At 41.9% G+C, this 57,671-nt stretch carries 56 protein-coding genes, 3 pseudogenes and 1 riboswitch (1 of these 60 running past the window's edge); of the genes and pseudogenes, 25 read left to right on the top strand and 34 right to left on the bottom strand.

Annotation, left to right across the window (positions count from 1 at the left end; translation table 11 throughout):
* Window positions 1-37: 37 nt before the first annotated feature.
* The 5 genes from Aba26S_RS08025 to Aba26S_RS08045 all read left to right on the top strand — a co-directional run bounded on the left by Aba26S_RS08025 (window position 38) and on the right by Aba26S_RS08045 (window position 4,486).
* Window positions 38-991: a ribose-phosphate pyrophosphokinase gene (locus tag Aba26S_RS08025; RefSeq protein WP_005239282.1), complete on the top strand. Its 954-nt coding sequence runs from the start codon at window positions 38-40 to the stop codon at window positions 989-991.
* Between the two features lie 96 nt (window positions 992-1,087).
* Window positions 1,088-1,384 (top strand): 50S ribosomal protein L25, encoded by a 297-nt coding sequence (rplY, locus tag Aba26S_RS08030; protein WP_005239283.1) that lies wholly within the window; start codon window positions 1,088-1,090, stop codon window positions 1,382-1,384.
* 19 nt (window positions 1,385-1,403) lie between these two features.
* On the top strand, window positions 1,404-1,985 hold the full coding sequence (gene pth / locus Aba26S_RS08035; protein ID WP_005239284.1) for an aminoacyl-tRNA hydrolase: 582 nt from the start codon (window positions 1,404-1,406) through the stop codon (window positions 1,983-1,985).
* Between the two features lie 139 nt (window positions 1,986-2,124).
* The gene (gene panD / locus Aba26S_RS08040) at window positions 2,125-2,505 is read left to right on the top strand and encodes an aspartate 1-decarboxylase (protein ID WP_004655255.1); all 381 of its coding nucleotides are present in this window, start codon (window positions 2,125-2,127) and stop codon (window positions 2,503-2,505) included.
* A gap of 190 nt (window positions 2,506-2,695) precedes the next feature.
* On the top strand, window positions 2,696-4,486 hold the full coding sequence (locus Aba26S_RS08045; protein ID WP_043971231.1) for a patatin-like phospholipase family protein: 1,791 nt from the start codon (window positions 2,696-2,698) through the stop codon (window positions 4,484-4,486).
* A gap of 13 nt (window positions 4,487-4,499) precedes the next feature.
* Here the strand turns inward: Aba26S_RS08045 and Aba26S_RS08050 are convergent.
* Both Aba26S_RS08050 and Aba26S_RS08055 read right to left on the bottom strand, forming a co-directional pair.
* Window positions 4,500-5,678 (bottom strand): annotated as a pseudogene (locus Aba26S_RS08050) (hypothetical protein).
* Window positions 5,679-5,693: 15 nt separating this feature from the next.
* Window positions 5,694-5,906: a hypothetical protein gene (locus tag Aba26S_RS08055; RefSeq protein ID WP_005239287.1), complete on the bottom strand. Its 213-nt coding sequence runs from the start codon at window positions 5,904-5,906 to the stop codon at window positions 5,694-5,696.
* Between the two features lie 186 nt (window positions 5,907-6,092).
* A riboswitch (FMN riboswitch) is annotated at window positions 6,093-6,250 on the top strand.
* A 97-nt stretch (window positions 6,251-6,347) separates the two neighbouring features.
* Between Aba26S_RS08055 and ribB the strand changes: the two genes are divergently transcribed.
* Entirely contained in the window at window positions 6,348-7,007 is a 660-nt protein-coding gene (gene ribB / locus Aba26S_RS08060; protein ID WP_043971234.1) for a 3,4-dihydroxy-2-butanone-4-phosphate synthase, read from the top strand.
* 49 nt (window positions 7,008-7,056) lie between these two features.
* Here ribB and Aba26S_RS08065 read toward each other — a convergent pair whose 3' ends face one another.
* The gene (locus Aba26S_RS08065; protein ID WP_005239290.1) at window positions 7,057-7,731 is read right to left on the bottom strand and encodes an HAD-IA family hydrolase; all 675 of its coding nucleotides are present in this window, start codon (window positions 7,729-7,731) and stop codon (window positions 7,057-7,059) included.
* 93 nt (window positions 7,732-7,824) lie between these two features.
* Between Aba26S_RS08065 and Aba26S_RS08070 the strand changes: the two genes are divergently transcribed.
* A complete protein-coding gene (locus Aba26S_RS08070; protein WP_005239293.1) occupies window positions 7,825-8,592 on the top strand; it encodes a hydroxymethylpyrimidine/phosphomethylpyrimidine kinase in 768 nt (255 codons plus the stop codon).
* A gap of 79 nt (window positions 8,593-8,671) precedes the next feature.
* Here Aba26S_RS08070 and lysM read toward each other — a convergent pair whose 3' ends face one another.
* From lysM to Aba26S_RS08100, 6 genes are all read right to left on the bottom strand, one after another.
* Entirely contained in the window at window positions 8,672-9,145 is a 474-nt protein-coding gene (gene lysM, locus Aba26S_RS08075) for a peptidoglycan-binding protein LysM (RefSeq protein ID WP_005239294.1), read from the bottom strand.
* Between the two features lie 206 nt (window positions 9,146-9,351).
* The gene (acpP, locus tag Aba26S_RS08080; RefSeq protein WP_004655272.1) at window positions 9,352-9,588 is read right to left on the bottom strand and encodes an acyl carrier protein; all 237 of its coding nucleotides are present in this window, start codon (window positions 9,586-9,588) and stop codon (window positions 9,352-9,354) included.
* Window positions 9,589-9,674: 86 nt separating this feature from the next.
* Window positions 9,675-10,409 (bottom strand): 3-oxoacyl-ACP reductase FabG, encoded by a 735-nt coding sequence (gene fabG, locus Aba26S_RS08085; protein WP_005239296.1) that lies wholly within the window; start codon window positions 10,407-10,409, stop codon window positions 9,675-9,677.
* Window positions 10,406-11,398 (bottom strand): ACP S-malonyltransferase, encoded by a 993-nt coding sequence (fabD, locus tag Aba26S_RS08090; RefSeq protein WP_043971236.1) that lies wholly within the window; start codon window positions 11,396-11,398, stop codon window positions 10,406-10,408. The genes fabG and fabD overlap by 4 nt, the downstream gene beginning before the upstream one ends.
* A 197-nt stretch (window positions 11,399-11,595) precedes the next feature.
* Window positions 11,596-11,781, bottom strand: a complete 186-nt coding sequence (gene rpmF / locus Aba26S_RS08095; protein WP_004638135.1) for a 50S ribosomal protein L32 — start codon at window positions 11,779-11,781, stop codon at window positions 11,596-11,598.
* Between the two features lie 75 nt (window positions 11,782-11,856).
* Window positions 11,857-12,417 carry a DUF177 domain-containing protein gene (locus tag Aba26S_RS08100; protein ID WP_005239300.1) on the bottom strand — a complete coding sequence of 187 codons (561 nt, stop codon included), beginning with the start codon at window positions 12,415-12,417 and terminating at the stop codon, window positions 11,857-11,859.
* 96 nt (window positions 12,418-12,513) lie between these two features.
* Here Aba26S_RS08100 and Aba26S_RS08105 point away from each other — a divergent pair, with 96 nt between their 5' ends.
* Together Aba26S_RS08105 and Aba26S_RS08110 are read left to right on the top strand one after the other, a co-directional pair.
* The gene (locus tag Aba26S_RS08105; protein WP_043971238.1) at window positions 12,514-13,176 is read left to right on the top strand and encodes an elongation factor P hydroxylase; all 663 of its coding nucleotides are present in this window, start codon (window positions 12,514-12,516) and stop codon (window positions 13,174-13,176) included.
* 87 nt (window positions 13,177-13,263) lie between these two features.
* Window positions 13,264-13,881 carry an L-threonylcarbamoyladenylate synthase gene (locus tag Aba26S_RS08110; RefSeq protein WP_005239305.1) on the top strand — a complete coding sequence of 206 codons (618 nt, stop codon included), beginning with the start codon at window positions 13,264-13,266 and terminating at the stop codon, window positions 13,879-13,881.
* 10 nt (window positions 13,882-13,891) lie between these two features.
* On the opposite strand, the gene Aba26S_RS08115 is transcribed toward Aba26S_RS08110, so the two are convergent.
* Complete coding sequence (locus Aba26S_RS08115) at window positions 13,892-14,608, bottom strand: GNAT family N-acetyltransferase (RefSeq protein ID WP_043971240.1); 717 nt, start codon at window positions 14,606-14,608, stop codon at window positions 13,892-13,894.
* A gap of 245 nt (window positions 14,609-14,853) precedes the next feature.
* On the opposite strand from Aba26S_RS08115, the gene Aba26S_RS08120 reads away from it, so the two are divergent.
* The 3 genes from Aba26S_RS08120 to rluB are packed head-to-tail and all read left to right on the top strand — an operon-like array spanning window position 14,854 to window position 17,230.
* Window positions 14,854-15,648 carry a ScpA family protein gene (locus tag Aba26S_RS08120; RefSeq protein WP_005239308.1) on the top strand — a complete coding sequence of 265 codons (795 nt, stop codon included), beginning with the start codon at window positions 14,854-14,856 and terminating at the stop codon, window positions 15,646-15,648.
* Window positions 15,645-16,244 (top strand): SMC-Scp complex subunit ScpB, encoded by a 600-nt coding sequence (gene scpB, locus Aba26S_RS08125; RefSeq protein ID WP_005239310.1) that lies wholly within the window; start codon window positions 15,645-15,647, stop codon window positions 16,242-16,244. The genes Aba26S_RS08120 and scpB overlap by 4 nt, the downstream gene beginning before the upstream one ends.
* A gap of 41 nt (window positions 16,245-16,285) precedes the next feature.
* Entirely contained in the window at window positions 16,286-17,230 is a 945-nt protein-coding gene (gene rluB, locus Aba26S_RS08130) for a 23S rRNA pseudouridine(2605) synthase RluB (RefSeq protein ID WP_005239313.1), read from the top strand.
* Window positions 17,231-17,289: 59 nt separating this feature from the next.
* Here the strand turns inward: rluB and Aba26S_RS08135 are convergent, their stop codons facing one another.
* Genes Aba26S_RS08135 through Aba26S_RS08160 form a run of 6 tightly spaced genes read right to left on the bottom strand, consistent with a single transcriptional unit; the run spans window position 17,290 to window position 26,798 of the window.
* Window positions 17,290-19,023: an ABC transporter ATP-binding protein gene (locus tag Aba26S_RS08135; RefSeq protein WP_043971242.1), complete on the bottom strand. Its 1,734-nt coding sequence runs from the start codon at window positions 19,021-19,023 to the stop codon at window positions 17,290-17,292.
* A gap of 13 nt (window positions 19,024-19,036) precedes the next feature.
* On the bottom strand, window positions 19,037-20,179 hold the full coding sequence (locus tag Aba26S_RS08140; RefSeq protein WP_005239316.1) for an ABC transporter permease: 1,143 nt from the start codon (window positions 20,177-20,179) through the stop codon (window positions 19,037-19,039).
* 10 nt (window positions 20,180-20,189) lie between these two features.
* Window positions 20,190-21,128 carry an ABC transporter permease gene (locus tag Aba26S_RS08145; protein WP_004655290.1) on the bottom strand — a complete coding sequence of 313 codons (939 nt, stop codon included), beginning with the start codon at window positions 21,126-21,128 and terminating at the stop codon, window positions 20,190-20,192.
* 12 nt (window positions 21,129-21,140) lie between these two features.
* Window positions 21,141-23,159, bottom strand: coding sequence for a M3 family metallopeptidase (locus tag Aba26S_RS08150; protein WP_043971244.1), 2,019 nt, complete (start codon window positions 23,157-23,159; stop codon window positions 21,141-21,143).
* 25 nt (window positions 23,160-23,184) lie between these two features.
* Window positions 23,185-25,002 carry an ABC transporter substrate-binding protein gene (locus tag Aba26S_RS08155; protein ID WP_005239318.1) on the bottom strand — a complete coding sequence of 606 codons (1,818 nt, stop codon included), beginning with the start codon at window positions 25,000-25,002 and terminating at the stop codon, window positions 23,185-23,187.
* Between the two features lie 11 nt (window positions 25,003-25,013).
* Window positions 25,014-26,798 (bottom strand): ABC transporter substrate-binding protein, encoded by a 1,785-nt coding sequence (locus tag Aba26S_RS08160; RefSeq protein ID WP_043971247.1) that lies wholly within the window; start codon window positions 26,796-26,798, stop codon window positions 25,014-25,016.
* Between the two features lie 658 nt (window positions 26,799-27,456).
* On the opposite strand from Aba26S_RS08160, the gene Aba26S_RS08165 reads away from it, so the two are divergent.
* The 6 genes from Aba26S_RS08165 (at window position 27,457) to Aba26S_RS08190 (ending at window position 34,243) form a co-directional block, all read left to right on the top strand.
* Window positions 27,457-30,174 (top strand): TonB-dependent receptor, encoded by a 2,718-nt coding sequence (locus Aba26S_RS08165; protein ID WP_043971250.1) that lies wholly within the window; start codon window positions 27,457-27,459, stop codon window positions 30,172-30,174.
* A gap of 154 nt (window positions 30,175-30,328) precedes the next feature.
* Complete coding sequence (locus Aba26S_RS08170; RefSeq protein ID WP_005239321.1) at window positions 30,329-31,048, top strand: TonB family protein; 720 nt, start codon at window positions 30,329-30,331, stop codon at window positions 31,046-31,048.
* Between the two features lie 39 nt (window positions 31,049-31,087).
* The gene (locus Aba26S_RS08175; RefSeq protein WP_005239322.1) at window positions 31,088-31,963 is read left to right on the top strand and encodes a MotA/TolQ/ExbB proton channel family protein; all 876 of its coding nucleotides are present in this window, start codon (window positions 31,088-31,090) and stop codon (window positions 31,961-31,963) included.
* 11 nt (window positions 31,964-31,974) lie between these two features.
* Complete coding sequence (locus tag Aba26S_RS08180) at window positions 31,975-32,403, top strand: biopolymer transporter ExbD (RefSeq protein ID WP_005239323.1); 429 nt, start codon at window positions 31,975-31,977, stop codon at window positions 32,401-32,403.
* Between the two features lie 15 nt (window positions 32,404-32,418).
* Window positions 32,419-32,838 (top strand): biopolymer transporter ExbD, encoded by a 420-nt coding sequence (locus Aba26S_RS08185; RefSeq protein ID WP_005239324.1) that lies wholly within the window; start codon window positions 32,419-32,421, stop codon window positions 32,836-32,838.
* Window positions 32,839-33,145: 307 nt separating this feature from the next.
* Window positions 33,146-34,243: a S41 family peptidase gene (locus Aba26S_RS08190; protein WP_043971252.1), complete on the top strand. Its 1,098-nt coding sequence runs from the start codon at window positions 33,146-33,148 to the stop codon at window positions 34,241-34,243.
* A gap of 189 nt (window positions 34,244-34,432) precedes the next feature.
* Here Aba26S_RS08190 and Aba26S_RS08195 read toward each other — a convergent pair whose 3' ends face one another.
* The 9 genes from Aba26S_RS08195 to Aba26S_RS08235 all read right to left on the bottom strand — a co-directional run bounded on the left by Aba26S_RS08195 (window position 34,433) and on the right by Aba26S_RS08235 (window position 41,787).
* Window positions 34,433-35,104 carry a hypothetical protein gene (locus Aba26S_RS08195; protein ID WP_010589903.1) on the bottom strand — a complete coding sequence of 224 codons (672 nt, stop codon included), beginning with the start codon at window positions 35,102-35,104 and terminating at the stop codon, window positions 34,433-34,435.
* Window positions 35,105-35,415: 311 nt separating this feature from the next.
* Complete coding sequence (gene bioD, locus Aba26S_RS08200; RefSeq protein ID WP_043971254.1) at window positions 35,416-36,057, bottom strand: dethiobiotin synthase; 642 nt, start codon at window positions 36,055-36,057, stop codon at window positions 35,416-35,418.
* Window positions 36,058-36,561, bottom strand: coding sequence for a hypothetical protein (locus Aba26S_RS08205; RefSeq protein ID WP_005239330.1), 504 nt, complete (start codon window positions 36,559-36,561; stop codon window positions 36,058-36,060).
* Between the two features lie 4 nt (window positions 36,562-36,565).
* A complete protein-coding gene (bioC, locus tag Aba26S_RS08210) occupies window positions 36,566-37,339 on the bottom strand; it encodes a malonyl-ACP O-methyltransferase BioC (RefSeq protein WP_005239332.1) in 774 nt (257 codons plus the stop codon).
* Window positions 37,336-38,490: an 8-amino-7-oxononanoate synthase gene (locus Aba26S_RS08215; RefSeq protein WP_043971256.1), complete on the bottom strand. Its 1,155-nt coding sequence runs from the start codon at window positions 38,488-38,490 to the stop codon at window positions 37,336-37,338. Before Aba26S_RS08215 ends, bioC begins: the two co-directional genes overlap by 4 nt.
* Window positions 38,477-39,772, bottom strand: a complete 1,296-nt coding sequence (bioA, locus tag Aba26S_RS08220) for an adenosylmethionine--8-amino-7-oxononanoate transaminase (RefSeq protein ID WP_043971258.1) — start codon at window positions 39,770-39,772, stop codon at window positions 38,477-38,479. The genes Aba26S_RS08215 and bioA overlap by 14 nt, the downstream gene beginning before the upstream one ends.
* A 328-nt stretch (window positions 39,773-40,100) precedes the next feature.
* Entirely contained in the window at window positions 40,101-40,823 is a 723-nt protein-coding gene (locus Aba26S_RS08225) for an alpha/beta fold hydrolase (protein ID WP_043971335.1), read from the bottom strand.
* A gap of 42 nt (window positions 40,824-40,865) precedes the next feature.
* Entirely contained in the window at window positions 40,866-41,195 is a 330-nt protein-coding gene (locus Aba26S_RS08230) for a DUF6176 family protein (protein ID WP_043971260.1), read from the bottom strand.
* Window positions 41,196-41,304: 109 nt separating this feature from the next.
* The gene (locus Aba26S_RS08235; RefSeq protein ID WP_005239341.1) at window positions 41,305-41,787 is read right to left on the bottom strand and encodes a GNAT family N-acetyltransferase; all 483 of its coding nucleotides are present in this window, start codon (window positions 41,785-41,787) and stop codon (window positions 41,305-41,307) included.
* Window positions 41,788-42,038: 251 nt separating this feature from the next.
* On the opposite strand from Aba26S_RS08235, the gene Aba26S_RS08240 reads away from it, so the two are divergent.
* Window positions 42,039-42,614: a peroxiredoxin gene (locus Aba26S_RS08240; RefSeq protein WP_043971262.1), complete on the top strand. Its 576-nt coding sequence runs from the start codon at window positions 42,039-42,041 to the stop codon at window positions 42,612-42,614.
* A gap of 77 nt (window positions 42,615-42,691) precedes the next feature.
* Here the strand turns inward: Aba26S_RS08240 and Aba26S_RS08245 are convergent.
* Window positions 42,692-42,802, bottom strand: a pseudogene (locus Aba26S_RS08245) (LysR family transcriptional regulator); the annotation flags it as partial.
* Window positions 42,803-42,908: 106 nt separating this feature from the next.
* On the opposite strand from Aba26S_RS08245, the pseudogene Aba26S_RS21380 reads away from it, so the two are divergent.
* Window positions 42,909-43,021 (top strand): annotated as a pseudogene (locus tag Aba26S_RS21380) (hypothetical protein); the annotation flags it as partial.
* A gap of 81 nt (window positions 43,022-43,102) precedes the next feature.
* Here the strand turns inward: Aba26S_RS21380 and bfr are convergent.
* Entirely contained in the window at window positions 43,103-43,567 is a 465-nt protein-coding gene (gene bfr / locus Aba26S_RS08250) for a bacterioferritin (protein ID WP_005239345.1), read from the bottom strand.
* A gap of 353 nt (window positions 43,568-43,920) precedes the next feature.
* Here bfr and Aba26S_RS08255 point away from each other — a divergent pair, with 353 nt between their 5' ends.
* The gene (locus Aba26S_RS08255; protein ID WP_005239347.1) at window positions 43,921-44,976 is read left to right on the top strand and encodes an aldehyde reductase; all 1,056 of its coding nucleotides are present in this window, start codon (window positions 43,921-43,923) and stop codon (window positions 44,974-44,976) included.
* A 70-nt stretch (window positions 44,977-45,046) separates the two neighbouring features.
* Here the strand turns inward: Aba26S_RS08255 and ligA are convergent, their stop codons facing one another.
* The 4 genes from ligA to Aba26S_RS08275 all read right to left on the bottom strand — a co-directional run bounded on the left by ligA (window position 45,047) and on the right by Aba26S_RS08275 (window position 52,633).
* Window positions 45,047-47,074 (bottom strand): NAD-dependent DNA ligase LigA, encoded by a 2,028-nt coding sequence (gene ligA, locus Aba26S_RS08260; protein ID WP_043971264.1) that lies wholly within the window; start codon window positions 47,072-47,074, stop codon window positions 45,047-45,049.
* A 337-nt stretch (window positions 47,075-47,411) separates the two neighbouring features.
* Entirely contained in the window at window positions 47,412-48,422 is a 1,011-nt protein-coding gene (locus Aba26S_RS08265; RefSeq protein WP_043971266.1) for a cell division protein ZipA C-terminal FtsZ-binding domain-containing protein, read from the bottom strand.
* Window position 48,423: 1 nt separating this feature from the next.
* The gene (gene smc / locus Aba26S_RS08270) at window positions 48,424-51,927 is read right to left on the bottom strand and encodes a chromosome segregation protein SMC (RefSeq protein ID WP_043971269.1); all 3,504 of its coding nucleotides are present in this window, start codon (window positions 51,925-51,927) and stop codon (window positions 48,424-48,426) included.
* Between the two features lie 10 nt (window positions 51,928-51,937).
* The gene (locus Aba26S_RS08275) at window positions 51,938-52,633 is read right to left on the bottom strand and encodes a GntR family transcriptional regulator (RefSeq protein ID WP_005239356.1); all 696 of its coding nucleotides are present in this window, start codon (window positions 52,631-52,633) and stop codon (window positions 51,938-51,940) included.
* A 351-nt stretch (window positions 52,634-52,984) separates the two neighbouring features.
* On the opposite strand from Aba26S_RS08275, the gene Aba26S_RS08280 reads away from it, so the two are divergent.
* Together Aba26S_RS08280 and Aba26S_RS08285 are read left to right on the top strand one after the other, a co-directional pair.
* Window positions 52,985-53,950, top strand: a complete 966-nt coding sequence (locus Aba26S_RS08280) for a hypothetical protein (RefSeq protein WP_043971271.1) — start codon at window positions 52,985-52,987, stop codon at window positions 53,948-53,950.
* 14 nt (window positions 53,951-53,964) lie between these two features.
* Window positions 53,965-54,507: an ATP/GTP-binding protein gene (locus Aba26S_RS08285; RefSeq protein WP_005239359.1), complete on the top strand. Its 543-nt coding sequence runs from the start codon at window positions 53,965-53,967 to the stop codon at window positions 54,505-54,507.
* Window positions 54,508-54,513: 6 nt separating this feature from the next.
* On the opposite strand, the gene Aba26S_RS08290 is transcribed toward Aba26S_RS08285, so the two are convergent.
* Window positions 54,514-55,314 (bottom strand): sulfite exporter TauE/SafE family protein, encoded by an 801-nt coding sequence (locus tag Aba26S_RS08290; protein ID WP_043971338.1) that lies wholly within the window; start codon window positions 55,312-55,314, stop codon window positions 54,514-54,516.
* 6 nt (window positions 55,315-55,320) lie between these two features.
* Here Aba26S_RS08290 and Aba26S_RS08295 point away from each other — a divergent pair, with 6 nt between their 5' ends.
* Together Aba26S_RS08295 and Aba26S_RS08300 are read left to right on the top strand one after the other, a co-directional pair.
* Window positions 55,321-56,097, top strand: coding sequence for a biotin--[acetyl-CoA-carboxylase] ligase (locus Aba26S_RS08295; RefSeq protein WP_043971274.1), 777 nt, complete (start codon window positions 55,321-55,323; stop codon window positions 56,095-56,097).
* A 15-nt stretch (window positions 56,098-56,112) separates the two neighbouring features.
* Entirely contained in the window at window positions 56,113-56,856 is a 744-nt protein-coding gene (locus Aba26S_RS08300) for a pantothenate kinase (RefSeq protein WP_005239364.1), read from the top strand.
* Here Aba26S_RS08300 and Aba26S_RS08305 read toward each other — a convergent pair.
* Together Aba26S_RS08305 and ffh are read right to left on the bottom strand one after the other, a co-directional pair.
* The gene (locus tag Aba26S_RS08305; protein ID WP_043971276.1) at window positions 56,826-57,413 is read right to left on the bottom strand and encodes an alpha/beta hydrolase; all 588 of its coding nucleotides are present in this window, start codon (window positions 57,411-57,413) and stop codon (window positions 56,826-56,828) included. The genes Aba26S_RS08300 and Aba26S_RS08305 overlap by 31 nt on opposite strands.
* Before the next feature lie 150 nt (window positions 57,414-57,563).
* Window positions 57,564-57,671 carry the final stretch of a signal recognition particle protein gene (gene ffh, locus Aba26S_RS08310; RefSeq protein WP_005239368.1) on the bottom strand. Its footprint extends 1,302 nt past the window's final position, so only the last 108 of its 1,410 coding nucleotides appear in the window; its start codon lies off the right edge, out of view — the gene reads right to left on this strand; its stop codon occupies window positions 57,564-57,566.

Below are 57,671 nucleotides of genomic sequence, written 5' to 3' on the forward strand. Positions count from 1 at the left end.
TCCAAATTCATTATAAGCCAACCGCCAAGGGTGCTTCATGCCCAATCTTGTCGTTTTTAGTGGAAGTGCTCATCCACATTTCGCGCAAAAAGTCGTAAGCCATTTACACATTCCTTTAGGTGCTGCTTCTGTAAGCAAGTTCTCTGATGGTGAAATTTCAGTAGAAATTACTGAAAATGTTCGTGGTAAAGACGTTTTTATCGTTCAGTCTACCTGTGCGCCTACCAATGATAACCTGATGGAAATCTTGGTTATGGCTGATGCTTTGCGTCGCGCAAGTGCTGGTCGTATCACTGCTGTCATTCCTTATTTCGGTTATGCACGTCAAGATCGTCGTCCGCGTTCTGCGCGTGTACCGATTACAGCGAAAGTTGTTGCAGATATGCTGACAACCGTTGGAATTGACCGTGTGGTAATGATTGACCTACACGCAGACCAAATTCAAGGTTTCTTCGATATCCCTGTTGACAACATTTATGGTACGCCAGCGTTATTGGCTGACTTACGTCAACAACAACATCATAACCTCGTGGTGGTTTCACCTGACGTTGGTGGTGTTGTTCGTGCCCGTGCTGTTGCAAAACAAATGGGTGATATCGACTTAGCTATCATCGATAAACGTCGCCAAAAAGCAAATGAATCACAAGTGATGCATTTGATTGGTGATGTAAAAGATCGTGACTGTGTCATTGTTGATGACATGGTAGATACAGCAGGTACGCTTTGCAAAGCTGCCGATGCACTGAAACAGTTTGGTGCTCGCCGTGTTGTTGCCTATGCGACTCACCCTGTTCTATCTGGCAAAGCAATTGATAACCTTCGTAACTCTGTGATTGATGAACTGGTTGTTACAGACACCATTCCACTTTCAGATGAAGCATTGAATCTAGGCAAAATTCGCCAAGTTTCTGTTGCTAGCATGGTTGCTGAAACAATTCGTCGTATCAATAACGAAGAATCTATTAGCGCAATGTTCGATAGTTATCTATAATAGCCCAGCTTTTTTCTTAAACCCTAGCTCGCTAGGGTTTTTCTATCACTAAACTGGTCGCAAGTTTAGTTACTTACACTCAATGAGGATATGCCCATGGCAAACTTCGTATTAAATGCTCAATCACGTGAAGCTGCACAACAAGGGAAAGGTTCGAGCCGCCGCCTTCGTCACGCTGCTCAAATTCCAGCAATCATCTACGGTGGTAGCGCTGAGCCTGTAGCAATTACTTTAGAGCTTCGTGAAATTGTTAAAGCTTTAGAAAACAACGCTTTCTTCGAAGAAGTTATCGAAATCAAAATCGGTGACAAAGTTGAAAACGTTAAAATCCAAGCGTTACAACGTCACCCAGCTAAAAACACGCCTATGCACGCTGACTTCAAACGCGCATAAGTGTTAAAGGCGTAAATTAGTGTCAAATATTTCGCTAATTGTTGGTTTGGGCAATCCTGGAAAGGAATACGCCCAAACCCGCCATAATGCAGGTTTCTGGTTCGTTGAACAGCTTGCAGATCGTTATGGCATCTCTTTAAAAGCTGATCCTAAGTTTCATGGATACAGTGGTCGTGGCCAGATCGAAGGTCATGACGTTCGTTTATTACTCCCCACCACTTTTATGAACCGTTCTGGTCAGAGTGTTGTCCCCTTCGCCAAATTTTATCAAGTTGCTCCTGAAGCAATTCTGATCGCGCATGATGAACTGGATATGAATCCAGGTATTATTCGTTTGAAAACAGGTGGCGGACACGGCGGACATAATGGTCTTCGCGATATCGTTCCACATATCGGTGCGAATTTTCATCGCTTACGCATTGGAATTGGACACCCTGGTTCAAAAGATCGTGTTTCTGGCCATGTGCTTGGTAAAGCGCCAAGCAGTGAGCAAGGCTTAATGGATGCAGCCATTGACCATGCCCTATCCCAAGTGAAAATGCTGGTTGATGGACAAGTGTCACAGGCCATGAATCAAATTAATGCTTACAAGCCTGCTTGAACTGAATTGTTGATCAATCCCGCTTGCCATATTGCATTTTTAAGCGCAAAATGCGCATCAAACCGCCCATAGCCCGCGGAAAACGTGACAAGTCAACCTTAAGAGAATCATCTTAGGTCTTACTCAGGAGACGCTAGCCATGCTATCTCGTTTATTAAAATGTAAAATTCACCGTGCAGTTGTGACGCATGCAGAGCTTCATTATGAAGGTTCTTGCGCAATTGATGGCGTATTAATGGACTTAGCAGGGATTCGTGAATACGAAGAAATCCACGTATGGAACGTCACCAATGGTAAACGCTTTACCACTTATGCAATTCGTGGTGAAGACGATTCAGGCATTATCTCAGTCAATGGTGGCGCAGCCCATCAAGCTGATGTCGGTGATTTAGTGATTATTGCGACTTTTGGTGATTTTACCGAAGTTGAAGCCAATCTTCACAAACCACGTCTAGTCTATGCAAATCCAGACAATACAGTAAACCATACTGCAAACTGTATTCCTGTACAAATTGCATAAGCAATCAAAGATTTCTAAAAAGCCAGTCACAATATGAACTGGCTTTTTTATTGACTGAATAACATCAATTTAATATCTCCAGTATCAATACAAAAACACTGAAAAATAAGGTCAGGTTTTACGCAAGCAAACTTGCAAAATAGCGCTAGAATCTGTTCAATAAAAAGACAATAAAGATAATTTGAACAATATGGATATTATTAATATTTTAACTAAAGTGAGCCTCTTTGCTGAGCTAGATCATGCGATGCTTGAGCCATTGCTACCCTATTGTCATATTCGTCATCTGCAAACGGGACAACAACTGTATTGTGCCCATGATATTGCCGATCATCTCTATATTGTTGCCTATGGGCGCGTCAAACTTACCACCACGACGGGACTATTGACCTATTATGGCCGTCATGAGCTTATCGGTGAAACAGGCGTAATTTCCAATCAGCCCCATCATGCTACGGTCAATGCTGTTCGAGACACAGCTCTACTCGGTATTCCTCAGCAACAATTTCTAAATTTTATCCATCAACATCCCAAAGTCCTGTTCGCCTTATCCAGACTGATCATCAATCGTTCACAGCCCGAACAGCAACATTGTCATGTAATGGGAAGCAGCCGGACACTTTCGGTTATTCCTGTCTCTGCCCACATTCCAGCTACTCACTTGGCAGAAAAACTCACTGAGCACCTACAACGTTGGCCACGTGTACGCTTGGTGACTGCCGCGCATATTGATGCCCTGTTTGGAGCAGGTTTCAGCCAAACCCCATTGGATTACAGCCCTGAAGATTTACAGCTTAGACAATGGTTAGCCAGCTTAGAAGAAAAACATTGCTATGTACTTTATGCCGCCGACAACAGTGAGGATGAATGGTCAAAGCGCTGTTTGCATCAGGCAGATCGGATTCTGATTCTGGCGGAGGCCAATCAAACACCAACCCAAACCCCACTCTCGCATGTGCTTACTCAACACGACTGGCAAAGCCCAATTGAATTGGTTTTGCTTCGTTCCGAAGGTGATCCTTCACCCCATACCCTCATCTGGAAACAGCTCTATCATGCCCGTGCCCATTACTTTGTCCATCTTTGGGCTCAGAATGATATCTGTGCGGTGGCGCGTCAGATTTCCAGTCAAGGGGTGGGTTTGGTTCTTGGCGGTGGCGGTGCACGTGGCTTTGCCCATATTGGTTTAATTCGTGCGCTGGAGCAATTGCATATCCCGATTGATATTGTCGGTGGTACCAGTATGGGGGCTTTTGTGGCCGCATTGGTCGCTTGTGGTTTTGACAGTGTAGAAATGACCCATATCGCTTATGAGACTTTTGTAGCACGCAACTATCTCAATGATTACACCATGCCACGGGTTTCCCTGATTCGGGGACAACGTTTTCATAACCGCCTCCATGCCATTTTTGGACACCGACGTATCGAAGAACTTAGACAGACCTATTACTGTATTTCGACCAATCTCACCACAGGACAGGCCGTTATTCATGATCAAGGTGAACTTGCAACTTGGGTCGGCACCAGTATGAGCGTACCTGGGGTAGCACCACCAGTGGCTTGGCATGAAAATCTCCTCTGTGATGGTGGTGTGATTAATAATCTACCTACCGATGTCATGCAGAATTTAGAAAGAGGAACAATTATTGCCAGTAATGTCAGTTTACATGATGATATCCGAGTCCCCGGCATTGGACTGGACAAACCCGATCAAAGTGCTCTGCTCAACTGGAATAAAGTGATTAAAGATAAACTATTACATGCACCACGACTGGCAGAAATCCTGATGCGTACTGCAACCCTTGCCAGTGATACCATGATTCAAACAGCAGCCATTGAACGGGCCAATTTACATGTGCGCATGCCGATTGAAGGCATTGGTATGTTTGACTGGCATAAACTTGATGAACTGGTTGAGCGTGGCTATGACCACGCCATAGAGATATTGCTCCCTATTCGAGAAACGCTACCCAGTGCATAAGCAAGAAATGGAATTATACAATGGCAGACCGAATCTGATAGCGATCTAGTAAAGTATCTAAATACCGATAAGTTTCAGGGTCTAATTGCTGCATATAACCATCAAGAATACGATGACACTGTTACTGCTTTGCAACAGGCATCCGTCGCATGATGTCAAATGTCACTTCCCATTGTGAGCGTAATAATGACGCATAAGCAATATGATGCAGGACTTGCTCATCAATTTGGGCAATTGCGGTCGCGACGACCTCTCTCGCTTCATCTTGCATATAGTTCACAATAACCAACATATCGGTCCACAAATCGCAACGATCAGCCGCCTCGACAATACTCTGGATAATCTCCACACGCCTTAATGCTGGCAAATTAGCAACAAAACGCTGTGCTTGTGCCGACAAGCAAGCCACAACAGGCAACATATCTTCCCATAACTGGTCTTCTTGCGTCGCCTGAATAATAGCATTGACCACAGGTTCGCCTTGCAGAACCGCTAGATCGCCAAGCTCCTGCTTCAGTCCATAACTGATATAACTCATTAGCGCCAGAACTTTGGGCCAGACTAGACGTTGACTTGGATCACCAATGATTAATAAGGCTTTCTCAATCCGCTGTTTGGGTAAGACATGCACCAAATGGTCAATTTGCTCACGCGACTCAATAAAAAAAGCAATCTCCAGCAGATCGCTCTCACTCTCAACCACTTGTGCCACGTCCTGCAAAACCACATCAGACAACATGCTGACGAAGCGCCCCATGGTGACAAAATCACGCTGTTCCAGCAGGACTTGAGTAATCTCGGTAATCTGATGCGTAGTGAGATAGCCCAACAACTCTCTCGCCAAGCGTGGGTCTAAATACACTGAGATTGCAGCAACAGTTTTAGCTGGCAAGTGCTTCACAATACGATAAGAACGTTCCGTGGGCAAATACACCGCAATTTGCGCCACGATAAAGGGTTCCAAGAAGTGTTTCACCATAACAACACTGATCCAGCGCGGTAGCCAATTGACCCAGGCAGCCAAATAGCGAAATCGTTTTTTCTGCTGATTCTGTAATCGTTCTAAGAGCGCAAAACGGAATTGCCTTAAATTTTCAGGCGCCAAAGACTGCATAAATACCAATTCTGGTTCAGTGACCCTCAAGATACGTGCCAACTTGATGATTTCTGCCTGTACCGCAAGTCGAGTCATGACTTTCCATCCCCCTTATCGATCTCGGAACAACCAACGTAGAAAAAAAGGAGTCTGATATAAGCTCTGATTCATTTTCTGATCTTCATGCTCAAGGGTGCGTTGTAATTGCTGATTGAGCCAAGCCAAATCTTGACTAGATAATTGAGAAAATGCTTGAAGACTCATCACCGGTCGATGTAATTGTTGCGCTAATTGTTCTAGCTCAGTTTTCGCTACTTTCTCCATTTTACTAATCCCTGCCCATCATTATTGTTTTATCTATTGAGTGTATGCTCAATTTGATGCGATTGCCAATTTCACAGATCGGCAGCAAAACCTAAACAACAGCTCAGTTCTTTTTTCATTTTTATAGAACGATTCATTCTATAAAAAGTCACCTTTTCGCATAAAAATCTGGCTATAATCAAGGCACATCGCTTCAGGGCGGGGTGAGATTCCCCACCGGTGGTAAGTTAGGCCTTGCAACCCAATGACCTAATCAGCCCACGAGCCTGTATATATTTATATATACTCGCAGATTTGGTGAGAAACCAAAGCCGACGGTATAGTCCGGATGAAAGAAGACGAAATCACTAGAACACGCTTTTGGCGTTGTTTTTGTGCACGCTTATTTTTACATCAGTCCTGAAATGTTCAACCGTATCCTAATTACGAGAGCGTTTCATTATGTCCAGTTTAATTCAACCCGAACTTTTCTTTTCAGCCCTTTCTCCTGCTGAACAACGTATTCAACAAGCTTTAGAAGACATCCGCCAAGGCAAACCTGTGTTGGTGATGGATGACTTTGACCGTGAAAATGAAGCAGACCTGATTATCGCGGCGGAAACACTGAGCGTTGAAACCATGGCACAAATGATTCGGGATGGTTCAGGTATTGTGTGTTTATGCCTAACTGAAGCCTTGGCTGATCATTTAGAACTTCCACCCATGGTAGTCGACAATTCTAGCCAATTCAAAACCGCATTTACCGTAACGATCGAAGCCGCACAAGGCGTGACCACGGGTGTTTCAGCCAAAGATCGCGTCACCACCATTTTGGCTGCAACCCAAGCAGGTGCCGTAGCGAGTGACCTCAATCGCCCAGGTCATGTTTTTCCTTTACGCGCGCGTGAAGGTGGTGTGTTGAGCCGTCGTGGCCATACTGAAGGAACCATTGATTTAGCACGTTTGGCAGGTTTAAAACCAGCTGGAGTACTCTGTGAATTGACCAATCCAGATGGTTCAATGGCGTCGGGTATCCAAGTGCTTGCTTATGCACAAACCCATGGTCTTACGGTAATCAGTATCGATGAACTGGTGCAATATCGTCTCAAACATAATCTCTGATGAAAATAAAAAGCCTCGATCATTCGAGGCTTTTTTATGTCATCGATATTTATGATACTTTCCGCTCTGCATTCAGTTCAGCAATCGCTATAAGCAGTTGACTAAATTGTGAAATTTGGCTCACGGGTTGTGCCTGAGCCAACTCCTCTGCTCGACCATAGCCATAATTCACTGCAATGGTTTCAATGCCATTGGCACGTGCGCCCATAATGTCATATTGGCGATCCCCCACCATAATGCAATGCTGAGCATCCAGTTGTTGTTGCTCAAGAATATAGGCAATTAAGTCAGCTTTATTGGTTCGCTCACCAGTCAGTTCACTGCCATACATTTCGGTAAAATATTGATCCAACTGAAAATGAGCCAGAATCTGCTTGGCATAAATGATGGGCTTGGCTGTCGCTAAGAACAAAGCATAACCTTGTGCTTGTAATTGTTGCAAAGTCTCGACGACGCTTGGATAAACCTCATTTTCAAATAAGCCAATGACCGAAAAACGTTCACGGTAAGCCAACAGAGCCTGTTCAGCCAACGCATCATCTTGGGTATTCAGTAATTTTGCCAAAGATGCTTTGAGTGGCGGCCCAATAGTCCAGTCCAGATCCACATCATCAGCGACAGGCTGGCCTAATTTTTCTAATGCAAAACGAATTGAACCATGAATCCCAATTTTAGGATCGGTTAAGGTTCCATCTAAATCGATGAGAATATTTTTGATCGTCATTCGTTCAATCTCTTGCAGTCTTACACAACAGTGTCGAGAGTTTCTCGAAACTTCCCTATACTACCGTAGATTGAAGAATAAAAGGAAATTGCAGTGCGCCCAACCGTACTTTGTTTTTCAGGTTTAGATCCATCGGGTGGAGCTGGCCTACAGGCCGATATTGAAGCAATTGGACAAAGTGGCGCACATGCAGCCATTGCCTGTACTGCTTTAACCATTCAAAACTCACAACAAGTGTTCGGTTTTGAAGCCACTTCCAAAGAATTACTCTTGGCGCAAGCCAATGCAGTGGTTGCTGACTTGCCAATTAAATGTGTGAAGTCAGGTATGCTCGGCACAACTGATAATATTGCGGCACTGGCTGAATTTTTACGTGAGCATCCCGATTATCTCTATGTGCTCGATCCAGTACTGGTCGCAAATAGTGGCGGTTCACTCGGCGATCAGGCGACCTTAGTCAAAGCCTTTGTAGAATTGATTCCTTTGGCGACGGTGATCACCCCCAATACGGTTGAGCTAAGAGCCTTAACTGGTCTGGATGATATTGAACAAGCGACCCATAAACTGTTTGAAATGGGTGCAAAAGCAGTATTGGTTAAAGGCGGCCATGAAGACACTCCAGATCATATCCGTAACGTGCTTTATGCCGATGGCAAAATGCTGGCTGAGAGCCGCTGTCCTCGCTTAGAAGGTCAATACCACGGTTCAGGTTGTTCATTGGCAAGTTTCATTGCTGGACGTTTGGCCCTAGGTGATTCTTTAAAAATTGCGGTTCAGCATGCTGAAACCTGGTTATTTGGTGTATTAAAACAGGCAGAAACACCCGTACCCAATGGGCAAAAGCTTCCAAAACGCTTTTAAACGCTCCAGAAATCGTTAATTTTTTCAAAAATTTTTTATTAAAAAAGGCGCATCAAGCGCCTTTTTTAATACTCACAGATTATTGTGGAATACGTAAAACTTGTCCTGGGAAAATATCATCTGCATTTTTAAGTAATGGACGATTAGCTTCAAAGATTTTATTGTATTGGTTTGGATCACCATAATACTCTTTTGAAATCTTCGACAAGTTGTCGCCTGATTTTACCGTGTAGAATTTACTTTCTGGCTCAGGACTTTCTACCGTCATCTGATCATCCACTTGTGCGACATGATCGGTATTTCCTACAGCAAGTACGATCTTTTCTTTATCTGCCTGACTTTTAACTTGCCCTTTAATTGTTGCAGTATCCGTTGTGCCGTTATATGTCACAGCCAAGCCTTCAACCCCAAGACCTAAACTTTTAATCAAACCTAATAATTTATTTGCAATCTCTTGAGCTGAAGGTTCAGCTGGTGTTGCTGGCGCAGCTTGAGGCTCTGCAGGCGCTGTATTTTTCTTACCAATACCTTTAACAAAATCAAAAAGACCCATTGTTATTTCCTCTGTAATTATAAACCGCATATGGTCAAAATCGACCTACATCTAGTTATACAGAAAAAATAAATCACTCGAGTTTCAATTTAAAGCGGTCTTGTAAATATATGTATATGCCATAGAACTTAATTAAAAACATTCTGTTGCGAAAGCATTACACACAAAAAAGCCACCTTGCGGTGGCTTTTGATCATGCAAGATGATTAACCAAGTTTCTTAGTTACGTAATCGATTGCAGATTGAACAGTTGTGATTTCGTTTGAATCTTCATCTGGAATCGTGATGTCAAAATCATTTTCGAAAGACATTACAAGTTCAACCAAATCTAAAGAGTCAGCACCTAAGTCATCCATGAAAGATGCTTCGTTCTTAATCTCTTCAGCACGCATACCTAATTGTTCAGCTACAGCTTGTTTGATGCGTTGTTCGATATCGCTCACAGGAATTCTCCTCATTGCTTGTGGCGTTTTAATTTGCCACTAGTTTAATTGAATATTAAATTTTTTAAAAGTTTATACATCGCCACTTAGGCCATGTATAGACCACCATTTACATGTAAAACTGTACCAGTAATGTAACTAGCCTTATCGCTGGCAAGGAAACTCACTGCATCCGCAATATCTTGAGGTTCACCTAAACGATTTAAAGCGACTTGATCAGTCATTTTTTTACGAATCTCTTCGCTTAACTGATCAGTCATTTCAGTGGCAATGAAACCAGGTGCAACACTGTTCACTGTAATCTGACGGCTCCCCATCTCTTTGGCTAAGCTACGACTGAATGCTTCAATTCCTGCTTTTGCTGCCGAGTAGTTTGCTTGTCCAGGATTGGCAAAATGTGCAACCACCGAACTGATATTAATAATGCGACCAAAACGCGCTTTGGTCATGCCTTTCAATACACGCTTAGACAAGCGGTAAACGGCTTTCAGATGGATATTGAGAATGTCATCCCAATCATCTTCAGACATACGAAGCAACAAATTATCTTTGGTAATGCCTGCATTGTTGACCAATACCAACACTGAACCATATTTTTGCTCAATGTCTGATACCAGTGCATCAATGGCTGCGCCATCGCGAACATCCAGTACAGCGCCTGTTCCATGCTCAGCAAAGCTTTCTGTCAATTTTTGCGCGCCTGCTTCAGAAGTCGCGGTACCAACTACAAAAAAACCGTCTTGAATGAGTTGCTGTGCAATCGCTGCGCCAATACCGCGGCTTGCTCCTGTCACTAACGCAACTTTTCGTTGTTGTGTCATGCAATTTTTCCTTCTGCCACTAACACTGCGTTTAGGGCATCTTCCATACGTGCTTTGCTATCAATGGCAAATGCTTTTTCTATGTTCGGTAATCGCTTGGCAAGATTACTGAGCACGGTACCTGGTCCACATTCAACCACATACTGAATACCCTGATCTTGCAGATATTGCATGGTCCGTGTCCATTGAACTGACTGATACAACTGAGCCGTTAATGCCTGACGTAACTGGGCAACATCTGTCGCGATTTCCGCGTTGACATTTTGTATTACAGGAAGGCATGGTAGCTCAATGGCAGTTTGTTCCAAAGCTTCCGCAAACTTTTCTGCGGCTGGCTTCATCAAGGTACAATGTGAAGGCACCGAAACAGGCAATGCGATGGCCTTACCTGATTGTTCTTTTGCTTCTGCCATGACTTGTTGAACCAAAGCCGTGCTACCTGCAATCACAACCTGCCCTTGTGCATTATAATTTGCAGCTTCAACCGAGCCTTGTCCCGCAGCAGAGGCATTGGCATTCTGACAAAGCTCAATCACTTTTTCATCCGCCAAGCCAAGAATCGCAGCCATGGCACCTGTACCCTGAGGAACAGCACCCTGCATCAATTTGCCACGCAAATGAACCAGTTTAACCGCATCAGCTAAACTCATTGCTTCTGCCGCAACAAGCGCACTGTATTCCCCTAAAGAGTGCCCAGCAAGGTACTTTGGCACAATTCCACCCAGTTCTAACCACACACGCCATAAAGCAATGCTTGCTGTCAATAACACAGGTTGAGTATTTTCAGTTTGGTCTAAGCCTTCACCACTCTGGGCAATCTGCCACAGATCAAAACCGAGTGCTGCTGATGCTTCTGCAAATGTATCTTGAACGACACTAAATTGCTCTGCAAGTTCAGCCAACATACCTGCTTTTTGTGAACCCTGACCAGGAAAAACAAATGCTGTTTTTGTTGCCTGAGCTGCCTGCTCAAGTCGTTTAGTCGACATATAAAAATCCTTAAAATGGTCTATCGCCAATTTGATCAACTCCCATGATTCTACATGAGAATGACAACAGACTCTTTTCCGATGCGGCAATTTACCATTGATTAAATCGTTTTTTAATTGCGAAAAACAACAAAAAAGGGAGCTTTCGCTCCCATTTTTTCTATACTTTAAGCTAACGCTTAATGCATATGGTTCAATTATTCAGCATCAGCTGCTTTAGCGAATAATTGACGACCACGGTAAATACCGTCTTTAGTCACGTGGTGACGACGATGAGTTTCACCAGTAGTTTGGTCTACAGATAATGCATTCTCGGTTAAAGCGTCATGTGAACGGCGCATGTCACGGCGAGAGCGACTTTTACGGTTTTGCTGAACGGCCATGATGGCTCCTTACAAAGATCGAAAAAATGGATCAGAAACAAATTCAGTTGTCTTAACTCAACATTATATCACAAATTATGAGTTAAGTTTACCCTTCAAACTTGCCAAAACATCAAACGGGTTATCCCGCTTCTCTTCGACAACGTCCTGAATGGCAGGTCGATGTTTATGCTCACAAACATCATGCTTGGGAGATAAAGGCATCAACAATAACAGTTCATCTTCTAGTAGTGCGAGCAAATCAATCGAAGCAGGTGTATCAAAATCACCTTTTTTCGAAGACTCACTTTCACCTAAAACGATGAAATCAGCATCCTCATCCAAGCGCTCTATCAGTGACTCATCATCGATCAAAGCCAAATGAAAGCTTGAAACAAGTTCAGTTTCAACGGTATCCAAACAACGTTGGCATTCCATTGGAACTTTCGTTTCAATATGTCCATCCAGCCATACAATACGATGATATGCATCCATTGATAGCTTACAGTCTACGTTGATCAATCGATCATTAATTGATCCAACAGCTTCACGAGCGATACGAGCAAAGCGAGACAATGGCAGTGTGCCTGACCATGTAAAGCCCTGTTCAGCCCATTTAAACGGCTCAATCTGTGCCGGAAAGGTATTTGCTGACATAATTAAGGCGGCAATTCTACAAATTCATCGGTACTCTGTCAAAGATTAAGATACAATTTTGCACTTCTTTAGACAGAACTCGGGGTAAATTAAGCAATGCACCTGTTGCAGCCGCAACTTGAAGTAACAACTTCATTACTTGTAAGCACCCATTCAACCTCTGCTCCTGCATTAACGCCAGATCAAGTGCAACGCTCATCTTGGCAAAAGTTAACATCAGAACCAGAACAGGTTGATTGGCTTATTTTACACTTTAATCACTGGTTTTCCCACCATAATGTGACACTAGTTAAAGGTGATTTTGAACCAGAATATTTCCCATCAGAAAATGGACAACCCGCAAGAATCCAATTTGCCCACGGTTTCTTTAATAGTGCGCTGCATGAAATTAGCCATTGGAGCATTTCTGGCGCGCAACGTCGCCTACTGCCTGATCTTGGGTATTGGTATGCACCAGATGGCAGGACGGCTGAACAACAAGCCTTATTTGAACAAGTCGAAATCAAACCCCAAGCGATTGAATGGCTGTTCGCAACTGCCTTTGGTCGGAAATTTCGCGTCTCATTGGATAATTTAACCGGCGACAGCGGCAACGGCCAACAATTTAAAGATCATGTCTTTGCACAAGTACAGCGTTATTTTTCTGGCGAAGCTAAATTGCCACGCGACGCAGCGCATTTCATTCATTACATCTGCCATTGCACACGGAATAGCACACCATTACAACGAGATGAATTTAAACGCGAAGACCTTGATTAAAAGACAAAATTGTCACATCTAATGCTTGCAACTTAACCATAACCCGTTTCATACTAAATTTAGCCATATAGATCAGGGAGTTCAAAGATGTTGCATTTACATATTCATCCTGAGAATCCACAGGCTCGCTTAATTACCCAAGCGGTAGAACGTATTCGTGCAGGTGATGTGGTGGTGTATCCTACCGATGCCGCCTATGCAATTGGTTGCCAAATCGGCAATAAAAACGCAATGGAACGAATTGCGCAAATCCGTGGCTTAGGCCCGAAACATCAATATGCGATTATGTGTTGTGATTTATCTGACATTGCGACCTATGCCAAAGTCGATAATGCCATGTATCGCTTATTGAAAAACAACACCCCCGCAGTCACAACGTTTATTTTGCCCGCGACTAGCGAGGTGCCAAAACGTTTAATGCATCCAAAGAAAAAAACCATTGGTCTGCGTATTCCAAGTAATCCTGTTGCACAGGCCTTATTACAAGAACTGGGTGAACCGCTGCTAACCAGCACCCTGATTTTGCCTGAGCAAAAAGATCCGCTGGATGATCCTTATGATATTGAAAACCAGTTAGGCAAACGTATAGATGTATTTATCGACAGCGGCTTCGGTACCTTATCCACCACCAGTATTGTGGATTTATCTGGAGAAAATCCTGAAATCGTACGTCGTGGTGTCGGTGATGTCAGTGCTTTTGAATAAACACTGATTTTTAATTTATAAAGAAATCAGATAGCCGCTGTTTCTGAAAACCTTGTGCATCAAAATTATCAGGACTAAGCCATTGCTGATAGATTTTTTCTAAATCAGGCCACTCCTCATCGAGGATTGAAAACCATGCCGTATTACGGTTATGCCCTTTGGTAATCCGATCTTGACGGAATAAACCTTCGTACTGAAAACCAAACCGTAAAGCAGCAGCTTTAGAAGGTGCATTACAATCATCACACTTCCACTCTACACGCCTAAACCCATGGGCAAAACATTGTTGTAACAGTAAAAATATCGTTTCAGTTGAAGCTTTAGATTTTTTCATTCGATGAGAAAAATAAACATTACCGATCTCAATTACCCCCAGCTCCAGTCTTGGATTTAACAATGCAATCCAGCCTTGAATTTCCCCATCGACTTCTATGAGGAAATGTGTAGAGCCATTAAAACCAAATCGATTTTGCAAATCCTGTTTTAACAAAAACTGGCTTTGCGGTGCAGCATAAGGTAAATAAGTCCAGCATGCTGCATTGGGCTCTGTGGCAACCACTTGCCAAATCTGACTAGCTGCCTGATCAGAGATTTCACCGACGATATGAATCAGTCTTAGGGAGCGACTGACAAGATCGCTGCTGATTGGCTGACTAGGTGGATGGTCTAAGGCAAAGCCAACGGTTTGTCCAAATGTGTTTTGTTGTGTTTTTAAATATTGTTTCATGGCAATTTATCATTTAAATAAAATAATGATTTCGCTGCTCATTTAAGCATATGTTTTTTCTATAGCCGATATAATCTTGCATAAATACAGAAAATACCCTGAGAAGTTTAAGGTTTTTGTAAGTCAGTAATTTATTAAATTGTCAATTTCGATTAGAATAGACTTGCTCTTGGTAGCATGTGCCCTCCTTGCACACAAAATTATATCTTTCATGCTTTTGAAAATTCGCGTGGCTTATAACGGTAATGAACCAAATTCTCCCCCAAACATTGGAGTCCACTCCTTCCATTCGCGTGCTTGACGAGTGGCAAGAAGTCATACCTGAAGATTTATATATACCCCCTGCTGCGTTTGAAATTTTACTGGAACAATTTGAAGGTCCTTTAGACTTTCTGATCTATCTGATTCAAAAAAATGGCTTTGATTTATTGCAGGTCGATATTTCTCCGATTGCAACCCAATATCTATCCTATATGGATAGTATGAAATCACTCAATATCGAATTAACTGCAGATTATATGGTGATGGCTGCATTACTGGCTGATCTGAAATCACGTCTACTTCTACCAAAACCTGTTGCTGTTGATCAGTTTGAAAAAGATCCGAAACAGGAATTGATTGATCGTCTAGAAACCTATTTACGTATCAAGCAAGCGGCGGAACGATTGGGGCAAATGCCAATTTTCGAGCGCGATACTTTTAGCACCAATGTCAGTATTGGGCATATTGCCCCGATTTATGAAGGCTATGATGTTGCTGCCTTACATGATGCTTTATTTTGCGTCTTCAACCGCCCAGAACCGATCACCCATGTGGTGGCACAAGAGCCCGTCCTCTTAGAAGAACGTATTGCCTTTATTGAAAGCCAACTGGCATCAGGTGAAGCCTTGAGTTTTATTGAATTATTAAATCCGATGCAAGGCCGTATGGGTATGGTTGTGACATTTATGGCAGTACTTGAACTGACACGTCAGCAAAAAATTCAAATTATTCATACCGGAATTGAAGCTCCCTTAACGATTCAAGGAGTGACGGCATGAGTTTAGATCAATTTGAGCAGAATGAAGGCATGTCATTTGAAGACATTCATCATGAGGTGTTATTGCAAATTGAAGCGATTTTATTCGCCAGTGACTCCCCAGTTTCTCTTGCGCGCCTAAAAGAAGCCTTTCAAAACCAATATAATAAGCAACAATTACGTACGTTTTTACAACAACTTGCGATGTTGCAACATGGCCGATCCATCGAGTTGATTGAAACGGCGCAAGGTTTCCGCTTTCAAGTACGTGCTAAATATCGAAATGTGATTGCGCAGGTTTGGCCAGAACGCCCAACCAAATTATCACCGTCATTACTCGAAACAGTCGCAGTGATTGCTTACCATCAGCCTGTCACGCGTGCTGATATTGAACAAATTCGTGGTGTATCCAACAATAGCCAGAATTTAAGAACGCTTTTTGACTGGAACTGGATTAAAGAAGCTGGTTTCAGAGATTTACCTGGAAGACCTGCGTTGTTAATTACAACGCCCCAATTTTTAAATGCATTTGGTTTAGCTTCGCTAGGCCAATTGCCTCCCCTGCAGAACGCCAAGGAAGCATTCATGGCTCTCGATGCACATGCACCGAAGTCTTGAGAAGGTGAACTGTTGATCATTATGTCTAAGGTTGTGCTGTCATGAGTGAAAAATTACAAAAGGTTTTAGCGAGAGTCGGGTTAGGCTCGCGTCGCTATATGGAGGAAGTCATTGCTGCTGGTCGTGTCAGTATCAATGGTCAGATTGCCCAAGTCGGTGAACGTATCGAACCAGGTGATGAGCTTCGTATCGATGGTCGTAAAGTACAATTCCAAATTGAAGACGAAATCCGTCGTCGTGTTTTAATTTACTATAAGCCAGAAGGTGAAATTTGCTCACGCAATGACCCTGAAAAGCGTCCTACCGTATTTGATCATTTGCCGCAAATCGCCAATGACCGCTGGGTCATGGTCGGTCGTCTGGACATTAACAGTACCGGTCTGTTGTTATTCACCAATGATGGTGAACTTGCCAACCGTTTAATGCACCCTTCAAACGAAGTTGAACGTGAATACGCGGTTCGTGTGATGGGCGAAGTGACACCTCAAATTCGCAATAACATGCTGAAAGGGGTTGAGCTTGAAGATGGTCCAGCCAAGTTTGAATCATTCTCTGAAATTGGTGGTGACGGGATCAACCGTTGGTATCAAGTGGTGGTGAAAGAAGGTCGTAACCGTGAAGTTCGCCGTATCTTTGAATCACAAAGCCTGAAAGTCAGCCGCTTATTGCGTACCCGTTATGGCACGGTCATTTTACCGCGTGAGTTACGTACAGGTCGCTGGATGGAGCTGGATAAAACCGATATCGACAACTTGGCAAAATCAGTGGAATTAAAACCACGTCAAGGGACAGGTTTATTCGGTATGGCAAAACGTCGTACCGAGCGTATGGCCGACAAACCTATGGCCGCGCGTCGTGGTGGTTACCTCCGTCAACAACGCCGTGATGACGAACAAGATCAATCACAGCAACGTTCAGGCGCAAATAGCAACAACAATAATGGTCGTAAAACCATTGGTTTCAATAAAGGTTTTAAAAAGTTCTAATCTTTTTTCCTTTAAAATAAAAAAACGCTCTGATCAGAGCGTTTTTTTATGCCCTGCTTTTAATGAGGGTGGGCAATCCCCTGAGGAATCGCATTCAGCAACTTTTTGGTATATTCATGTTGTGGATGGAGGTACAGTTCATCCGAATTGGCGATTTCCACCAACTCACCATGATTCATGACCATTACCTGATCTGAAATATATTTCACCACCGATAAATCATGGGAAATAAAGATATAACTCAGACCAAACTCATCTTGCAGGTCCTGCAATAAATTCAGCACCTGTGCTTGTACCGATACATCCAGCGCAGAAACCGATTCATCACAAATCAAAATCTCAGGTTTTAAGGTCAAGCAACGTGCAATCGCAATCCGTTGTCGCTGCCCACCAGAAAACTCATGCGGATAGCGATCATATGCTTGCGCTGGTAGACTTACTCTTTCCAGTAATTCCAAAGCAATCTTTTTACGTTCTGCGTCATTTTCACCAATGCCATGAATCCGCATCGGTTCCAATAGAATCTGTCCGATGGTAAAACGGGGATTAAGCGATGCATACGGATTCTGGAAAATAATCTGAATCTTGCGCTGGTACTGACAAAACTCTTTCTCACTCATGGCAAGAATATCTTTGCCGCCAATTAATGCCTGTCCACCGGTTGCTTCATGTAAGCGCATCAGTAACAAGCCCACTGTAGTTTTACCTGAACCAGACTCGCCAACCAGCCCTAAAGTTTTACCTTTTGCAAGCTGAAAAGAGACCCCTTTCACCGCTTGAAATTCGTCACGCCCCCACAAGCCCTTACGGCTATAAAATGACTTTTTCAGGTCTTTGACATCTAAAACAATGGGTTCTTCGCCAGTCAGACCACGGACACGTTGTTTCAAGTTTAGATCAGACAGATTGGTGGCTTCGATCAGTTGTCCATTTTCGTCCTGCTTCATAAAATCACTGGTCACAGGTAAACGATATGGACGAGTCGAGAGCTGTGGACGACAATGCAGCAAAGCACGGGTATACACATCTTGTGGTTGTTCCAGCACCTGTTTAACTGGGCCATTTTCACGAATTTCACCATGACGCATCACAATCACTTCATCTGCAATTTCACCGACCAAAGCCAGATCATGGGTAATAAACAGCATCGACATTTCATGACGTTGCCGTAAAGACTCCAGTAAATCAATAATCTGCTTCTGAATCGTGACATCCAAAGCCGTAGTTGGTTCGTCCGCAATCAACAGCTTAGGTTCACAGGCAATTGCCATCGCAATCATCACCCGTTGCTGCTGGCCTCCTGAAAGCTGACTCGGATAGGCATCAATCTTGGTTTCAGGTGCTGGTATACCCACTTCTCGAAGTAGCTCTAATACACGTCCTCGCGCTTGCTTGCGCCCCATGCCTAAATGAATACACAATACCTCGGCAATCTGGTCGCCTACAGTAAAGACTGGATTCAGTGAGGACATCGGTTCCTGAAAAATCATGGCAATGTCTTTACCACAGATCTTTCGAATTTCTTTGGCCGATAAATTCAGTAAGTCTTTTCCCTCAAAGCTGATTTGGCTCTGTTCTGCAATCTGGCTTTGCCCTTTGGGCAACAACCCCATCACCGCAAGGGAAGTGACCGATTTGCCACTGCCCGACTCTCCAACCAAAGCCACGGTCTTGTTTTTAGGAATGGAAAATGAAATGCCTTTGACCGTTTCAATCCACTGTTTATTTTCACCTTTAAAGCTGACATGCAGATTGTCGACATGTAATAGCGTCGTTTCATTTTGATCTTGCATAATTATCTCTCCGCTATTTCAACTTAGGATCTAAAGCATCACGCAAGGCGTCGGTAAACATTGAGAATGCTGTGACCAAAACCGCCATTGCGATCGATGCCGCTGCCAATTGCCACCATTTGCCCAAGATCAACTCACTTTGCGCTTCATTCAACATACTGCCCCAAGACACCACGCCGACAGGTACGCCAAAACCGAGGAAGCTGAGAATCACTTCGGATTTGATAAATGACACCACCAAAATCGAAATCTGTACCAAGGCAATATGACTGACGTTCGGAAAGATATGCACGAACATACGACGTAAATGGCTGACACCAATGGCTTTGGCCGCAAGCACATATTCCCGTGATTTATGCTTCATATATTCAGCACGTATCAAGCGGAAAACGCCTGTCCATCCCGTCAATCCAAGAATTAACACAATCGACAGAATGCCTTTTTGTTGTAGGACTGCGGCAATAGCCAATACCAATAGCAAATAAGGGATCGAGGTAAAAATGTTATAGAACCAGTTCAGTACATCGTCGACCCAGCCACCAAAATAACCGGCAATTGCGCCTAAGAAAGTACCAATCACGACGGCCAATACTGCTGACAGTAAGCCGACTAGAATTGAAGTCTCAGCTCCTTTAATGGTTTTGAGCAATACATCTTGTCCCCATTTATCTGCACCAAAAGCCAAGGTGGTTTTTAATTCTTGTTTTTGATCCAGTAAATGTCCACCGAGCTGCTGATCAATCTGCTGCATATCCTCAGCCAATGGATCAACCATGCCATAGTTATCTATAGGAGAACCGTTTTGTTGTTCCTTTTTAATTTCTGCATTCAATTGTTGAATCACCTCTTTCAAGGGATCAACTGGATTTTCAGGCAAAGCGGCAGCTGTTTCCGTCTTGGTTTTGATTTGGTCTAACTCTTTATCTGCACCTAAAAATGTCGGCGGCGCATAACTGACGGCCACTTCTTTATTCCAGTTTGATGCAATTACCCCCGTCATGGATAACGCCAATAAAATGAAATAGAACAGCACCACAATAAAAGAAACGACAGCGATACGATCTGCTTTCAAACGCCGTAATGCCAGTTGCCATAAACCTGTTGCAGCTGTTGAATCATTTGAAGAGACTTTGCCTTTAAAAATTGTGTTAAGCATCTTCATCCTCCTACTTCAGCTGTACACGAGGATCGAGGAGCTTATAAATCAGATCGGCGATCAGGTTAAAAATCATGGTCACCGCAGCGATATATACGGTAATCGCTTTAATCACTGGAAAATCACTACGTTCAACAGCAATAATAATTTCACGGCCGATTCCGGGAATACCAAAGAAACGTTCGATCAGGAAAGCTCCGATCAACAAGGCAGGCAAACTGGCCATCACTTCGGTCACAATCGGAATCGAGGCATTCCGCAAAACATGTACACCAAGAACCCGAGACTCCCCCACGCCTTTAGCACGTGCTGTACGGACATAATCTTGATTGATTTCATCCAGCACAAAGCTGCGATATAAACGTAGCGTCGGGGCAATACTGACCACCAACATGATCAAAATAGGCAACAAGGCATAATGGAATAGATTTTGGCTAAAACTATCACTCCAGCCCTGTACCGGGAACCAACTGAGTTGATACGCCAAAACATATTGAAATACGATGATATACACCAAGATACTGATCGACATGCCAATGGTACACAGCATCATCACCATACGATCGGTCAATGAACCACGAACCGATGCAACCGCCAACGCCAAGATGATAGAAATGACGGTTTGTAAAATGGTCAGTGGAATCAATAAGGTCAACGATGGCCCTAAACGGGTCAGAATAATCTGCGAAACGGACTCTCCTGTACTCCAGCTTGCACCATAGTCAAAGGTCAGAATCTGCTTAATAAAAATCCAAAGCTGTACATAATACGGTTGGTCAACGCCCAACTGTTTACGGATGTTTTCAATTTGCTCAGGGTTAGACATCTTCCCTGCCAAGATATATGCAGGATCACCTCCAACCCAGTTAAACAAGAAGAAAATCAGCAAAATAACACCCAACATGGTCGGGATCATTTGCCATAGTCTACGCACGACATAAGCAAGCATAATGGCAAATCCTTATTTAACCCGTTGACCTGTAATTTCATTAAAGAAAGCTTTGTTATCTGGTTCTCGGCCTAAAAAGTCTTTGACCAATTGTGCAGCATCTTTCTGACTGCCTTGCGACAAAATCGTTTGACGGTAACGCTGGCCAACTTCCGGATTATTCAGGTTGTCACCAAAAGCAGATAACATATCCAGGGCCAATACCTCAGACCACATATAACCGTAATAACCCGCTTGATACCCCATCAAATGACCAAACTGTCCCGGGAATTCAGTATTCGGTACGTAGCCCAATGCAGTTGCAGACTCCATTTTTTTCCAGACATCCATCGGCTGTACTTTCAGTGCATCCGCACCATGTAACGCCATGTCATATTGCGCATAAAGGGTTTGACGTGCATAGCGCAGACCACGTCCATAATTATGGACTGATTTAAGACGTGCAATCAGTGCATCATCGACGCGTGGGCAAGCAGGATCACAATAGTCGGCCACTTTAGCTAAGGTTTCTTTACGACGCGCCCACTCTTCATACATTTGTGAAGGTGCTTCAACAAAGTCTCGTTCGACTGAAGTCCCTGACTGACCTGAATAACGGGTTTTCGATAAAATGCCATGCAAAGCATGTCCAAACTCATGTACAAAAGTTTCCAGTTCATCACTGTTTAAACCTTTGCGGTTAAAGTTGGTGACCAATACCGAAATGGGTTTACGCTTGCTGAGCGTACTGCCCCCATAAACACCCCACACCGCCGCATGACCATACTTGCCTTCACGCGGAAATTTATCCATGTATAAACCGCCAAGGACTTCACCCGTCTTCTTATCGGTAACATCGTAATATTCAACCTCATCTTGCCATGTAGCGACTTTGGCGGGTTTAAACTCAATGCCATATAGATCAGATGAAATCGCAAATAACCATTTTTGAGCGGCCAATGTCGGGAAATAATCACGGAGTTTTTCTTGATCAATCTGGTATTTTTCCTTGCGGAGTTTTTCACTCCAGTAATTGACATTCCAGCGGTTAATTTCGGCTTGTTCTAAAGCAATGTTCATGGTTTTGGCTTTAAAGGCACGTAATTCTTGTACTTCTTTTTGCTCTAATGGGGCAACCACTTGATGCACATCGGACAAGAACGTATTGACCGTTTTGGGTGTTTTGGCCATGCGCTTCTTTAAAGTCCAGTCAGCATAACTTGGCTGACCAAATTGCTGCGCCAATTCATAACGCAAATCGATAATTTGTTTCAGTAAAACTAAATTCTTTTCAGTACCACGGCGTGTAAATGCGGTTTGATAACGTTTCCGTGCCGCATCGCTGTCTGCCAACTCCATAAACGGTTGATACTCTGGATATTCAAAGCCTAATAAATAATTGCCTTTGTCATTTTTCTTTAGGCCTGCAATATAGCTGTCAGGTAGTCCCTTCAATTCGGCTGGCGTAAATTCTAATTTTTCTGGGTTATCCCGAATATTGCGGGAGAACTCTTGTGAAAGTTTGGTGAGCTCATCAAAAATCGTTTTGACCCGTGCTCTTTTCGCAGGGGGAAGTTGTACCCCGGTATCTTCAAAGGCATCGAGGATATCCTGCCGATATTTACGGTCAATCGCATCCTTGGCTTTGGTGTTCTTAAAACGTTGATACAGCTTTGGATTTTGATAGATTTCCGTCTGTAGTTGATTGAGTTTGACCTCACAGTCTTCTGCTGCTTTACGCAATTTCGCATCAGGATCGACATTGCTATACAGGCTAATCGGCCCTGAAAAATCTTCAAAGCTGGCCATCAGTTGATCCCACTCTGCCAAGACAGGTGCCGCATCAGATTGAGCGGTTACGGTTTGTTTTTCGAGTTGAGCGATGCGCTGCTTTAAGGTCTGCACATTGGCATCACACCATTGCGCACTTTCACTGGTTTTTAAAATTGGTAAAGTCGTTCGGGTATTTTCAGCCCAAATACCTTGGCTCATGCCTAGCGCTGCCAGGGATAACAGCCCCAGTGTTGATCGTTGTAATATTTTTTTCGCCATTTCTCTCTCCAATTTAATCTGTTTGTTATTTCTTGTCTTGAATATCGATGTACATCCACTCTGCGGGTAATACCGGATGCTTTTTATAACCAATCACACGCGGTTGAGCGACTACAGTACGGTAGCGAGTCGACATGAACTGTACAGGTGAATAAAACTCTAACAGCCGTGACATTTTGCGATACAGCAGATCACGCTCAGGACTGTCATCCAGTTTCTGTGATTGCTCATAGAGACGATCATATTCTGGTAATTTAAAGCAGGTATGGTTGGTCGCATGGATATTATTGCCATAGAACAACTGCACAAAGTTATCTGCATCAGGGTAGTCTGCAATCCAAGCGGAGGCCTTAAACATGGTCTTACATTGTTTTTCTGCTTTTAAACCTTCAGCAAATGGAACGGGTTTTGACACCATATTAATTTTGATATTGGTCAGATCTTTTTTCAGCAATTCTGCCATTTGCATACTACGGGCACTACTGGTTGAAGGCATAAACTCAATTACTAAAGGTTTGCCATCCGGTAGAGTCCGCCAGCCGTTCTTACCGACTTTATAGTTATAGCGATCCAGTAACAGATTGGCTGCCTTGACTGAATAAGGAATGCTGCTTTTATAATTTGGATCATGCCCTGCCACACCAAAGGGAATTGGCGACTCTAATTTTTGAGCATTGCCTTTGGCTAAAATACTAATGAATTTATCTTTGGAAATTGCCATAGACATGGCACGGCGCAGTGCAATCTTGTCCTTACTCAAGCCCCCTACCACAGGGTTCTGGATATTCCAATACAGATAGTCAATCGACGGATCTAAGATACGCGATAGCTGGATACCCTTCTTGGCAAGTTCAGGTTTTAATTTGCCATCTTGATCTAAGGCCTGTACGGGTAACTCACCATCCAAGGTAAATAAATCCAGTCCATCTTTCTGAAAAGACAGCCATCCAGATTGCGATTCTTCAATCACCTGAATATCAACTACACCAATCTGCGGCATTTTCTTGCCTTGCATTTGTTGCACGATTTTCTGATCGGCAGGATCACTGGACTTAAAATCCCAGATAAAACCACGATAATCTGGATTTGCTTTCAGAATAATCCGAGAACCCGGTGTCCAGTGTGACAGCATATAAGGGCCTGTTCCGACAGGTCGCCCCATCACATAACCCGCTTTATCCCGATATTTTTCAATCACCTCGCGCGCCACTGCACCCGTCGGTTGATGCGCCAACAGCATCGGAAAATTATGATTCGGTTCTTTTAAACGGATCACCAAAGTATACCGATCAGGTGTTTGTATCCCCGCCATTGGCTGGTCATAATTAAATTTCCCAGTTTTACTGGCTTGTTGAATAAATGGTTCAATGCCCACGATTTTATCTTCGAACAACCAGCTGTTTGGTGAATGTAGATTTGGATCAAGTAAGCGTTTAAATGAATACGCATAATCAGCAGCAGTGAGTTCACGCGGCTTGCCTTGAAATGCAGGATCAGGGGTGAAATAAATCCCTTTCTGAATCCGAATGGTATAGGTCAAACCATCTGCACTCACTTCAGGTAATGCCACTGCCGTTTTTGGCACCAATTTGGCAGGAGAAGCTAAATAATCGTAGGTATAAAGGGTTTCAAATACCGAATAAAGAATATGTGCAGAATATAAATCTTGCGTGGCAACGGGATCAAAACCCGTTTCTGCGACTGGAAAAGCATAACGGAGTACTTTTTTAGGATCCGCTGGGCTTTTCGCTTCTGTAATCGTTACCCCTAGACTTAATGTTGTCCCCAATAACAGCGCCACACTCATGTGTTGCATCGAAAGTTTAAAATTCTGCTTCATCATAAATGCATCACTTATTTTTGAGTTGGTGAAACAATATCTAAATATTGCCAATTGGTATTCATGATCGGATGGGCCTTAAATCCCTGTACTTCAGGTTGAATCAACCAGTTGCGAATCCGTGTATCTTGTAAAATCCAAGTATTGTCTGCTTCGATTTGGCGACTCATTTTTTCATAGAATGGCATCCGTTTTTCAGGGGGTTGCTGCATCGCTTGTTTATATAGATTGTCATAGGCGGCAGACTGATAACAGGATTGATTACCTCGTCCAACATTTGGCCCATAAAGTAACTGCGTGAAATTTTCTCCCTCGGGATAATCCGCATGCCATGCCCCACTCCACATCATGTATTGACACTGGGTTGCAGCTTTTAAGTTATCGGCAAAATTACTGACTTTAAAGTCTGCCCGAATCCCGACTGCATCTAAATTTTTCTTCCATAACTCAGAATACATTACGGAAGATGTGCCACTCTCGGTATTTATTTTTAAGGTTAGAGGCTTGCCATTAGGCAAATTACGATAACCATCGGTGCCTTTTTTATAACCAAAATGATCCAATAATTTATTGGCCAATACCGGGTTATAACCGATGCTGCTGCGGTAATTCGGGTTATATCCACTTACGCCAGCTGGTACTAACATTTCTGCCTTAACCGCCTGTCCCTTTCTTAAAATACGGATATATTCATTGACATTAAAAGACATAGCGATGGCACGTCTTAACGCAATTTTATCTAGGCTATTACCACCAACAATAGGATCACGCATATTCAACATCGAATAGGTAATCTCCGCCTCTTTATTGGCATAAAGACGTATACCCTGTCTTTGCATTTCTGCTTTTAACTGATTATTTTGATCAAGCACTTTAGGAATTGCATTTGAAGTGACCTTATCAAAATCCAGTTGCTTGGACTGAAAGGCGAGCCAACGTGATTGTTCTTCTTCGATAATGCTGATATTGACTTTGCCAATTTGCGGCATTTGCTTGCCACTCATTTCTTTGACCAGTTGATCATCCCAAGCCGTGCCTGTGGATTTAAAATTCCAGACAAAACCGCGGTAATCTGGATTGGCCACCAATTCGATCTTGCTGCGGGGCACATATTTACTCAGCATATAGGGCCCTGTTCCCACAGGATGCATAGCCAAACGATCTTTATAATATTCAACAACTTCACGCGCAGTTGCGCCAAAGCTACTATAGGCTAGAATATAAGGAAAATTATAATCAGGTTGCGTCAAGGTAAATTGAATCGTATATTTATCCAGTGCCTTAACACCTTCAATCTTGGCATCATAGTTAAATGTGCCGGTTTTTTTAGCTTGGTCAACCAGTGCATTGGCACCGACGATTTTATTATCAATAAAAGAAAATGATGAGGCATGATTTTTAGGATCGAGTATCCGCTTAATGGAATAGACATAATCCTCAGCAACCAACTCCCTACGCATGCCTTTAAATGCTGGATCATCAGTAAAATAAATCCCAGGCTTTATTTTAAATATATAAATCTGACCATTTTTTTGAATGACAGGTAGGCTTTCTGCTGTGGACGGAACCAATTTCACAGGGTTAGCCAGATAATCATATTGTAGCAATCTTTCAAAAATCACATCGGCAACATTACCACTGTAAAAATTAAAAGTTTTAACCATGTCAAAACCATCATCTGGTGCTTCAAAAGCAACACGGAGTACTTTATCTGCTTGGGCAGGTGTTTTTGCATACCCCATCGGCATGCATGCAATAATGGTTGAGAATACAGTGACCGTAAAAAAAGTTGACTTCAAATCAGTGCTCACATTATCGTTTTTTAATAAATACTAGACTTTTGCATAGCATTCAACACTACAACCGTTTCCCTTTCAGCATGTCTCATTCCAGTTTTTTACTAAAAAATCATTTATTTAATGATGTTTTACCAGTTGGAAAAATTCAGTCAAAAGAAAAACCCCTTAAAGATCGAAAATTACCTAGCTATTTTCATGCCACTTTTCCAATAAAAAAATAAGCCTGTTTTTTAATCAACAGATATTCCAAGCAGACTTATTTTTGACGCATCTTAAATAAAAGTAACTTTATGCCAAATCATATTTTTATATATTATTTTCCATTTCAATGAAATAAAAATAATAAACCTAATGTTTTATAGCAATAAAAGACTTAATGCACCACAAAAAAGCAAAAATAAAACTTTATGATTCATTTTAATGCATTAAAAAATCATACCTTATCTGGAAGATTATGTTAACTAGGCGACATCTGAAATTGTTTCAACATTTTTAATATTTAGTAAAAATATGAAAAGCTTATATATAAAAACTAAAACACTTTTACACATTTTATTCTACATTAAGCAAAATCTAAAAATAGGGTTTGGCACAGCTCTTGCTAAAACGGATTTATTGAATTTTTAGAGTGGCAATCCATTTAGGGGTTAAATAATCAATGAAAAAAGCCAACTTCGCTCAACCAACTGCTCTGCCAAAAGCGGGCAAAACCATACTCAAACTCAGTACACTTAGTTTAAGTATGTTGTGTTTAACCATGGCTCACGCTGCTGAGGCAGAATCATCATCCGAGGAAAAAGTAGCCAAAGTTGTAAAAGTTGCAGTTACAGGTTCTTCCATTAAAGGCGTTGCAGCACAGAGTGCTTCACCGATCACAGTCGTCAAGGTTGATGAGATTCTAAAACAAGGGGTAACCACAACAGAAGAAGCACTCACTAAAATTACGGCCAACCAAGCAGGTTTTGTTACTTCACAAAACGTCGGACACTCTGGTACTGCAGGAGCAACAGCCAATTTACGAGGAGTTGGCGAAAATAAAACATTGATTTTACTCAATGGTCGCCGTTTGGCTGCAAGTGCATTTGATAGTGGTGTAACCAATTTAAATGTGATTCCACTGGCCATGCTTGAACGGATCGAGATCGTCCGTGATGGTGCTTCTGCAATTTATGGTACCGATGCCATTGGTGGAGTCATCAACTTTATTACCAAGAAACAATTCACTGGATTAAATATCAGTGGTGGCCTTACCCAACCTGAACATAAAGGTGGTGATACTCAAGACATCAGTATTTTTGGTGGCTATGGCGACCTTGAAGACAATGGTTTTAATGTATTTGGTGTGGTTGATTATCGCCATGGCAATGACATCATGGCTAAGGATAGAAAGATTAGCGCAAAAGGCAGCCTGATTCCCGAACTTGGTCTTGATACACGAAGTTCAGCCTCGTTCCCTGCCAATTTCGTTGATTCTAAAAATGGAACCAGTGGAAATCCTTATGCAGCAACAGGCTGTGGCGGTTATGCAGGTACTGAAGCACTTGGTAAAGTTTGTCTACTTAACACGCAAAATATGATCGGGATTGTGCCAAAAACAGAAGATATTTCCGCGATGGGCCGTTTAACGCTGAAGCTAAATAATAACTTCAACGCCATTGGTGAATATGTTTATGCCAACAATAAGGTCTCAACATCAGTCGCACCCGATGTCTATAACGGCAATAATAAAGTGAGCCTTGGCAAGAATAGTAAATATTATCCAGGGAATGGTTTCGTACCTGCTGTTGCTAACCTCAGTGGTGAACCACTTCTACTCTCACTACGCTCACAAGCTGGTAACCGTATTAGTGATACAGAGAATGAATCTCATCGAGTTTTTGCAGGTATTGAAGGTGAAGCATATGGTTGGGATATCAATACAGGTGTCAGCTACGCACGTAATGCAGTCACAGAAACAGCAACCAGTGGATATTTAGATAAAGCGGCTGTGCAATCAGCTTTAGATGCAGGCCAACTTAATCCATTTGGGCCACAGGCGGCTGGAGATGATCCGAATCTTTGGAACAAACTCTCACTTTCAGGAGATTATAACAAAGCAAAATTAGAATCCAGTACAGTCGACTTTACTGCAAGCCGACCAATTTATACCTTACCTGCTGGTGATGTTGGTTTCGCATTTGGTGGCAGTTTCCGCCATGACAAGTGGGATTCTACTGTAAATTCAGATCTTGCTGCTCGCTTACCAAGCCTTGGAACTGATCCTAATAATCCACATCAAGAAGGCAAGCGCGATATCTCATCAGTATTTACCGAACTACAAATCCCACTACATAAAACGTTAGAAGCACAAATTGCAGCGCGCTACGACAACTATAGTGATGTCGGTGATACCTTTAATCCAAAAATTGCTTTACGTTGGGAACCACTTAAACAACTCATGTTCCGTACTTCGTACAGCACAGGCTTCCGTGCACCAACCTTATATGAAATCAATAAAACCAATAGTCGAACTTTATCACCAAATAACAGTGACCCAATTTTATGCCCAGGGGGTAAGGTTGCCGCTGGCGGTAGTGAGGCTCGTGACTGTAATCAGCAATTCGATCGTATGCAAGGGGGAAATAAAGAGTTAGAGCCTGAGAAGTCAACCTCGGTTACCGCAGGATTTGTACTTGAACCAATCAAAAATCTTGTGTTCTCTTTGGATTACTACAATATTGAAATCAAAAATCAGATTTCTGCCCTAGATTCTGCCGCTATTTTTGCAGATCCAAACAAATATCAAGATAAATTTGTCCGTAAGACAGATGGCTCCATTGACTATCTCATTACCACCATGCAAAACATGGGGAATATAAAAACAGAAGGTTTTGATCTAGGCTTAAATTATCTCACGCCCATGACCTCAACTGGACGTTTTGGTTTTGGTATTGATGGAACCTATATCACGAAATACGATTACCAAACCGAGAAAAATGGTGAATGGTTTAGCAACCTAGGGGCATATCAAGATAATAGCCCGATCAGCAATGGCGGACCAACAATTCGCTGGAAACATGTGGCAAACCTAAATTGGTATTACGAAAATTGGGCTCTGAATTTCCAGCAACAATTCACAAGTGGCTACAAAGATCAAAACTCGGACAATCTTGCTGATGGTTATAAGAATCATCGTGTCAGTGACTATACCGTTTATAACGTTTCAGGAACCTATAAAGGCTTTAAAAATCTAGATTTAACACTTGGTATTAAGAATCTGTTTGATGAAGAACCAACGGTTTCCAATACAGTGACTAACTTCCAGTATGGCTATGATCCACGTTTTAGCGATCCAACAGGCCGTACCTACTTCGCCCGTGGCACCTACAAATTTTAATACGTTTCGTCACTACGGCATCACTCTTGTTCTGTCGTAGTGGTTTACCGCAATCCTCTGATTCATCAAAAATTAAAGTGGTCAGTATCAATTTTTTAATTGGTCTCATCCTCCAAACGATGGTGAATCCATGATTGTAATTTCAGGAGTAATTATGGGCATCCCCTTTTCTGAGAATGAAAATCAACCCGCCAAACGCCTAGTCGGCATTGGTCTGGTGTTATTTCTACATCTCATTATCGCCTATATTCTGATGACAAGTTTAGCGACAGACTTTAGCAAGCCTGTCGATAAACCTGTAGAGCTACAGATTATTCAGGACATCAAACCACCACCGCCGCCAAAACCTGAGGAACCTAAACCGAAAGAAAAGCCCCCAGAACCACCGAAGATGGTCGAAAAAGTGGCCAAGATGCCTGACCCACCGAAACAGGTGGAGAAAGTCACCCCTGTGCAAAAACCAGCACCTGCCCAACCGACTAAAACAGCCGTGGCGACACCAACACCCGCGCCTGCTACTGCAAGTCCAAGCCCTGTTGCTGCTGCACCATCAGCCCCCGTAGCAGCTGCAGCTCCGCCTCCAAAACCTGCGGGGATCTCGCGTGGTGTTTCTGAAGGTGAAGCAGGTTGCCAAAAGCCTGAATATCCACGTGAAGCCTTGATGAATGAAGAAGAAGGTACGGTGCGTATTCGGGTACTGGTCGATGGCTCAGGTAAAGTGATTGACTCAAAAGTAAAAAAATCGAGTGGTAGTAAAAGTCTGGATAAAGCAGCGGTCAAAGCCTATAGCTTGTGCACATTTAAACCAGCCATGAAAGACGGTGTACCACAACAAGACTGGTACGAAATCGAATATCCATTCACGATTTCCTAAAGAAAAGCATTGAACAAACAAATTTTTGGAGAATTTAAAATGAAAAACACAGCAAAACGTATTTCTAGAATCGCGGCAATTGGTCTCATTGCAGGAACGACCTTACTTCCAGTTGCAGCTGTTTGGGCTGATGAAACTACGCAGACCACCGCCATTACCACAACCAGTACCGATGCGACTGCACAAGCTGCACCGACACCACCACCATTACCTGCAACAGTGGAAAAAGTACATAACCCTTATGGCTTGGAAGCCCTCTGGCGCGAAGGTGATTTAGTTGCAAAATCGACTTTATTCATCCTGGTGCTGATGTCAATTGGTACGTGGTACATCATTCTGTCTAAAGTGTTTCAGCAAAGTAAAATCAAGCGTCATGGCACAGAAGCGGAACGTCATTTCTGGGAAGCAGAATCGCTGAATAGCGCAGCAGAAAGCTTAAATAGCAATAGTAGCTATCGTTATATTGCTGAAAAAGGCATTCGTTCGACCAAACATCACGATGGCACCTTATTAGAGCGTATTGATTTCAACACATGGGTGACCATTTCTATTCAACGTGCTATCGAAAAAGTACAAAGTCATCTCAGTAATGGCTTGGCCTTCCTTGCAACCGTTGGGTCAACAGCACCCTTCGTAGGATTATTTGGAACAGTTTGGGGAATTTATCATGCGCTGACCGCGATTGGTATTTCAGGCCAAGCATCGATTGATAAAGTAGCAGGCCCTGTGGGCGAAGCCTTAATTATGACGGCGATTGGTTTGGCTGTCGCAGTGCCTGCGGTACTGGGCTACAACTGGTTAACTCGTCGTAATAAAGCCGTAATGGACAATGTTCGCTCCTTTGGTTCGGATTTACATGCGGTATTACTCAGCGGTGATTTAAATCGCAATCACCCAGACCGTGATCTTAAATAAGGAAGAATGCTATGGGCATGATGATAAATTCTGATCAAAGTGACGATGAAGTCATTGGGACGATTAATACGACACCGCTGGTCGACATCATGCTGGTGCTGCTGATTATCTTTTTAATCACGGTTCCAGTGGTCACGCATACCGTTCCAGTTAAACTCCCAGAAGAGAAAAATACGCCTTATGCCACCACCCCACAAAATATCCAGCTTTCAGTGAATAAAACAGGGGATATTTTTTGGAATGAACAACACGTTGCAAATAAGGAAACCCTACTCGCACGTTTACAAGTTGAAGCACAAAAGCGTCCACAACCTGAGGTTCATATTCGTGGTGATCAATTGACGCACTATGAAGCAATTGATCAAGTGATTAGTACAACTCAACAAGCTGGGATTGGCAAAATTGCATTTGTCACTACTCCGCCTGCTTCCGCACAATAACAGGAGGAACCACAGATGGGTATGAATGTAGGTTCAAAAAAGGATGAAGATGAGGTGATGCTTGACGTCAATATGACACCACTGATTGATGTCATGCTGGTGCTGCTGATTATGTTCATTATCACCATCCCGATTCCAAACAATGCCATTAACATTAATTTGCCGAATGGTACACCGCCACCACCAACAGATCAGAAGCCACCAGAAACGATTAACCTGCGTGTCGATGCACAAGGACATATTTTCTGGAATGATCAAGCGGTTGCAGATCGTCAGGCACTTAAGGTTTTATTCGAATCTGTGGCCCAAAAAGCCGATCAGGATCAAATTAAATTTAAACCAGATGCTCAGGCGGAATATAAAAATATTGCAATGGTGATGGCGCTGGCTCAACAAACCAATGTCACTAAAATCGGTATCGTCAGTAATAACTAAATAATAAAAACAAGAAACTATTCTCATAATGAGAGTTTACTCCTGCGCTAACAAGTTCGCTTGTTAGCTTTTTTTATTGCCCTTTATGCTCATTCAGCAATACGCCTTTCTTATTAAAAAAAATTATATATATCAATTATTTTAGTTAATTAAAACCCTTTCAAATCAGTTATATTTTCCATATTCATATGTGAAATTATAGTGATTTTTATTAAATGAGGGTGTCTATAAAAAGTACATTTCATTCATCCAGCCCCAACAACATTTTAGATAAAACAAACATCAAATACGTGTCTTTTAATTAATCATGAAAAAAAACGGTATTGCATTATTACTCACTGCCTGTGCTAGCCTTGCACATACAGCAACGTCTGGCGCCACATTCACCAATGAGCAGTGCCAACAAGATTTTAATTTTATTGCAAATTTTTTATTAGAAAATGATGCAGGCATTCATGCAGATGAATGGAAACAATATCCAGATATTATCAATAGGTTATTCAAAACACAGCAAAATAAAATGACCCAAATTAAAACAGTTAAAGACTGTACTGTAATCATTGAGCCTTTTTTACGCTCGATACGCAAAGGACACCTTAGAGCATCAGATCAATCAATATTTCATGGCTTTCATATCAGCACAAATTCAAGTTCAGATCAAAGTTTAATAGAAACTCAACAACTATCTGAATTAACGTCTTATATCAAAGTCACCTCTTTTCGAGAGGGAATGAAACAAAAACTAGAAAAAGTCATTCAGAAAAATCAGGATAATATTCGTACTGCCCCCTATATCATTATTGATGTCCGTGAAAATAACGGTGGTAATGATTCAAATTATTTCCCTTTAATACAATTATTAGGTCAGCATGAGTACTGGTTTCAGTCACCTAAAATGTTCTCTACCCCAGAGAATATTAAAGCATGGGCAATCTATAAAACATTATTGAACAGTGCTTCACATAACAAATGGAATGATGCAATCACTGCAAAAATGCGAACACAACCTTGGCGTTGGGTCAGTCTATTTGATACAAATGAAATTAGACAAACCATTAACAAAAAAGAAGCTTTAGCCCAACCTAAAAAAATAGTGATTTTGATGAGTTCAGAATGTGGAAGCTCATGTGAGCAATTTATCTTAACTGTAAAACAAAACCCCAAGGTCATCACGATGGGGCAAAATACTTATGGCACTATCGCAGCATCTAACATGCTTGAAAAATTGACACCATCCAATAAAATCTACTTAAGTTATGCAGGAACTTATGTCAATTTAGGCATCAAAGATGTCGATCGTTTGGGTATCCCACCTCAAATAAAACTGCCCCAGCCCCAGAATAAAACGGCCTATAATGCCGAAATTTCGTTGGCGCAAAGCTTGTTGGAAAATGAAAAACTATAACGTCATTCAAGGATGAGACTAAAACTTTTCCAACTCAATCCATTTTGCTTCTGGAAGGTGATGGCATTAGCTCAACAAACCAATGTCACTAAAATCGGTATCGTCAGTAATAACTACATAATAAAAACAAGAAACTATTCTCATAATGAGAGTCTACTCCTGTGCTAACAAGTTCGCTTGTTGCTTTTTTTATTTTATTTCACTGATCATGATCGGAATAAGCTTACTACTTACTTTATAGCCTTGCGGTTTGTTATTACAAGCATCCCCCGTCACTGTGGTTCGAATGACATAAGGTGAATAAGGCATCACATTTAAATAGCCAGAGTTCTCTCGTCCCGTACGACAATCTTCTGCACCTAGTTTTTCATCATAGCGCCCGTTATAAGAAGATTCTTCTACTCTTGTAATCAGCTTAGTACTCCATTGATTTAAATAAACTAGACTTTTACTCGATTCAACCGTGCCCTGTCCTGAGCCTGCGCTTTCAATTTCGATCAGTTGAATCGGCTTACCTTTATAAACGGTTGGATGTACTTTAAAGCTATTCGATTGACCACCAAACTCTTTTAAGATTCGAGCCTGTTTTAATTTGGGACGGGTTAATACATAACCAGCCCAAAAATTCCGTCCCGCATTTTCAAAACTCACGCCCGATAAATAGGCTTCTTCCCCTGAGATCAGTTTTACGGCTTCGGTAGAATCAATCTGAATGGCTTGAGGAGGATTGGCATTTGAATCTTGTAAGTTGGTGATCCAACTAATGATGGTTTTATCTGTTGGTACAGCAGCATGAGTTGTTGAGACTGGAATCAAAAATCCAAATAAGATGGATAGAGCTAATTTATTTTTCTTGTTCATTTTAGGCCTTACTTTTATAAAATCGAAACTCTCAGATGAAATATGATACTCGGAAACGTCATCCACAACCTGCGTGAATTTTGCAATATATTGTTTCTGCGAAATAATAAAAACAAGAACGGAGAGAGAACAGGTTTTGTAGATGACAATGCCTTTGCCTACTTTGGGCGAAACCAAAGTAGGGCGAACCTGAACGAAGTTGAAATATATTTCAACTGAAGCGCAAGACATAGTGGTTTATCCCTAACTTTAGCTTGAACTCAGCGAGACTCTGTGAAGAGCCACTATTTTGATTCTAATTAAAATTTAAGTTATTTAAACTTTTCCAACTCAATCCATTGAGCATCAGGAAAATGCTTTGCCAAATAAGCTTTTAAATAATCTGCGGTATCTTTCGAAATAACTGGATCTTTCGACTCATCCTTTAAGTTATACACCAAAGCATGCAAACTCAAACCACGCTGCTTTAATGCTTCTAAACTCAATAAAGTATGGTTAATACTGCCCAAACGTCCAGAAGTCACCAAAATCACAGGAAATTGATGCTGAGCAATATAATCAATGGTCAACATCTCTGTAGTTAAAGGTACCATCAAACCACCTGCACCTTCTAACAGCACCACCTCAAAACGTTGGGCAAGTTCCTTAGTCGCTGCCTCGATTTTGGCAAAATCCAGATCACGTCCATCCAGACGTGTGGCTAAATGTGGTGAGGCAGGATAAGTAAAAATTTCAGGCATGGTCAGCTTTTCGTGATCTTCCTGAAACCAGCCACTGCCCATAATTTCACGGTGTTTTTCGATATCTTCTGAGATATCTACATTACCTGTTTGTACTAATTTCTGAGTAATAACACGTAGCCCTTGCTCGGTCCAAAGTTTGGCGAGATAGCCTGTGGCATATGTTTTACCAATTTCAGTATCAATACCGCTGACAAAATAAATACGACTCATCTATTTAATCTCCTTTCCCTGAGTTATCGAACTTTGAGGGTAAATTTCATGAATATAAGGATAATCACTCAAACGCTGATCTAAAGAATATTCAATACAGATTTCACTACCTGCATAGTCTTGTATCTGGTAGGTATAAGGGAAAATTTGACTATTCTGCTCATTTCGTAATAAAAACTGACCACTGCTTCTGCCGGATTTCTTAATATTTTTAGCCCAACCACACATGGCTTTTCGTGGCGCATTTTGGTTCATATAATCTGTTATCCAGCTCGCCAACCCAAAAGACAACAAAATCATCATTAAAACTATCCCTTCAATAATCAGATTGGGGATTTGATCTTTTTTCCAGATGCGTATATATCCTAAGCTGATCAGTAAAACACCCAAAATCAAGCAAACCATTGTCCAGAAGAAAGCAGAAAACACCAGAAACATTAAACTTATGCTCAATGCAAAATAACCATGCACAATATTATGTCTGGACGTTAACCGATCTGGCATAATCCTACTCATTTCCTAAAGATAATGACTCTGCTCTCCGTGCAATCACATAAATCGGATCATAAGTCAGGCGGAAACCCTGTTCATCATAAAACTGTTGATAATCTAAATAAAACTGCTGCAAGGATTGCTTGGTCCAGCGATGTGACTGAGCTGTTGCGGTTACCCCTGTCGCTTTTAAATGCTGCAATACCGATTTGGGATGATCAAAATAAACCTGCTTCAGTTCTTGCGCGATGAACAATACTTCAAAGCCTTGCTGTTCCAAGTACCGTTTCAGTACATCATGATCAATATAAATTAAACCTTGTCCAGTCAGCTGTTTAATTTCAGTGAGATTATCTGGCCCAAAAGTAGAAAAACCAAAATATGCATTGGGTTGTAAGGCACTGTGAATCCGCCGTAATAATGCAGGCAGATCCATCATCCATTGCAATGCTGAACTGGAAATCACCGCATCCAAGCCTTGAGGTAATGCCAGTTGTTCAATATCACCAATCAGCCAATTTACATGTTTAAGATTTAGAAAATGCTGATCGACATCTGCATATAAATCATTTAAGAACAGTTGCTCAACCTGAAAATAAGACTCACATAAATAGGTGAGATTGCCTGAACCACAGCCAATCTCTAGGACTGAATCCAAGTTTTGCGGACAATACACTTTAAGGTATTCAAATAACTGCGCACTAATTTGCTTTTGTACCACAGCATGCTCAACATAGCTTTGCCCTGCTTTGGCAAAACGTCGTGCAACCAATGCTTTATTGATGCTCACAAACACTCCACCAATTGTTCCAATTCAGCTTTTTGCACCAAAGAAGTCAAGGAAATACGCAAGCGTGAACTATTCTGTGGCACTGTTGGTGGGCGTACTGGCATGGCATAAAACCCTTGTTGCTGCACATAGCGTGCTTTTTCAATGGCCGCTTGGCTTTCACCTACGATAATCGGAACAATATGGCTGCTGGATGGACTGGAGAAACCTTTTGCAATTACCGCCTGTTGTAAATACTGACTGATCTCAGTCAAGTGCTGACGCTGCTGCTGCATGCTCAATACTTTATTAAAAATAAAATCTGACCATGCCATCGAGATCGGTGGTAAAGCCGTGCTGAAAATCAATGGACGCATTTTATTGATCAGATAGTCACGGATGATTGAATCACAAATGATATAGCCGCCCACAGACGCAATTGCCTTACCAAAGGTTCCAACCAAGAAATCAATCTGATCCAATACACCATATTGTTCAGCACAGCCCAGACCTTGCTCACCCCTGACCCCAATCGCATGGGCTTCATCGACATACAACATGGTTTTGGCAAAGCGCTGTTTTAACTGTGCCAATGCTGCCAAATCAGTCTCATCGCCATCCATACTAAAAATACTTTCAGTCACCACAATAATGCGTTCAACTTGCTCATCTTGGTGATACTTTTGCAATAATTGTTCCAGATGCTGCAAATCATTATGACGATAACGTACATATTGAGCAGTCGATAGTCGAATGCCATCAATCATACTGGCATGCACCAGTTTATCGGCCAGAATCACGGTTTTGCTATCGGCCAAGGCAGGCAAAAGACCGATATTCATGTGATAACCGCTATTAAAGAGTAAGGCCGTGCGACCAAATGCTTTGCTTAGGCTATTTTCAAATTGCTCATATTCTGCAAAATTGCCTGTAAGCAAGCGTGATGAAGATGAACTAAAGAGTGCTCGTTCAATTTTCAGCGTATCCAGAAATTCTTCTCTTAAACTTAAATCAGCGGCCAAACCTAAATAATCATTGGATGCCAGATTCAACATGCTTCGATCTTGAATGGTGATCCATTTTCCCAGCTGTTGATTTGCAGTAAATTGGCGAAAATTACCTTGCTGTTTAAGTTGCTCAAGCTGCTCGGCATAATGATCAAGCAAAGACATTGGCATTTGCTCCTTGCATATTTTTCACCACTTCGCTCATCTGTGCTAATAAATAATGGAGTTCATCATCCGTGATCACATACGGCGGCATCACATAAACTAATTTACCAAATGGCCGCACCCAAATACCCCGTTCAACGAACTGTTGCTGCAAGGTTTTCATATCGACATTACTGGTTAATTCAACCACCCCGATCGCACCTAACACACGGACATCAGCAACATGATCGAGCTGTGCTAAATCATTTAACTGCTCAGCAAGAATCTTTTCAAGCCGTTGAATATTGGATTGCCAATCCTGTTCTATCAGCAGTTGAGTACTTCTTAAAGCAACCGCACAGGCCAGTGGATTTGCCATAAAGGTTGGGCCATGCATAAACACACCCGCTTCACCACGACTAATGCTTTCAGCCACTTCCTTGGTGGTTAGGGTCGCAGACAGCGTCATATAGCCGCCAGTTAAGCCCTTCCCAATACACATAATGTCAGGTTCAACTTGCGCATGTTCCCAAGCAAACATTTTACCTGTACGCCCAAAACCTGTCGCAATCTCATCAAAGATCAACAGTAAATTGTATTGCTCACACAATGCTTTGGCTTGGCGCAAATATTCAGGATGATAAAAACGCATCCCGCCTGCACCCTGCACAATCGGCTCAATAATCAGGGCAGCAATAGTGTGATGATGTTGTTCGATCTGCTGTTTAAGTTCCTGAATATCGTGTGGATTCCATTCACCATCAAAACGACTTTGTGGCGCGGGAACAAAAATTCGATTGGGTAAACTGCTACCAAAAATCTGATGCATCCCTGTGACAGGATCACAGACAGACATTGCATTCCAGGTATCACCATGATAACCAGAACGGGTGGTAATAAAGTTGGTTTTCTCAGGTTGATGCAATGCAGCCCAATACTGCACTGCCATTTTTAAAGCAACTTCAACCGAAACAGAACCTGAGTCTGCGTAGAAAATCTTATCCAAGCTCGGTGGCGTGATTTTTAATAATAATTTGCCTAATTCAATTGCAGGTTCATGGGTCAGACCGCCAAACATGATATGCGCCATATTCTGTAATTGGTTTGAAACCGCTTGGTTTAGTTCAGGATGGTTATAGCCATGAATGGCACACCACCATGAAGACATGCCATCAACCAAAGTTCGCCCATCTTCTAATTCAATCGTTGCGCCATAGGCACGTTTAACTTTAAAGGTTGGCAATGGATTTAACATCGAAGTATAGGGATGCCATATATGTTCTAAATCAAATAAATCGGTCATCCTCTACCTCATTTGCTGCTATTTCAAAATTTTCCATCAGCCTAATCACGCTTTTAGATACTCGGAAATGTCATCTGCAACCTGCGTGGTATAAACAAGATACAAGGCTTAGTACACTAGATCAAAAGAAAAAATGACAGAAGTGAACAGGTTTTGCAGATGACAAATGGTTTTGCCTACTTTTCCCGAAAGAAAAGTAGGTCGCCGAAGGCATATCCTAGAAAATGGATGAGAACTCGGCATGATTCCATTAGGCCTATAAACCAGGCTCTATCTTAAACTTGTCAAAAGCTAAAATATATTGCGAGAACTTTCAATTCAAGCAAGATTAAACCGTCTGTTGAATAAAATCTTCAATTATTTGCACAGTCTGCTCAACCATAAAGCACGGAAAACCATGCGAAGCTCCATCAATCGAAACAACATATAGATTCTTTGCAGCTAAATCTTTAGTTTTTTGCATAACTTGGTAAGGAACTAAAGCATCATGCTCCGCAAAGACATGTAACTGTCTGCCCTGATAATTTTCATACAACTCAACCAAGTTTAATTGCTCCAGCAACTGCAATCCCTGCCGAAGCAAGGCAATCGGTTGTGGACGAATCAATTCTTGCATAGCCAAAAAGTCTTTTTTTGCTGAACTGGCACCTTGACAGACCAGTAAACCAAAACGCTTTAAAGTACTAATCGCATCCTGTTCAAATGATTGTTTAAATTGGATAAAGGTTTCAATAGGCATGGCAGCCATCCAGTCTGTTTGTGCCACAAAACATGGATTTGACGCTAACGTGATTAAAACTTTCTTTTCAGCATATTGTTGCTGGATTTGATCGACCAGCAAGGTTGCCAGTTGTCCACCAAGCGACCACCCTACAATCACATCAAATTTCACTGCACGTTCAACATGCTGTTGCAAGATGTCATCATTCAGCGCATTAAAGATATTGATCCGCTCAACGCTATGCCCCTTTTGTTCTAAAGCCTCATGTAAAGGTTTTAATAATTCAGCACCACCGCCCCATCCTGTAATCAGTAGAATCTTATAACTCACATGCTTGCCCAATTCTAAAAACGTCAACGCAGTATACGCTGATTAACATTGGTTATTATTTTCCAAATCTACCAAAAGCTGTGCAGGAATCACCTGCTCCCAATGTTGCTTAAACTGTCGATGCACTTGATCAATATCAAAGACACTGTTTCTTGCTACCTGTTGTGCATGCGCAATATCTTTAGCACGCATATAAGCCAGTAAATAATGATCACCATTCAGTTTAAGTTGAAACCAAGATTCAACGGTTACCCCTTCGGCTTGCAGTGTCTGAATGGCTTCGGCTTTACGTTGTTCAATTTCTTGTTGCCAAGCATCAACTTTTGCCTGCGTATTTGCTTTTAGCTTAATTAGAACTGCGCCAACATCCATGCTTTTACCTTTTCTGTTAGTATTTATGAAATATATACAACAAATGCATCACGGGAAAAAACATAATTCACTTACTGCTTATAAGTTAAAACTAAGATTATTTAAGTCATCAGATGAATTTTCGATATACATAATCATTATTTTCTTCATCGATTTTTTCAAACCCGAATTTTTCAAGAATTTTTTTTGAAAATATATTCCGATAATCGACATAAGCCTCTATTTTTTTAACATCTTCATTTTTTTCTAGAAAATTTTTAAGCCAATTTACAGCTAAAGATCCGTAACCTTGATTCCAAAATTTTTTATAAATTACATAACCAATATAAGCCTTGTGCTCATCTTTCAAAATTGTTGCCTGAAGAGTACCAATAGGCTCTTTTCTCTCCAAGTCATGATAGATGATCCAGTTTAACCACACTTCATTTTCACTTTTAGATCCATCTATTAAAAATTGATATCGATCTTTCAACGCTTGTATATTTTTATATTTAACATCTGGAATATATAAATATAATTCATCATCTTGCAAAGATAAAAAAGTTTTATCTGCATCATCGACGCTTAATAAAAAAGTGTTTATTTTATTCATTACAAACCCACCATTTTTAAATAATCATTCATATTTATTTTTCACCACTCAATCTAATTGACTAAGTTAAAAGGATTATTCCTTTTTGTTACTGCGAATTTAATGAAAAAATTGTGCCAACTTTTCATCTATTTCTACTTCTTTTTAAATTCACCATTCAATTAGAATCGATCAAAATCCTGTAAAGAATTTTCTAACACATCTCTTTTGTAAATTTGCTAAAGTAGCTTCTATTACACTTTGAGATCAACATGATGAATATGATAAAGTCCAAAGTTCTCGTTTTATGTAGTTCACTTTTTTTACTCAGCACGCCAAGTCTCAGTACAGCGCAAAGTACCTTATTTTCCAAGCAAGATACTGCACAAAAAGAATGGGTTGGACAGTCTGCGCCAGACTTTAAACTGCAAGATCAGAGTGGCAAATGGCATACCTTGAACCAGTATAAGGGTAAATGGGTAGTGCTATATTTCTATCCTAAAGATAATACGGCGGGCTGTACTCAAGAAGCCAATCAATTTAAATCGCTGTATCCTCAATTTACCAAATCAAATGCTGTGGTGCTGGGTGTCAGTCTGGATGATGTCGCATCACATCAAAAATTCTCAGAAAAACTCGGTTTACCCTTCCCGATTCTTGCTGATGATCAAGGCGAACTGGCCAGTAAATTTGGCATCGTTCGAAATTTAGGAATTGCCAAGATCGCCAAACGAGAAAGCTTTTTGATTAATCCTCAAGGTGCGGTGATGTATCACTACACCAGCGTAAATACTCAAACTCATGCCGATCAAGTCTTGAAAGACCTCAAAACCTTACAAAGCAAATAATCGCTTTGGAAATTCTGAGTCAACTCATCGATTGATCATCTGCCTAGATTTTTAAGTCTAGGCATTTTTATATGCGTTTAAAAATCAATGCCAAGCGAATCATCAATCGGGTTCTGGTCCAGTGTAAACAAGGTCCGCTGATACGGAATGCCTTCCAGATCATACACCTGATAAACCCAATCAAATAACAGTGGTCAGCGTTGGCACCTGTAGTAGGTTTAAGGCTAGATAAGCATGTGACTGATACCATATTGCCATTCGACATCCAAACCTCTGACTACTTTAAATATGCTGCAAGTTTATTTTAAAGGCTTTGCCCTGCAATATATCCGCATTGATATCAGGTAAAACACGGCAATGACTTTAGCGAAGGCAGTTTATTTATCAACTATAGTAAAAAATTCTAGGCCAGATATAAATTTTTCACAAAAAAAGAGAACTTCAAATGAAGTTCTCTTTTTACGTATCACAGCTTAAGATCTGATCGATTAAATTTGTGATTGAATATAATTCTGTAAACCAATCAATTCAATTAAACGTAATTGCTTTTCTAACCAATAGGTATGATCTTCTTCTGTATCTGAAAGCTGCTGACGCAACATATCACGGCTAATATAATCGCCTTTTTCTTCACACAGTTTTATACCCACTGCCAATTTTTCACGGACATGGTATTCAAGGGCTAAATCAGCTTTTAAACAACTCACCACATCGCTACCGACATTGATGTCTTCACGGTTCATATTCGGTTGAGCACCTAGGAACAGTACACGACGAATGATTGAATCTGCATGAGATGCTTCTTCTTGCATTTCATGGTCAATACGCTCATAGATCTTGTTTAAGCCCCAATCTTCGTACATTCTTGAATGAATTAAATATTGATCACGAGCAGCCAATTCACCGCCAATGAGCATATTTAAATAGTCGATGACTTCTGGATTGCCACGCATAATACTTACTCCTATCGAATGACAATATTATGGCCAAGTTACACTGGAATTGCAAAAACAAAAGTGTGTAAGTTTATGATTTTTATAAAATTAAAATGAGAAACATACGCATTTACAGTTCGAATTGGCTGAATTTATCTAAATAAAATAAGCCTTTGCATATCATTTATCAGTTTTAAAATAGATAATTCTATTGAAAATCATTTGTTTGATTTTTTGTAACGACTAGCAATGCTTCTTATTTCGCCAATGTTTTGATCAAAAAAACATAAAAAATGACTGCTCAGCTGTTGTTTGTTCAGTCAAAATTCGGTAAATAACAGCAATCACAAAAACATAATGCGGAAACCACAATGGATAAAAGCAAACCAATTTTGGTCACTGGCGCGACGGGTTATATTGCAGGCTGGATTATTGAACGTCTGTTGAATCAAGGCTATACGGTTCATGCCACGGTGCGAGACCCATCCAAGAAAAATAAGATTCAGCATTTGTATGCTCTTGCAGAGCAATCTTCTGGAAAAATTGAGTTTTTTAAAGCCGATTTACTTGAGCCACAATCATTTGATGCAGCGATGCAAAATTGTGAAATCGTGATTCATACCGCATCCCCTTTTGTGGTAACCAATTACAAAGATGCAGTCAAAGACATTATTGAGCCTGCGGTGAAAGGCACAGAAAATGTATTGGATAGCGTTAATCGTACTGAATCGGTCAAACGTGTGGTACTCACTTCAAGTATTGCCTCAACCTATGGCGATGCAGTTGAGATTCAACACACTGCCAATAATGAGTTTGATGAAAATCACTGGAACAAAACCAGTAACGAAACACACCAGCCTTATCCTTATTCAAAAGTCATGGCAGAACGTAAAGCTTGGGAAATGGCAGAACAACAAAATCGTTGGGATTTAGTCTGTATTAATCCCGCCTTGGTGATGGGGCCATCTCTTACTGATGCGAGCCAGTCAGGTAGTATTGAAGTATTACAACAGTTCGGCAATGGCACCACCTTGTTCGGTGTACCGCCCATGTGGAATGGTATTGTCGATGTTCGTGATGTTGCCGATGCGCATGTGGCTGCTGCATTAAATCCAAAAGCACAAGGCCGTTACATTATTTGTGGTGGCACACTCAGTTTATTGGACATGGGTAAGGCACTTACTCAGAAGTTTGGCTATAAGTTTCCATTCCCGCACTTTACTGTACCAAAAACTGCCTTTTCATTTGTCGCACCAATCCTCGGTTATTCACGTCAATTTGTAAAATTGAATATGGGTTACCCAATCTATTTTAATGCGCAACGCAGTGTCAAAGAGCTTGGGATTGAATATCGTGATGTACGTGAAAGTGTCTGTGAACATTTCCAGCAATTGCTGGATGATGGCATTGTGAAAAAATATATTTAACATCAAAAAAAGGCGGCATAAATGCCGCCTTTTTTATCCCTTCGTCCTAACTCAAAACTTAAATAAAGAATCAGGCTTCATACTGCTTCAAAAATTCTAAGAACTCTTGCTCATTCAAAACTCGAATGTCTAATTTCTGCGCTTTATCTAGCTTACTACCTGCCTTCTCGCCAGCAACCACACATTTGGTTTTACTCGACACACTACCACTGACACGTGCACCTAAGGCTTGAAGTTTCTGGGTTGCTTCATCACGCCCCATGGTTTCCAGTGTTCCTGTCACGACCCAACTCTCACCATTTAATGGCTGACGCGTTGGTGCAGTTGGTGCATCCCAATGAATGCCTGCCGCCATTAAACGATCCAACACTTCAACGTTATGCGGTGCTTGGAAAAAGTCGGCAATCCATTCTGCGGTAATATCACCTACATCTGGGGTTTTCTTGAGTGCTTCAATATCCGCAGCTTTTAAAGCTTCAAGCGTCTGAAAGGTATTCGCCAGCATACGTGCGGTGGTTTCACCCACCCCACGAATCCCCAAGGCATAAATAAAGCGTGCTAAAGTGGTTTTCTTACTGGCTTCAATCGCATCAATCAGGTTCTGAACCGATTTCTCACCCATTTTCTCAATGGTCAATAAAGTCGCGCGGTGCTCATGCAAATGATAAATATCAGCCACATCTTTAAGTAGGTCGAGATGCAGAAGTGACTCCACCCAACGGTCGCCTAAGCCTTCAATATCCAAAGCTTTACGTGAAACAAAGTGACGAATGGCTTCAATCCGTTGCGCAGCACAATACAGGCCACCCGAACAACGTGCTAATGCTTCACCCTCTGGCATCACCACAGGTGATTCACAGACTGGACAATTGGTCGGAAGATGCACCATCTCCGCATCGGCAGGTCGGAACTCAGCCCAAACCTTCTCAACTTTTGGAATCACATCACCGGTACGATAGACACTGACGGTATCGCCAATACGCACATCTAAACGATGGATTTCACCAATATTATGCAAGGTCACATTAGACACCGTCACCCCACCAACAAAGACGGGTGTTAAACGCGCAACAGGTGTCAATGTTCCAGTACGTCCCACTTGCCAGTCAATATTTTCAACTTTGGTCAGCGCCGCCTGTGCCGGGAATTTATAGGCCGTTGCCCAACGTGGTTCACGACTCAAAAAGCCTAATTGTTGTTGCTGTTTAAGGCTATCCACCTTAATCACCATGCCATCAATTTCAACTTTAAGCTCTGGACGCTCTTGTTGAATCTGTTCATAGCGTTGTTGTACTTCTTCAATCGAAGCACACAGGAATTGACGCTCAGCAATTTCAAAACCAAACTTGGTGAGCCAATGCAAACTATCATGCATGGTCTCAAGCCCGTGATCTGGCTGGCACTGTGCAATCCCATAAGCATAGAACGCCAATGGACGTGAAGCGGCAATATTTGGGTCTAGCTGACGCAGGCTTCCGGCTGCGGCATTACGTGGGTTGGCAAAGGTCTTGTCGCCTTTGGCTTCTTGATCGGCATTGAGTTTTTCGAAGCCTTGTTTTGGCATTAACACTTCACCACGTACTTCCAGAAACGCTGGAATAGCTTGATGCTGACTGGATAACACCTTCGGCAGATTACGAATGGTTTTGACATTTTGGGTAATATCTTCACCTGTCTCACCATCCCCACGTGTTACCCCACGAACCAATATGCCATTTTCATACCACAGTGAAATTGCCAAACCATCCAGTTTCAGTTCAACATCATATTGAACCTCTTGGTGGGGTAAACGCTCGTCAATACGACGGGCAAAGGCAAACAGATCTTCCTGATTAAAGACATTGCCCAATGACAGCATTGGCACTGCATGAGTCACACTTTCAAATTTTGATAGCGCTTGACCACCCACCTTATTGGTCGGGGTATCCGCCTGAATACAGTCTGGATATTGTTGTTCTAAGGCTTTGAGCTGATGAAATAAATGGTCATATTCACTGTCAGAAATGGAAGGTTGATCCATCACATAGTAAGCATGATTGTGTTTTGCAATCAGTTGAATCAACTGACGCATTTGCTCAATAACTGAGTTGTGTTCCATTTAAATTTCACCATATAAAAGGGCGGAAAAACCGCCCTATAATTTTTTACTGAATTTAGTATATCGAACCTGAGTTAGACATGAAATATGATACTCAGAAATGTCATCTGCAACCTGCGTGATTTAAACAAGATAATGTTTTTGCAATAAAATCACTTTAATGAAAGTAGTGAACAGGTTTTGCAGATGACAATGGTTTTGCTTACTTTTGTCGAAACAAAAGTAAGTCGAACCGAAGGTTTAACCTAAAATAGGATGAGAACCGAACATGACTCCGTTAAGTTCTTTATTTTTCAAATTTAAAAACATGTTAATCAGTTTATGAAAAAGCAACTAATTAAACCGTCGCCTGATTTGGACGATAATCAATCACATGATGACGCCAATGTTCTTTCAACTGCGGTGTAAACTCCAAATTATTTTCATCATAGACCTTGCCATCGACTTCACGCGCAATTAATCCCGCAATACTGGTCATCATGTCATAACCCGTAACCGCTTTGCTATTTGGCAGCGCAAGGAAAAATGCTAGACCTTGGACTTGTTCGCCAGATAAGCTTTCCAAATCAAAACCTGCTGGACCATTATCCGTCATACGCAGCACAGAGAACATCAAGGCACTTGGCTCATCAGTGTTTTCATAACGATGGAAACACGACATTTCACCGAAACGTAGACCGTATTTTAACAATACCTTGAGTGCTTTATCGCCTGATAAGGCACGGCGTGGATTCGGATAAACATTCAAGGCGATAATCTGTTCTGCGGTGGCTAAAGCACTTTCATCATCATAACGCTGCTGTTCATGTAAATGTACATCCAGAATATTACTTTCACCATCAAACTCTTCTATTGCGACGGTTTCAATATTTGGATTTAAACTAAGCTCAGCTTCCGCTTTGCTGTCCTCAGCCTTTTCGGCATCGTTTACATTCGCTGCTTCTGCCGCGATCACTGTTTCGGACTCAGTCGTTGCTGTCTCATCTTTTTGAGCAACTTCAAGCTCTGCTGTAGGTTCAACAACCTGTTCTGCTTTAGCAGTTTGTTCAGTTTCCGTCGTTTTTGCTTCTACACTAGCCGCATCAACTACTTGCTCTGCCACAGGCTCAGATGCAATTGCTTCAGTATTTAAACTTGGCTCAACACGTTCAGTTGTGGTGACCACTTCTTTTTGTAAAAGCTGGTCACGTACATGACGTGGAATCACAGGTTGCTGACTTTCAGGATTAATATGTAAATCTGCATCTAATGATGGCTCAACTGGTTTTGGTTTTCTTAAAATCATGATTAAACCAACGAGCATAATCGCAACGGCAGCAACAATGCCTATTATTGTATTCATTTCCATACTAAGACTCCGCAACTAACCCGTATTCTTTTGCCTGTTCTAAATCGACAGTCACTAATTTTGATGTGCCTGGCTCTGGCATGGTGACTCCAAGTAAATCAGTTGCCATGGTCATCGCCAATTTATTATGTGTAATGTAAATGAATTGCACTTGTTCAGAAAGCTCTTTTACCAAATTACAATACCGTTGTACATTGGCATCATCAAGTGGCGCATCAACTTCGTCCAGTACGCAGAACGGTGCAGGGTTCAATCTAAAGATGGCAAATACCAAAGCCAAAGCTGTTAGGGTCTTTTCACCACCTGAAAGCAAAGCCAAGGAACTGTTACGCTTGCCAGGTGGGCGTGCCATCAACTTCACCCCAGACTGCCAATCATCTTCAAGACTTAAAGTCGCTTCGCCACCACCAAACACCTTTGGAAACAACAGTTGCAGTTCTTGATTGACCTGATCAAAGGTGGTCATAAACAACTTACGGGTTTCCTGATCAATACTTTTCATCGCGTCTTTGAGCTGATCAACGGTATTTTGTAGATCTTGCATCTGATGACTCAGTTCATCAAAACGCTGTGATACTTCTTCATATTCTTGTGAAGCTGCCAAATTCACTGCACCAATTTTTTCAAATTGCTGCTGCGCTTTTTCCAGTTTCTGCTGATGATCTTTCATTTCAATCGACACATCAGATAAAGCGTCTGTATTCAGTTCTTTCAACTGCTCCAGATAATGTTCACGATCTGATTTCGCTGCCTGCCAAGCCAAACGCTTTTGTTCTAACTGCTCGCGCACCTGCTCATCTTTTTGCTGTGCTTGATGGCGTTGTTCCGTCAGTTGCTGCTGCTTCTCTTGCACTTGATTCAGTTCAAGCTGCCATTCATTCCAGGTTTTTTGCAGCTTTTCTGTTTGCTGGAATTGCTGTTGAAATTGTGACTCCAAGTTGGGTAGTTCAAGCTGGATCGGATCAACAAACTTCTTGGCCTGTTCGATTTGTTCGATGATTTGACGATATTGTGTTTTTAGGAACGAGATATCTTTCTCTAACAACTCAATTTGCTGATTGGCTTGTGAAGTTTGGCGACGCAAAGTTTCACGTTGCTGCTGTTGTTGAGTCAGCTGCTGTTGTTGCTCATCCAACTGCTCATTCAAGTTTTCTACCTGAAATTGCAAAGTCTTATAATTTGGCAACACGGCTTCTAATTTCAGTGCAAGCGCATGTAGATCAATCTCCAGATCATCACGCTGCATGGCATCTTCTTCAAGCTGTAGATCAAGCTGTTTCAGTTGATCTGCCAGTTGCTGTTGCTGCAATACAAAGGCTTGTGCCGTACTTTGCAGCTTGGCAATTTGTACATCCAGCTGTTGCAGTTCTTTTTGCTTTTGCTTCAGGTTTTGTTGTTGCTGCTGCAAGCGCTGTTGCTGCTGTTGCAAAGCCTGCTGCTGTTGCGAAAACTGATGTTCCAGATCAAGCAACTGCGGTTGTTTCTGTGCGAGTTGCTGTTCAATTTCCTCTAAACGGACTTGATGACTGAGCATGCCCTGCGCAGTTTGGCTGTCTTCATCGTAATGCAAAGCAATTACCCAGTCCGCCCCGACATGATAACCATCCAGCGTTAAAATGGATTGTGCGTGCTGGAGATCCGCTTGGTATCGCAAAGCTGTGGCTAAATCTTCTGCAACGGCGACATTGGACCATAAAGAAGATTGTGGTGCTTCGATCCAGTCTGATAGATATTTTAAATCTCCCCTACCCCCTCTTTGAAAAAGAGGGGAACTCCTCCCTTTATCAAAGGGATGAGGAACGGTTGTAGTTCCGCAAGAGGGATTCTTTAACTGTCTCGCCACACCTTGCTGAAATGACTGTTCACCATCCAGTAAATACGCTTGCAACCACTTGGCTAAAAACTTCTCAATAATGCTTGCATGCGCTTTAGCTTGAGCGCTCAAACGTAGGCTTTGCATCAATCGAACTGCATGTTGATCCTGCTTCGGACTTTGCTTGGCAACGAGCTGATTCAAGTTCTTTTGTTCAGCCAATAAAACCTGAATCTCGGTTTTCAGGCTTTGCAGATCCGTTTTGTTCGTCTGTTGTTGATCTTGCTGTGTCTGGACATTCTGCTGTAATTGCTCAATTGCAGTTTCTAATGCAATGATTTCCTGTTGCAGTTGTTGCTGCAATTGTTCTAGCTGCGCTTGCTCATCATCCTGAACCTGAGCACGAATCTGAGTGGTTTGCGTTTGCAAGGTCTGCTTTTGCTGCTCAATCCGCAGCACATTCTTACCCAACTGCTCAATTTGCGCGGCCATCTGCAACTTTTTTTGTTGTTGCTGATCGACTTGGATTTTCAGTTGTTCAAATTGCTGCTGTGCTTGCTTATGTTGTGCTTGAACATCGCTAAAATTGTGCTCAGCCGTTTGTGTCTGCTGCTCTAAGGCAAGCAAAGTTTCATTTTGCTCATCAAATTGGGTACTTAGAGTTTCAACCTGCAATTCGGAGAGTTGCAAACGCTCTTTGGTTTGTACTTTCTGCTGCTCAAGTTGCTGCAAACTGGTACTGTTTTGTTGGAATAAACTCTGTTTTTGTTCCAAAGTCATTTTTAATTCAGACAGTTTTTTCTCGGCTTGCTGCCATTCATGCTGCAAAGGTGAAGACTGCTGAATTAAGCGTTGGAATAAAGCACTGGTGGCTTCAAGATCGTGCTCAATGGTCTGTGACTCAGAACGAACCAACTTAAAGTTTTCACCCAGTGCCGTCATTTCCACCGTATATTCTTGTTGTAGCTTTTGACTTTGATTGGCTTGAAACGAAAGGATTTCGATTTTTAAAGTACGGATCTGTCCTTCTAGGCTCTTATATTGAATTGCAGCTTCTGCCTGACGTTTTAAACTTCTGAGCTGAGATTTGAGTTCAGCCGCAATATCATCTAAACGTGCCAGATTTTGTTCAGTATGCTCTAAATGCTGTAAGGTTTCACGACGACGTGCCTGATAACGCGATACACCGGCCGCTTCTTCAATAAACACACGCATTTCTTCGGGCTTGGCATCGACCAAACGGTTAATCATGCCCTGTTCAATCACCGCATAAGAACGTGGTCCTAAACCCGTCCCCAAGAAAATATCGGTAATATCACGACGGCGGCAACGGGTGCCATTCAGGAAATATTCAGATTTACCTTCACGTGTGACCTGACGACGAACCGCAAGCTCGCTATAGGCATTATAAGCGCCACCGAGTTTGCCGTAGGTATTGTCAAAACGAAGTTCAACGCTGGCAACCCCGACGGGTTTGCGCTTGGCGGTGCCTGTAAAAATGACATCCTGCATACTGCCGCCACGCAATTGACGTGCGTTGGACTCGCCCATTACCCAGCGAATTGCATCAATGACATTCGATTTACCACAACCGTTCGGTCCAACCACCGCAGTACGGTTGGCCTTAAAATGTAATGTTGTACTATCGGCGAAAGATTTAAAGCCTGAAAGTTTTAAACTGCTTAAACGCATACTGCCCTAACTAGCGGCGTGAGCGTCTAGCCCAAGCCAATTCAATCTGTTTCATACGTGTCAGAGATTCCAACACAAGGTTGCGCAAGTGTCGACAAAAATCTTCCATAAATAAAGCAGCTTGTTGTGATTTTCGGATCAAAATAGCATCAATCACCAACTTAAACAGCGTAAACGATTCTTGTAGCTCTCGACGGGAAGTATTCAGAGTCAAAAAATAGCTACGGCGTAAGGAAGGGAGTAGCTCCTTATAAAATTTCATCAGATAAGGATTCGCTACCATCTCATGCTGTTCTGCTAAATATTGAAAGATCGCATCGTAAAATTTTTCAATATCACCTGCACGGACAAACTCAACCAGTTGATCCAATAAAGTTTGTAGTTGTTCTGCTTCATTAACCCGCCACGTTTCACTGATACGTTGCACAATGTGTCCAAGTACCATCACATTGGTATCAAATAAAGCTTTGACCTGCTGAGCTGACATTTCAGAGACAATGGCACCACGACGTGGAAAAATTTCAATTAAATAAGTACGTTCCAGTAATAGCAATGCCTCACGAACCGAGCCACGGCTGACATCTAACTCTTTCGCAATGCGCAACTCCTGAATGCGTTCGCCTTCAACCAGCTCACCACTAATAATTTGTTCACTAATATATTTTGCAATCTGTTCAGAAAGACTATCAGCCTCTTCGAGATTCATGAGCCCCTCGCTATCTTTGTTATACACATTGACCCAATGTTAATTGCGCTTTTTTGTTTTAACTGATCTGAGGGTATAAATTCTATATCATTGTCTGACAATTTTATTGCTTTTTAAGCCAATCAACCTAAAAATCTCACTCACATTCTCAATATGGACTAAAAACCCAGTTTTTCTATAATTAATATCAGCTAGTTAAGCTTTACTGTTTGAATTCACCATATATCTGAAAATATGTTCTTTCATCACGTTTTTATTGATACACATCACAAAAAATAATATTTTCATTAATTAAATCGCATTTAAATTCTCCTACTGAATCATTCAGTCCATCTATAGATGAGTCATAACATGGGTATTCATCAAGCTGTCAATATTGCAATTTTTGGGTTAAGCCTCAGAACCTTGAATGAGTTAAAGCAGCAGGTTCAAACGGCTGTGCCTGATCATATCCAAATCAACTGGAGCAATATTGCTGAACCACAACTTGATATCCTTATGATCAATCAAGTGTTTTTTGATTCACCCAATATCAAGAGCCTGCTCCAGAACAATAAGATCAATGTACTCAAAATTGCCAATGATGAAAATAAAAACAGCGCCATTGAAAATGACACTTTATTTTTACCACTCAATCATCTGCATCCTCTACATCACTGGCTCAGCTTCCATCTAAACGAACGTTTGAATCAGGGCCTAGAAAATATTGAAATTGAGTCAGCCCCAAGCTTTCATCGCAAGCAAATTAAAGAGGTCTTACAAGAAATCCAGAATCCTAAAAATGGTAAGATTCAATTGTTTGATAACCAAGGCTTAGTTGCGATTGCCGACCCACGCAATCAATGGCTATGGCAACACCCTGAATTCCACTCATTTCAAACGGATCCAAGCCTAAACTATACCTACGCCACGCAAAATGATCTGCATTGGACCCTAGATACGCCACAACAAGATTTACAACAGTGGCTCTGGCATTTACTCTGGACATCAATGGATTTTGAAGGCTTATGTCCCGCCTCTGCCTCCAGTTTTTATCTGCAATTCTCGCCTCAACCGAAGCATAAAGCAGATCGCCAAGATATCCTGCGGATGTCTGCCTGCTTTGCCCAAGGTGCACAAATCAGTACGGTTGCACAGCAACTTAAGCTACCTGAACAAAAAGTCAGACACTTTGTCGCTGCATGTTTAGGGGCAAATTGTGGAACACTGATTAAAGATCAACAGGCAAAATATCAACCCAAAGCATCACAAAGCGAGCCAGAGCAACATTTTATGAAAAAGTTGTTTGGCCGACTACGTCATCGTTTAGGCTTTTAATCAAGGACACACATATGATTCTACATCAATATAAAATTGTCTTTGGTGGCACTATGGGTTCAGGGAAATCCACAGCGATCAAAGCCCTATCTGAAATTGAAGTCCTCAGTACCGAAGCACTGAATACCGATACCGGATCGCATGACAAGTTACTGACCACTGTTGGGATTGATTATGGCGAATTGACTTTGGAGGATGGTGTCAAGGTTGGCCTCTATGGCACGCCAGGGCAAGATCGCTTTGATTTCATTTGGGCTGTAATCTGTAAAGGTGCGATCGGCACCATTGTGATGATTGACCATGCTGCCGAAAATCCGTTGCTGGATTTAGAGCAATATCTTCAGGCATTTCAGCCCTTTGGTCACAATATTGTGATCGCAATTACCCATATAGATCGTATGCCAGAACGCACCCTATCCATCTATCGCGAGTGGTTGGCCAGCAAAGAGCTCAATTACCCACTGTTCTTTATTGATGCACGTCAGCAAGATGATGTACTTCTTCTGGTCGAAACCTTGGTTGCTACCATTGAAGTACATTATGGACTCACCAGTTAAAAGAGCTTAGAACAAGCCTTTATAAATAAAATAGCTGCCTACGACCACCAATAGACCTGCAAAACATTTTTTTAGCATGGCGGGTGAGAGACGATGGGCTACTTTGGCGCCAAATTTTGCGGTGATAAAACTCATCACACTGATACCCAGAAAAGCATAAATATGCACATAACCAATCGTGTTCGGTACCTCAATTTGTTCTTTGGCACCAAACCACATAAAACCGATTGCTCCCGCAACTGCGATGGGTAAACCACAGGCTGCGGAGGTCGCCACTGCCTTTTGCATCACGACGCCATGTCGATTGAGATAAGGTACGGTGAGGCTACCCCCACCAATGCCAAAAATCGCGGATGCCACCCCAATACCGCCACCCGCGGCAAGTTGTAACGCTGCTGAAGGGAGATGACGATTGGGATCAACCACTGCACTCGCCCCTCTAAACATCTTATAAGCCATCCAAACAGCAAATACCCCAATCACTAACTGTAAATGCTGTCCTGACATTAAGTCCGCTACCCCCGCACCCAGAAATGAACCCAGCACCAATCCTGGTGCCAAATTACGAAACACAGGCCACAACACCGCCCCTTTTTTATGATGTGCCATCACCGAACTAATCGACGTCACAATAATGGTTGCCAATGATGTCCCAACTGCAATATGCATGATGACATTCGGTTCATAATGCATTTGAGTGAAGACAATATATAAAATCGGCACAATAATTAGGCCACCGCCCACACCAAATAGCCCCGCAGCAAATCCAGCAATTGCACCAATCAGCAAATATATGATTAACTCCATAAACACATGACCACTCTACTTGTAAAAATGATGGATGATTTCGCAACCCGCCAGCTGCAGCAATTATTGAACGCAAAAAATCAATCTCCAGAAGTGGTACTGCTTAAAACAACCACAACATCGACCAATGATGATATGCGTGAAATTGCGCAAAAAGGGATAACCACAGGATTGGTCTGTAGTGCACAGCAAACGCAAGGTCGTGGTCAGCACCAACGACAATGGGCCTCTCCTGAAGGCAACATTTATTTAAGCACACTGATTCAAACCAATACAGCACTGGATGGTCGCTTAGCGCTTGAAGTTGCGTTAAATATCTTACAGATGCCAAGCTTGCATGGCTTGAGCTTGCAGGTCAAATGGCCCAATGATTTATATAGCTCTCAGGGAAAATGGGGCGGAATCTTGGTAGAACCACTTTCACCCAATCAAGCCATTGTGGGGGTAGGAATGAATTTAAATACGCCACCTGTAGCAAATGCAGACCAACCGATCACTTCTTTAGCCATGCTCGGTCTCGCCCATGCAGATCGTTTAACCTTGATTGCGGAACTCTACACCGCCATTCAACAGGCAGCGCAGTGGTTTGAGCATGGCAGCTATAATCTCGCTGAACGTTTTAATCATCATGCGATTTGGCTCAATCAACAGGTCGAATTTGAACATGCTAAAGGGAAAGTTCAGGGAGTCTTTCAAGGGATCAACAATGATGGTGCAGTACTGATCAAAACTGACCAGAATCAACAGTTCTATCAAGGCCGTTTGCGCCTCGCATCGATTTGAGGAAATGGTGATTCTATGAAAAGTTTATGGCTGGATATTGGTAATACCCGCTTAAAATACTGGATTACGGCACATGATCAAGTGATTGAACATGCAGCCGAACTTCACCTGCAATCCCCCGCCGATTTATTACTGGGTTTGATTCAGCACTTTCGTCATCAAAACTTAAGTCGTGTCGGGATTTCGTCCGTTTTGGATTCGGAAAATAATCAACGTATTCACATGATTCTCGACATTTTGGATATTCCGATTATTTTTGCCAAAGTGCATGCCGAATATGCGGGTTTACATTGTGGCTATGATGTCCCAAGCCAGCTCGGGATTGACCGCTGGTTGCAAGTCTTGGCCATGGCAAAGCCAGATCAAAACTTTTGTGTGATTGGCTGTGGTACAGCATTAACGATTGATCTGGTCGAAGGATTGCAGCATTTAGGTGGTTATATCCTGCCAAATCTGTATTTACAAAGAGACTCGCTAATTCAAAATACCAAAGGCATCAAGATTCCAGACTCGGCTTTTGATAATTTAAAACCTGGCCACAATACTGTAGATGCGGTACATCACGGTATCTTGCTTGGCTTGATCAGTACGATTGATCAAATTATGCAACAGTCTCCTAAAACGCTGATTCTGACTGGTGGTGATGCTGCTTTATTTGCCAAGTTCCTCAGCCATTATCAGCCTCAAGTTGAATCCGACTTATTGCTCAAAGGCTTACGTCATTATGTTCAACTAAATTCTGCTTTCAACAAAGTTTGAACAACTTGCAATAATTGAGGGAACTCACTAAACCCATCCTCTGTACGAAAATGCCCAGCCTGAGCCACCTCAATCAGTTGGGCATTGAGTAAATTGGAAAATTTAAAGGTAAGTGGTACAGGAATGATCGGATCATTACTGGAAAAGAAAACCAGACGCCTTTGGATATTGGCACGCAATAAACCACTCTCAAAATGTGAATGCTCAATAAGACGATTAAACTCAGGATGTTTTAAAATAGGATCATGAAAACCGGCAATAAAAATACCAGCTTTCAAGGCATGCTGCTTGAGTCGTTTGGCCAGAAATCGAGCCACGGCTACACAAGATAAGCCATGTGCCACGACAATGCTGTGCTCATTCATCCCCTTTAACTGTGCCTCCAAGCAGGCTTGCCAAACTTCAGCTTCGGGATGATCGGCATCAGCAAGTAAAATACGTTCAACCGCAACCTCTTCACTTTTCAGTTGTTGTTCCAACCATACATACCAATGGTGTTCCGGATCAGCATTTTCACAATGCAGAATAAATACGCTATTCTTTGAATTATGTGACATATTTAACACTACTTTTTAATGTAAAACATAGACTTATTTTTAATTCTCTTCTTTTTAAAGCACCTTGAATGTTGATGTTTTGTATTAAATTCATACAACACTCTCGCATTAAAAAAGGCGCATCAAGCGCCTTTTTAGGAAGTATAGAACTTACTTTTTCTGGTCATTACTGCCAAATAAAGGTCCCATATTTCCGCCACCACCAAATTGCTTTTGCATATTACCCAATGACTTCAGCATTTTGCTCATGCCTGATGG

Source organism: Acinetobacter sp. NBRC 110496 (genome assembly GCF_000876115.1).
GTDB lineage: Bacteria > Pseudomonadota > Gammaproteobacteria > Pseudomonadales > Moraxellaceae > Acinetobacter.

What these genes read in the sequence shown, in the direction of transcription:
- Aba26S_RS08025 (WP_005239282.1), top strand. Translation starts at nt 38, where the DNA reads ATGCCCAATCTTGTCGTTTTTAGTGGAAGTGCTCATCCACATTTCGCG.
- rplY (WP_005239283.1), top strand. Translation starts at nt 1,088, where the DNA reads ATGGCAAACTTCGTATTAAATGCTCAATCACGTGAAGCTGCACAACAA.
- panD (WP_004655255.1), top strand. Translation starts at nt 2,125, where the DNA reads ATGCTATCTCGTTTATTAAAATGTAAAATTCACCGTGCAGTTGTGACG.
- Aba26S_RS08045 (WP_043971231.1), top strand. Translation starts at nt 2,696, where the DNA reads ATGGATATTATTAATATTTTAACTAAAGTGAGCCTCTTTGCTGAGCTA.
- Aba26S_RS08055 (WP_005239287.1), bottom strand. Translation starts at nt 5,906, where the DNA reads ATGGAGAAAGTAGCGAAAACTGAGCTAGAACAATTAGCGCAACAATTA.
- ribB (WP_043971234.1), top strand. Translation starts at nt 6,348, where the DNA reads ATGTCCAGTTTAATTCAACCCGAACTTTTCTTTTCAGCCCTTTCTCCT.
- Aba26S_RS08065 (WP_005239290.1), bottom strand. Translation starts at nt 7,731, where the DNA reads ATGACGATCAAAAATATTCTCATCGATTTAGATGGAACCTTAACCGAT.
- lysM (WP_005239294.1), bottom strand. Translation starts at nt 9,145, where the DNA reads ATGGGTCTTTTTGATTTTGTTAAAGGTATTGGTAAGAAAAATACAGCG.
- fabG (WP_005239296.1), bottom strand. Translation starts at nt 10,409, where the DNA reads ATGACACAACAACGAAAAGTTGCGTTAGTGACAGGAGCAAGCCGCGGT.
- fabD (WP_043971236.1), bottom strand. Translation starts at nt 11,398, where the DNA reads ATGTCGACTAAACGACTTGAGCAGGCAGCTCAGGCAACAAAAACAGCA.
- rpmF (WP_004638135.1), bottom strand. Translation starts at nt 11,781, where the DNA reads ATGGCCGTTCAGCAAAACCGTAAAAGTCGCTCTCGCCGTGACATGCGC.
- Aba26S_RS08100 (WP_005239300.1), bottom strand. Translation starts at nt 12,417, where the DNA reads ATGTCAGCAAATACCTTTCCGGCACAGATTGAGCCGTTTAAATGGGCT.
- Aba26S_RS08105 (WP_043971238.1), top strand. Translation starts at nt 12,514, where the DNA reads ATGCACCTGTTGCAGCCGCAACTTGAAGTAACAACTTCATTACTTGTA.
- Aba26S_RS08110 (WP_005239305.1), top strand. Translation starts at nt 13,264, where the DNA reads ATGTTGCATTTACATATTCATCCTGAGAATCCACAGGCTCGCTTAATT.
- Aba26S_RS08115 (WP_043971240.1), bottom strand. Translation starts at nt 14,608, where the DNA reads ATGAAACAATATTTAAAAACACAACAAAACACATTTGGACAAACCGTT.
- Aba26S_RS08120 (WP_005239308.1), top strand. Translation starts at nt 14,854, where the DNA reads ATGAACCAAATTCTCCCCCAAACATTGGAGTCCACTCCTTCCATTCGC.
- scpB (WP_005239310.1), top strand. Translation starts at nt 15,645, where the DNA reads ATGAGTTTAGATCAATTTGAGCAGAATGAAGGCATGTCATTTGAAGAC.
- rluB (WP_005239313.1), top strand. Translation starts at nt 16,286, where the DNA reads ATGAGTGAAAAATTACAAAAGGTTTTAGCGAGAGTCGGGTTAGGCTCG.
- Aba26S_RS08135 (WP_043971242.1), bottom strand. Translation starts at nt 19,023, where the DNA reads ATGCAAGATCAAAATGAAACGACGCTATTACATGTCGACAATCTGCAT.
- Aba26S_RS08140 (WP_005239316.1), bottom strand. Translation starts at nt 20,179, where the DNA reads ATGCTTAACACAATTTTTAAAGGCAAAGTCTCTTCAAATGATTCAACA.
- Aba26S_RS08145 (WP_004655290.1), bottom strand. Translation starts at nt 21,128, where the DNA reads ATGCTTGCTTATGTCGTGCGTAGACTATGGCAAATGATCCCGACCATG.
- Aba26S_RS08150 (WP_043971244.1), bottom strand. Translation starts at nt 23,159, where the DNA reads ATGGCGAAAAAAATATTACAACGATCAACACTGGGGCTGTTATCCCTG.
- Aba26S_RS08155 (WP_005239318.1), bottom strand. Translation starts at nt 25,002, where the DNA reads ATGATGAAGCAGAATTTTAAACTTTCGATGCAACACATGAGTGTGGCG.
- Aba26S_RS08165 (WP_043971250.1), top strand. Translation starts at nt 27,457, where the DNA reads ATGAAAAAAGCCAACTTCGCTCAACCAACTGCTCTGCCAAAAGCGGGC.
- Aba26S_RS08170 (WP_005239321.1), top strand. Translation starts at nt 30,329, where the DNA reads ATGGGCATCCCCTTTTCTGAGAATGAAAATCAACCCGCCAAACGCCTA.
- Aba26S_RS08175 (WP_005239322.1), top strand. Translation starts at nt 31,088, where the DNA reads ATGAAAAACACAGCAAAACGTATTTCTAGAATCGCGGCAATTGGTCTC.
- Aba26S_RS08180 (WP_005239323.1), top strand. Translation starts at nt 31,975, where the DNA reads ATGGGCATGATGATAAATTCTGATCAAAGTGACGATGAAGTCATTGGG.
- Aba26S_RS08185 (WP_005239324.1), top strand. Translation starts at nt 32,419, where the DNA reads ATGGGTATGAATGTAGGTTCAAAAAAGGATGAAGATGAGGTGATGCTT.
- Aba26S_RS08190 (WP_043971252.1), top strand. Translation starts at nt 33,146, where the DNA reads ATGAAAAAAAACGGTATTGCATTATTACTCACTGCCTGTGCTAGCCTT.
- Aba26S_RS08195 (WP_010589903.1), bottom strand. Translation starts at nt 35,104, where the DNA reads ATGAACAAGAAAAATAAATTAGCTCTATCCATCTTATTTGGATTTTTG.
- bioD (WP_043971254.1), bottom strand. Translation starts at nt 36,057, where the DNA reads ATGAGTCGTATTTATTTTGTCAGCGGTATTGATACTGAAATTGGTAAA.
- Aba26S_RS08205 (WP_005239330.1), bottom strand. Translation starts at nt 36,561, where the DNA reads ATGCCAGATCGGTTAACGTCCAGACATAATATTGTGCATGGTTATTTT.
- Aba26S_RS08215 (WP_043971256.1), bottom strand. Translation starts at nt 38,490, where the DNA reads ATGTCTTTGCTTGATCATTATGCCGAGCAGCTTGAGCAACTTAAACAG.
- bioA (WP_043971258.1), bottom strand. Translation starts at nt 39,772, where the DNA reads ATGACCGATTTATTTGATTTAGAACATATATGGCATCCCTATACTTCG.
- Aba26S_RS08230 (WP_043971260.1), bottom strand. Translation starts at nt 41,195, where the DNA reads ATGGATGTTGGCGCAGTTCTAATTAAGCTAAAAGCAAATACGCAGGCA.
- Aba26S_RS08235 (WP_005239341.1), bottom strand. Translation starts at nt 41,787, where the DNA reads ATGAATAAAATAAACACTTTTTTATTAAGCGTCGATGATGCAGATAAA.
- Aba26S_RS08240 (WP_043971262.1), top strand. Translation starts at nt 42,039, where the DNA reads ATGATGAATATGATAAAGTCCAAAGTTCTCGTTTTATGTAGTTCACTT.
- bfr (WP_005239345.1), bottom strand. Translation starts at nt 43,567, where the DNA reads ATGCGTGGCAATCCAGAAGTCATCGACTATTTAAATATGCTCATTGGC.
- Aba26S_RS08255 (WP_005239347.1), top strand. Translation starts at nt 43,921, where the DNA reads ATGGATAAAAGCAAACCAATTTTGGTCACTGGCGCGACGGGTTATATT.
- ligA (WP_043971264.1), bottom strand. Translation starts at nt 47,074, where the DNA reads ATGGAACACAACTCAGTTATTGAGCAAATGCGTCAGTTGATTCAACTG.
- Aba26S_RS08265 (WP_043971266.1), bottom strand. Translation starts at nt 48,422, where the DNA reads ATGGAAATGAATACAATAATAGGCATTGTTGCTGCCGTTGCGATTATG.
- smc (WP_043971269.1), bottom strand. Translation starts at nt 51,927, where the DNA reads ATGCGTTTAAGCAGTTTAAAACTTTCAGGCTTTAAATCTTTCGCCGAT.
- Aba26S_RS08275 (WP_005239356.1), bottom strand. Translation starts at nt 52,633, where the DNA reads ATGAATCTCGAAGAGGCTGATAGTCTTTCTGAACAGATTGCAAAATAT.
- Aba26S_RS08280 (WP_043971271.1), top strand. Translation starts at nt 52,985, where the DNA reads ATGGGTATTCATCAAGCTGTCAATATTGCAATTTTTGGGTTAAGCCTC.
- Aba26S_RS08285 (WP_005239359.1), top strand. Translation starts at nt 53,965, where the DNA reads ATGATTCTACATCAATATAAAATTGTCTTTGGTGGCACTATGGGTTCA.
- Aba26S_RS08290 (WP_043971338.1), bottom strand. Translation starts at nt 55,314, where the DNA reads ATGGAGTTAATCATATATTTGCTGATTGGTGCAATTGCTGGATTTGCT.
- Aba26S_RS08295 (WP_043971274.1), top strand. Translation starts at nt 55,321, where the DNA reads ATGACCACTCTACTTGTAAAAATGATGGATGATTTCGCAACCCGCCAG.
- Aba26S_RS08300 (WP_005239364.1), top strand. Translation starts at nt 56,113, where the DNA reads ATGAAAAGTTTATGGCTGGATATTGGTAATACCCGCTTAAAATACTGG.
- Aba26S_RS08305 (WP_043971276.1), bottom strand. Translation starts at nt 57,413, where the DNA reads ATGTCACATAATTCAAAGAATAGCGTATTTATTCTGCATTGTGAAAAT.